This is a genomic window from Streptomyces sp. NPDC016845 (assembly GCF_044332585.1).
In the GTDB taxonomy this organism is placed as follows: Bacteria; Actinomycetota; Actinomycetes; order Streptomycetales; family Streptomycetaceae; genus Streptomyces.
On the sequence record NZ_JBIRPI010000007.1, the window covers coordinates 57,126 to 114,796 of the forward strand.

General features: G+C 72.4%; 41 protein-coding genes and 1 other RNA gene (2 of these 42 cut by a window edge). 28 read left to right on the forward strand and 14 right to left on the reverse strand.

Features of this window, described 5'->3' with window-relative positions:
* On the reverse strand, positions 1 to 832 hold the start of the coding sequence (locus ACH4RC_RS19820) for a glycosyltransferase family 4 protein (protein ID WP_398202429.1). The gene continues 1,250 nt to the left of window position 1, outside the view; 832 of the gene's 2,082 nt are visible here — the first part of the coding sequence; its start codon is at positions 830 to 832; its stop codon lies off the left edge, out of view.
* Between the two features lie 253 nt (positions 833 to 1,085).
* On the opposite strand from ACH4RC_RS19820, the gene ACH4RC_RS19825 reads away from it, so the two are divergent.
* Positions 1,086 to 1,811: a hypothetical protein gene (locus tag ACH4RC_RS19825; RefSeq protein ID WP_398202431.1), complete on the forward strand. Its 726-nt coding sequence runs from the start codon at positions 1,086 to 1,088 to the stop codon at positions 1,809 to 1,811.
* A 446-nt stretch (positions 1,812 to 2,257) separates the two neighbouring features.
* Here ACH4RC_RS19825 and ACH4RC_RS19830 read toward each other — a convergent pair whose 3' ends face one another.
* Positions 2,258 to 2,515 (reverse strand): chorismate mutase, encoded by a 258-nt coding sequence (locus tag ACH4RC_RS19830; RefSeq protein WP_398202433.1) that lies wholly within the window; start codon positions 2,513 to 2,515, stop codon positions 2,258 to 2,260.
* A gap of 336 nt (positions 2,516 to 2,851) precedes the next feature.
* On the opposite strand from ACH4RC_RS19830, the gene guaA reads away from it, so the two are divergent.
* Positions 2,852 to 4,432: a glutamine-hydrolyzing GMP synthase gene (gene guaA / locus ACH4RC_RS19835; protein ID WP_398202436.1), complete on the forward strand. Its 1,581-nt coding sequence runs from the start codon at positions 2,852 to 2,854 to the stop codon at positions 4,430 to 4,432.
* 82 nt (positions 4,433 to 4,514) lie between these two features.
* On the opposite strand, the gene ACH4RC_RS19840 is transcribed toward guaA, so the two are convergent.
* Positions 4,515 to 4,994 carry a pyridoxamine 5'-phosphate oxidase family protein gene (locus tag ACH4RC_RS19840; protein ID WP_398202439.1) on the reverse strand — a complete coding sequence of 160 codons (480 nt, stop codon included), beginning with the start codon at positions 4,992 to 4,994 and terminating at the stop codon, positions 4,515 to 4,517.
* Between the two features lie 139 nt (positions 4,995 to 5,133).
* Here ACH4RC_RS19840 and ACH4RC_RS19845 point away from each other — a divergent pair, with 139 nt between their 5' ends.
* On the forward strand, positions 5,134 to 5,925 hold the full coding sequence (locus tag ACH4RC_RS19845; RefSeq protein ID WP_398202441.1) for a class II aldolase/adducin family protein: 792 nt from the start codon (positions 5,134 to 5,136) through the stop codon (positions 5,923 to 5,925).
* Between the two features lie 24 nt (positions 5,926 to 5,949).
* Here the strand turns inward: ACH4RC_RS19845 and ACH4RC_RS19850 are convergent, their stop codons facing one another.
* Positions 5,950 to 6,813 (reverse strand): DUF4429 domain-containing protein, encoded by an 864-nt coding sequence (locus ACH4RC_RS19850; protein WP_398202443.1) that lies wholly within the window; start codon positions 6,811 to 6,813, stop codon positions 5,950 to 5,952.
* 166 nt (positions 6,814 to 6,979) lie between these two features.
* Between ACH4RC_RS19850 and ACH4RC_RS19855 the strand changes: the two genes are divergently transcribed.
* Together ACH4RC_RS19855 and ACH4RC_RS19860 are read left to right on the forward strand one after the other, a co-directional pair.
* Positions 6,980 to 8,257, forward strand: coding sequence for a hypothetical protein (locus ACH4RC_RS19855; protein ID WP_398202444.1), 1,278 nt, complete (start codon positions 6,980 to 6,982; stop codon positions 8,255 to 8,257).
* A 96-nt stretch (positions 8,258 to 8,353) separates the two neighbouring features.
* Complete coding sequence (locus ACH4RC_RS19860) at positions 8,354 to 8,902, forward strand: DoxX family protein (protein ID WP_398202445.1); 549 nt, start codon at positions 8,354 to 8,356, stop codon at positions 8,900 to 8,902.
* 624 nt (positions 8,903 to 9,526) lie between these two features.
* On the opposite strand, the gene ACH4RC_RS19865 is transcribed toward ACH4RC_RS19860, so the two are convergent.
* Positions 9,527 to 10,822, reverse strand: coding sequence for a PspC domain-containing protein (locus tag ACH4RC_RS19865; protein WP_398202448.1), 1,296 nt, complete (start codon positions 10,820 to 10,822; stop codon positions 9,527 to 9,529).
* Positions 10,823 to 10,985: 163 nt separating this feature from the next.
* Between ACH4RC_RS19865 and ACH4RC_RS19870 the strand changes: the two genes are divergently transcribed.
* From ACH4RC_RS19870 to ACH4RC_RS19890, 5 genes are all read left to right on the forward strand, one after another.
* Entirely contained in the window at positions 10,986 to 12,299 is a 1,314-nt protein-coding gene (locus ACH4RC_RS19870) for a PspC domain-containing protein (protein ID WP_398202450.1), read from the forward strand.
* Complete coding sequence (locus ACH4RC_RS19875) at positions 12,296 to 12,994, forward strand: LuxR C-terminal-related transcriptional regulator (RefSeq protein ID WP_398202453.1); 699 nt, start codon at positions 12,296 to 12,298, stop codon at positions 12,992 to 12,994. The genes ACH4RC_RS19870 and ACH4RC_RS19875 overlap by 4 nt, the downstream gene beginning before the upstream one ends.
* Before the next feature lie 73 nt (positions 12,995 to 13,067).
* Complete coding sequence (locus ACH4RC_RS19880) at positions 13,068 to 13,619, forward strand: DUF397 domain-containing protein (protein ID WP_398202454.1); 552 nt, start codon at positions 13,068 to 13,070, stop codon at positions 13,617 to 13,619.
* A 220-nt stretch (positions 13,620 to 13,839) separates the two neighbouring features.
* The gene (locus ACH4RC_RS19885; RefSeq protein ID WP_398202457.1) at positions 13,840 to 14,697 is read left to right on the forward strand and encodes a hypothetical protein; all 858 of its coding nucleotides are present in this window, start codon (positions 13,840 to 13,842) and stop codon (positions 14,695 to 14,697) included.
* 314 nt (positions 14,698 to 15,011) lie between these two features.
* Entirely contained in the window at positions 15,012 to 16,409 is a 1,398-nt protein-coding gene (locus ACH4RC_RS19890) for a threonine/serine exporter family protein (protein ID WP_398202460.1), read from the forward strand.
* Between the two features lie 58 nt (positions 16,410 to 16,467).
* Here ACH4RC_RS19890 and ACH4RC_RS19895 read toward each other — a convergent pair whose 3' ends face one another.
* The 3 genes from ACH4RC_RS19895 to ACH4RC_RS19905 all read right to left on the reverse strand — a co-directional run bounded on the left by ACH4RC_RS19895 (position 16,468) and on the right by ACH4RC_RS19905 (position 20,021).
* Complete coding sequence (locus tag ACH4RC_RS19895) at positions 16,468 to 18,156, reverse strand: glycosyltransferase family 2 protein (RefSeq protein ID WP_398202462.1); 1,689 nt, start codon at positions 18,154 to 18,156, stop codon at positions 16,468 to 16,470.
* 84 nt (positions 18,157 to 18,240) lie between these two features.
* A complete protein-coding gene (locus tag ACH4RC_RS19900) occupies positions 18,241 to 19,428 on the reverse strand; it encodes a glycosyltransferase 87 family protein (protein WP_398202931.1) in 1,188 nt (395 codons plus the stop codon).
* Positions 19,429 to 19,505: 77 nt separating this feature from the next.
* Complete coding sequence (locus ACH4RC_RS19905; protein WP_398202464.1) at positions 19,506 to 20,021, reverse strand: MarR family winged helix-turn-helix transcriptional regulator; 516 nt, start codon at positions 20,019 to 20,021, stop codon at positions 19,506 to 19,508.
* Positions 20,022 to 20,144: 123 nt separating this feature from the next.
* Between ACH4RC_RS19905 and ACH4RC_RS19910 the strand changes: the two genes are divergently transcribed.
* The gene (locus ACH4RC_RS19910; RefSeq protein ID WP_398202466.1) at positions 20,145 to 20,558 is read left to right on the forward strand and encodes an organic hydroperoxide resistance protein; all 414 of its coding nucleotides are present in this window, start codon (positions 20,145 to 20,147) and stop codon (positions 20,556 to 20,558) included.
* 76 nt (positions 20,559 to 20,634) lie between these two features.
* On the opposite strand, the gene ACH4RC_RS19915 is transcribed toward ACH4RC_RS19910, so the two are convergent.
* Positions 20,635 to 24,351, reverse strand: a complete 3,717-nt coding sequence (locus ACH4RC_RS19915) for a CDP-glycerol glycerophosphotransferase family protein (protein WP_398202468.1) — start codon at positions 24,349 to 24,351, stop codon at positions 20,635 to 20,637.
* A gap of 137 nt (positions 24,352 to 24,488) precedes the next feature.
* Here ACH4RC_RS19915 and ACH4RC_RS19920 point away from each other — a divergent pair, with 137 nt between their 5' ends.
* From ACH4RC_RS19920 to ACH4RC_RS19950, 7 genes are all read left to right on the forward strand, one after another.
* Positions 24,489 to 26,591: a CDP-glycerol glycerophosphotransferase family protein gene (locus ACH4RC_RS19920; protein ID WP_398202470.1), complete on the forward strand. Its 2,103-nt coding sequence runs from the start codon at positions 24,489 to 24,491 to the stop codon at positions 26,589 to 26,591.
* A 69-nt stretch (positions 26,592 to 26,660) separates the two neighbouring features.
* Positions 26,661 to 28,568, forward strand: coding sequence for a hypothetical protein (locus tag ACH4RC_RS19925; protein ID WP_398202472.1), 1,908 nt, complete (start codon positions 26,661 to 26,663; stop codon positions 28,566 to 28,568).
* Entirely contained in the window at positions 28,565 to 29,701 is a 1,137-nt protein-coding gene (locus ACH4RC_RS19930; RefSeq protein ID WP_398202475.1) for an acyltransferase family protein, read from the forward strand. Before ACH4RC_RS19925 ends, ACH4RC_RS19930 begins: the two co-directional genes overlap by 4 nt.
* Positions 29,702 to 29,761: 60 nt before the next feature.
* Positions 29,762 to 30,580, forward strand: coding sequence for a TylF/MycF/NovP-related O-methyltransferase (locus tag ACH4RC_RS19935; protein ID WP_398202478.1), 819 nt, complete (start codon positions 29,762 to 29,764; stop codon positions 30,578 to 30,580).
* Positions 30,581 to 30,662: 82 nt separating this feature from the next.
* Positions 30,663 to 34,175 (forward strand): CDP-glycerol glycerophosphotransferase family protein, encoded by a 3,513-nt coding sequence (locus ACH4RC_RS19940; protein ID WP_398202480.1) that lies wholly within the window; start codon positions 30,663 to 30,665, stop codon positions 34,173 to 34,175.
* Positions 34,172 to 36,868, forward strand: a complete 2,697-nt coding sequence (locus ACH4RC_RS19945) for a CDP-glycerol glycerophosphotransferase family protein (protein ID WP_398202482.1) — start codon at positions 34,172 to 34,174, stop codon at positions 36,866 to 36,868. The genes ACH4RC_RS19940 and ACH4RC_RS19945 overlap by 4 nt, the downstream gene beginning before the upstream one ends.
* On the forward strand, positions 36,865 to 38,010 hold the full coding sequence (locus ACH4RC_RS19950) for a glycosyltransferase (protein ID WP_398202485.1): 1,146 nt from the start codon (positions 36,865 to 36,867) through the stop codon (positions 38,008 to 38,010). The genes ACH4RC_RS19945 and ACH4RC_RS19950 overlap by 4 nt, the downstream gene beginning before the upstream one ends.
* Positions 38,011 to 38,073: 63 nt before the next feature.
* Here ACH4RC_RS19950 and ACH4RC_RS19955 read toward each other — a convergent pair whose 3' ends face one another.
* The 4 genes from ACH4RC_RS19955 to ACH4RC_RS19970 form a co-directional block, all read right to left on the reverse strand.
* Entirely contained in the window at positions 38,074 to 38,955 is an 882-nt protein-coding gene (locus ACH4RC_RS19955) for a carbohydrate ABC transporter permease (RefSeq protein ID WP_398202487.1), read from the reverse strand.
* On the reverse strand, positions 38,952 to 40,418 hold the full coding sequence (locus tag ACH4RC_RS19960; protein ID WP_398202490.1) for a carbohydrate ABC transporter permease: 1,467 nt from the start codon (positions 40,416 to 40,418) through the stop codon (positions 38,952 to 38,954). The genes ACH4RC_RS19955 and ACH4RC_RS19960 overlap by 4 nt, the downstream gene beginning before the upstream one ends.
* 7 nt (positions 40,419 to 40,425) lie before the next feature.
* The gene (locus ACH4RC_RS19965) at positions 40,426 to 41,793 is read right to left on the reverse strand and encodes an ABC transporter substrate-binding protein (protein ID WP_398202491.1); all 1,368 of its coding nucleotides are present in this window, start codon (positions 41,791 to 41,793) and stop codon (positions 40,426 to 40,428) included.
* A gap of 698 nt (positions 41,794 to 42,491) precedes the next feature.
* A complete protein-coding gene (locus tag ACH4RC_RS19970; RefSeq protein WP_398202494.1) occupies positions 42,492 to 45,590 on the reverse strand; it encodes an FHA domain-containing protein in 3,099 nt (1,032 codons plus the stop codon).
* 376 nt (positions 45,591 to 45,966) lie between these two features.
* Here ACH4RC_RS19970 and ACH4RC_RS19975 point away from each other — a divergent pair, with 376 nt between their 5' ends.
* From ACH4RC_RS19975 to ACH4RC_RS19990, 4 genes are all read left to right on the forward strand, one after another.
* Positions 45,967 to 47,646, forward strand: coding sequence for a serine/threonine-protein kinase (locus ACH4RC_RS19975; RefSeq protein ID WP_398202497.1), 1,680 nt, complete (start codon positions 45,967 to 45,969; stop codon positions 47,644 to 47,646).
* A 166-nt stretch (positions 47,647 to 47,812) separates the two neighbouring features.
* Positions 47,813 to 49,087, forward strand: a complete 1,275-nt coding sequence (locus tag ACH4RC_RS19980) for a protein kinase (protein WP_398202500.1) — start codon at positions 47,813 to 47,815, stop codon at positions 49,085 to 49,087.
* 80 nt (positions 49,088 to 49,167) lie between these two features.
* Positions 49,168 to 50,283: a peptide chain release factor 2 gene (prfB, locus tag ACH4RC_RS19985; RefSeq protein WP_398202502.1), complete on the forward strand. Its 1,116-nt coding sequence runs from the start codon at positions 49,168 to 49,170 to the stop codon at positions 50,281 to 50,283.
* A 336-nt stretch (positions 50,284 to 50,619) separates the two neighbouring features.
* A complete protein-coding gene (locus ACH4RC_RS19990; RefSeq protein WP_398202504.1) occupies positions 50,620 to 51,540 on the forward strand; it encodes a hypothetical protein in 921 nt (306 codons plus the stop codon).
* 97 nt (positions 51,541 to 51,637) lie between these two features.
* Here ACH4RC_RS19990 and ACH4RC_RS19995 read toward each other — a convergent pair whose 3' ends face one another.
* Positions 51,638 to 51,826 (reverse strand): hypothetical protein, encoded by a 189-nt coding sequence (locus ACH4RC_RS19995; RefSeq protein WP_361070343.1) that lies wholly within the window; start codon positions 51,824 to 51,826, stop codon positions 51,638 to 51,640.
* Positions 51,827 to 52,189: 363 nt separating this feature from the next.
* On the opposite strand from ACH4RC_RS19995, the gene ftsE reads away from it, so the two are divergent.
* The 6 genes from ftsE to ACH4RC_RS20025 all read left to right on the forward strand — a co-directional run.
* Positions 52,190 to 52,879, forward strand: a complete 690-nt coding sequence (ftsE, locus tag ACH4RC_RS20000; protein WP_324767349.1) for a cell division ATP-binding protein FtsE — start codon at positions 52,190 to 52,192, stop codon at positions 52,877 to 52,879.
* A gap of 41 nt (positions 52,880 to 52,920) precedes the next feature.
* Complete coding sequence (gene ftsX, locus ACH4RC_RS20005) at positions 52,921 to 53,838, forward strand: permease-like cell division protein FtsX (RefSeq protein ID WP_398202508.1); 918 nt, start codon at positions 52,921 to 52,923, stop codon at positions 53,836 to 53,838.
* A 78-nt stretch (positions 53,839 to 53,916) separates the two neighbouring features.
* Positions 53,917 to 55,131 (forward strand): S41 family peptidase, encoded by a 1,215-nt coding sequence (locus ACH4RC_RS20010; protein ID WP_398202510.1) that lies wholly within the window; start codon positions 53,917 to 53,919, stop codon positions 55,129 to 55,131.
* A gap of 31 nt (positions 55,132 to 55,162) precedes the next feature.
* Positions 55,163 to 55,702, forward strand: a complete 540-nt coding sequence (smpB, locus tag ACH4RC_RS20015) for an SsrA-binding protein SmpB (RefSeq protein WP_398202513.1) — start codon at positions 55,163 to 55,165, stop codon at positions 55,700 to 55,702.
* Between the two features lie 109 nt (positions 55,703 to 55,811).
* Positions 55,812 to 56,200, forward strand: a transfer-messenger RNA (tmRNA) gene (ssrA, locus tag ACH4RC_RS20020).
* A 358-nt stretch (positions 56,201 to 56,558) separates the two neighbouring features.
* On the forward strand, positions 56,559 to 57,671 hold the 5' end (the start) of the coding sequence (locus ACH4RC_RS20025) for an alpha/beta hydrolase (protein ID WP_398202516.1). Its footprint extends 1,131 nt past the window's final position; only the first 1,113 of its 2,244 coding nucleotides appear in the window; its start codon is at positions 56,559 to 56,561; its stop codon lies off the right edge, out of view.

Genomic DNA, 57,671 nt, shown 5'->3' on the forward strand with positions numbered 1-57,671 from the left:
CCCACTCGGTCTCGATGGGGGAGGCCGAGCCCATGAGGAGGATCCGCTCGTACAGGCCGAGGGCGTCGATCTGCGCGCGCAGCTCGTCCTTCTTGGGCCCGCGCCCGTAGATCCGCAGCGTCCAGTCGGGGTGGGCGTCCGCGACCTCGGCGAAGGCGTCGACGAGCCGGTCGTAGCGCTTGACGGGGATGAGCCGCCCGGCCGCCACGATCACCTTGGAGTCCCGCGTCGAGGGCTGCACCAGCCCGGCGGGCACCCCGTTGGGCACGCAGGTGATCAGCGTGCGGACCTGGGGGAGTGCGGCGCGGTACGCCGCGGCGTCCGCCTCGGAGACGGTGACGTACGCGTCGAGCTGCCCGATCGCCACGTTCTGGTCGCGGCGCACCTGGTCGGCGTGGCCGGCGAGGGAGAGGTGCTCCTGCCCGACGCTCAGGTAGCGGCCGGTGCCGTAGCGGGCGAGGTAGCCGTTGAGGATGGGGCGCGTCGCGATGACGACGTCGGCGTCCGTCCCGGCGAGGTAGCCGGAGAGGCGCTGGTCGTGCAGCGCCGTGTAGCGCTGCCGCCCCGAGACGGTGCTGCCCTCGTTGTACATCGTGTTGGGCTGCTGGGTCAGCGGGTCGTCACCCGCGTACTCCCCGCTGTCCTCGCGCAGGTCGATCAGGGTGGTCATGCGCACGCGGGGGTCGAACGGCAGCCCCGTACGGTCGGCGGTCCTGTGCACGCTCACGACTTCGACGTTGTGCCGTTCGGCCAGGGCGCCCGACATGTTCGCGGTGGCCCGGATGGTCCCGCCGATGCCGTACGCGTTGTTGATAAGAAAAACGATCTTCATATGTCCTCTCCCCCCAGGAGGCGGGCCGGTGTCGACTCGCGTGTTGGTTGAGACAAATCAGGCGTGGGAGCGTTGCCTCGTGTGGCGCAAGTCACACGAGATCCAGCCGTGAGGGCGAGTCGTCGCAAATATGGCGAATGTCACGCCGCTGTCGTACAACCATCTGGTCGCGATCCGTTCGTTATGTGGAACGTCAGGCAAAGGTCTGGTAAACCACGCAGGTCCGGGCTTTCATACGCATATGAGGACATGTGTGGGACGCGCTCTCGCGGTGGTGTGCGCGACGGCCGCGCTGCTCGCGAGCGCGGCGTGCAGTTCGGGGGAGGGTGACGGCGACAAGGCCGGAACCAAGGGCACGGAGAAGACCGCCGCGCGGTCGCCGTCGTCCACGCAGGAGCCAGGTCCGGAGCCACTGACCGAGGCGCGGCTGGCCGAGGCCGTGATCACGAAGGCGGACGTGCGTGATCACCTCGTCGACACGTTGCCCGACGAGCAGTTCCCGGACCTGAGCGTGCCCACGGAACCGGCGGCGTGCCAGGCGATCGCGGACCTGTTCCTGCTGCACACCGAGCCCGCCGCCGCGGCGCGCGTGGCCCGCTCGGTGTCGAGCCTCACCCACACGGACGCCAACGTGGTCCGCCTCGGCCTGCTCGCGCACAAGGAGGCGGACGCCGAGAAGCTGATGGGGGACCTGCGCACGTCGAGCGAGAAGTGCGACGGGTTCGAGCAGGCGACCGACGAGTACAGCACCGTCGCGCCCCGCGAGGCCCCGGCCGTGGGCGACGAGGCCGTCGCGTACGCGTTGAGCGGCAAGGACGAGAGCGGGCCGGTCGAGGAGGCGTACGTCGTCGTGCGCAGCGGCTCGACCCTGGCCGTCTTCCACGCCATGAACGCCGCGGACGTCAAGGGCGCCCAGGTGCCGCCGGAGATCATCGAAGCGCAGCTCGCCAAGCTGGAGAAGGCCGCCGACCCCGCATAACGGCCCGCCAGGCACGGCGAAGAGCCCCGCAGGACGGATCTGCGGGGCCCTTCGTCATCGGCTCCGACGTCAGGGCAGCGTCGTTGCCGCGGAGCGGCGCCGGGGGGTCGCGCCGCCGGCTCTTGGCGGGACAGGGGACGGGCTGGAAAGAAGGCGGAAAAGGATCGGGGGTGTGGGAGGGATCCAGGAGGCCGGCCGGTCCCGGGCGTCCCCGGGACCGGCCGTTCTCTCGGGTGACCGGGCTGCTGTCCCCTGCCGTCCGGTCACTGCACCGGAGCGAGGTCCCACGACGTACGGCGTGACCGTGACGTCTCATCGCTCCAGCAAAGCCACGCGTGGTTCGACTGGCCCGCCCCTGGCTGGCACGGACACCGGGACAACGAAGCCCGCCGCGTCCGGGTCACGCGCCGTACGGGTGAGTGCTGTACCGAACTGGGGTCCGGGTCTCAGACACGGCCCCGGCACAGTTCGAGCAGGGTCATCGCGAGCGCGGTGCCGGGCTTGCCGAGCGCGTCCCTGAAGTGGCCGAGGACCTCCATCTCGCGGGAGAGGTTCACGCGCGGCCCGCCGGCGGCGAGCCGGGTCTCCTGGACGACGGCGGAGACGGCCATCCGTTCCTGGACGAGGCCGATGATGCGGTCGTCGAGGGAGTCGATGCGGGCGCGGGAGGCGGAGATCACGTCGTCGGTGTCGGTGACAGTCATGGGTTCAGGCTCCGGTTCGGGTGGTGGCGGAGCCCGGCACCGACACGGCCGGGAGAACGACAGGCGCCCCGGGCCTTGTCGGCCCGGGGCGCCTGGGAAGTCGCTTGTCAGTAGCTCAAGCAGCACGACCATGGCATCCGGCGGGCCGGCTGCCATAGGTAAAGACGTAGGTCGTCTGCGTGAACATGGGCACCAGTGTAGCGCTGCGAGCAATCGAGCCCCTCCGGCGATTGGGGAGCGGGGCCCGGGGCGGAGCCCCGTGACCTGAGGGACAGCTGACCCGAACCGTTAGAATCGACGGTACGACCCCCTGCTAAAGCCGCCGGAAGGCAACCCGTGTCATCAGCGACTTCCGCTGCCGCCGCCCCCGACACCGTCCTGGTCGTCGACTTCGGTGCGCAGTACGCCCAGCTCATCGCCCGCCGCGTCCGTGAGGCCCGGGTCTACAGCGAGATCGTGCCGAGCACCATGCCGGTGGCGGAGATGCTCGCCAAGAACCCGGCGGCGATCATCCTCTCCGGCGGCCCGTCGTCGGTCTACGCGGAGGGCGCCCCCAGCCTGGACCGCGAGCTCTTCGAGGCCGGCGTCCCCGTCTTCGGCATGTGCTACGGCTTCCAGCTGATGGCGACGACCCTCGGCGGCACCGTCGACGACAACGGCGCCCGCGAGTACGGCCGCACCCCGCTCGCCGTCTCCAGGACCGACTCGACGCTGTTCGCGGGCACCCCCGCCGAGCAGCCCGTGTGGATGTCGCACGGCGACGCCTGCTCGGCCGCGCCCGAGGGCTTCACCGTGACGGCCTCGACGGACGTCGTCCCCGTAGCCGCGTTCGAGAACGACGAGAAGAAGCTGTACGGGGTCCAGTACCACCCCGAGGTCATGCACTCCACGCACGGCCAGCAGGTCCTGGAGCACTTCCTGTACCGGGGCGCGGGCCTCAAGCCCACCTGGACGACCGGGAACGTGATCGAGGAGCAGGTCGCCGCGATCCGCGAGCAGGTCGGCGACAAGCGCGCCATCTGCGGCCTGTCCGGCGGCGTCGACTCCGCGGTCGCCGCGGCCCTCGTCCAGAAGGCCATCGGCTCCCAGCTGACCTGCGTCTACGTCGACCACGGCCTGATGCGCAAGGGCGAGACCGAGCAGGTCGAGAAGGACTTCGTCGCCGCGACCGGCGCGAACCTCAAGGTCGTCGACGCCAGCGACCGGTTCCTAAAGGCGCTCGCCGGGGTCTCCGACCCCGAGGAGAAGCGCAAGATCATCGGGCGCGAGTTCATCCGCGTCTTCGAACAGGCCCAGCTGGAGATCCTCCAGGAGGACGGCCCCGAGGTCGCCTTCCTCGTCCAGGGCACGCTCTACCCGGACGTCGTCGAGTCCGGCGGCGGCACCGGCACCGCCAACATCAAGTCCCACCACAACGTGGGCGGGCTCCCCGACGACATCGAGTTCGAGCTCGTCGAGCCGCTGCGCCAGCTCTTCAAGGACGAGGTCCGCGCGGTCGGCGCCGAGCTGGGCCTGCCCGACGAGATCGTCCAGCGCCAGCCGTTCCCCGGCCCCGGCCTCGGCATCCGCATCGTCGGCGACATCACCAAGGAGCGCCTCGACCTGCTCCGTGAGGCCGACGCGATCGCCCGCGAGGAGCTGACCGCCGCCGGTCTCGACCGCGAGATCTGGCAGTGCCCGGTCGTGCTGCTCGCCGACGTCCGCTCGGTCGGCGTCCAGGGCGACGGCCGCACCTACGGCCACCCGATCGTGCTGCGCCCGGTCTCCTCCGAGGACGCCATGACGGCGGACTGGACGCGGATGCCGTACGAGGTGCTCGCGAAGATCTCCACGCGGATCACCAACGAGGTCAAGGACGTCAACCGCGTGGTCCTCGACGTGACGAGCAAGCCGCCGGGGACGATCGAGTGGGAGTAGTCCCCACGGCAGTACGTACCTGAAGGCGCCGCCCACCGAAAGGGTGGGCGGCGCCTTCAGGCACGTACGCACCGGGGCGGGATCACCTGCGCCTGAGGGTGCGCACCGCCCCGCCCGGCGCCCACACCTGCGCCACCAGCCAGGTGTCGTCCTCGACGTACGTCCGGGTCACCTCGGTGATCTCCGTGCCGAAGAGGTGGAAGTCGTCCGGGTCCGGGACCTCGACCTGGCCGGTGTAGCGGGCGACGGTCGCCAGGTCCTCGACGAGGTGGGCGCGGCCGCTGACGCGTACGTCGCCGCCGCCCATCGTCGTGCCCTCGCCCGGGTTGGCCTGGAGGGCGAAGCGCGGGTCGCGCATCAGGTCCCTGGCCTTGAGCGAGCCGGGCATCATGCCGAGCCACAACTCGCCGTCGAGAAACCGGACTTCGAGCCCCGAGGTGCGGGGCGAGCCGTCCTTGCGCAGCGTCGCCAGGACGTGGTGCGTGTGGAGGGCGAAACGGTCCTCGACGGTCTTGGCGAGGTCCGGTTCGGCGGCGGTGAGGGCAGCCCAGTTCGACGTCATGCGCCGAGTCTGACGCGGATACCCGACACCTTGTGTCGGGTATCCCGGCCCGCTCCGGCCCGCTCCGGCCTGTCAACGGCGCATTCTCTTCACAGCCCGGGCCTGTCGCCTTGCGGGGCGCACAGGTACCTTCCGCTCCATGTCGACGCCCAGCCCCGCCCCGATACCCACCGACCAGCTGCACTTCGCCATGCCGCCGGTGCACACGAACCCCGCCGACGAGCGCCGGTACCGCAAGGAGCGGCTCGCGGGCGCGCTGCGCAACTTCGGGCGGCTCGGGTACGAGGACGGGGTGTCGGGCCACATCACGGCCCGGGACCCGGAGTTCGACGACTGCTACTGGGTCAACCCGTTCGGGATGCCGTTCCGCCACATCACGGTCGGCGACCTCGTACTCGCCAACGGGGACGGGCAGGTCGTCGAGGGCCGCCACCACGTCAACCAGGCCGCGTTCACCGTCCACGCCGAAGTGCACCGGGCCCGGCCCGACCTCGTCGCGGTGGCGCACTGCCACTCCACGTACGGGCGCGCCCTCGCCGCGCTCGGTGAGCTGATCGAGCCGATCACCCAGGAGGCGTGCGCGTTCTACGAGGACCACGCGCTGCTCGACGAGTACACGGGGGTCTCCGTCGACGCGGGGGAGGGCAAGCGGATCGCGGTCGCGCTCGGCTCGTTCAAGGCGCTGGTCCTGCGCAATCACGGGCTGCTCACGGTGGGGGACTCGGTGGACGCGGCGGCCTGGTGGTTCATCGCCCTGGAGCGCTGCTGCCAGGTGCAGATGACGGCGCGGGCGGCCGGGCGGCCCGTGCTCATCGACCGGGCGCAGGCCGTGGCGACCCGCGACCGGACGGGCGGCGACCTCGTGGCGTGGATCAACTACCAGTCGATGTGGCAGGACATCACGCGCAGCGAACCGGAGCTGCTCTCGTAGACCGCCACGGGTACGGGGCGGGGGTCAGCGGAAGTCGCGGAGCACGACGTGCTTCGTCCGCGTGAACTCGGCGTCCGTGAGCACGCCCAGCCGGTGCAGCTCGCCCAACTCCCGTAAGCGGCGCAGCAGTACGTCGTGGTCGGTGTGGCGCGTCGTCGGCAGGGCGGGGGTGCCGGGCGGCGCGGACGGGTGCGGCAGACGGGCCGTGACCGCCGCCGCGACGAGGGCGGTCAGCAGGTCCTTGCGGGCGTTGCCCCACAGGTCAAGGGCGTACGGGTCCTTCTCCGGCGGCAGCTTCGCGTACGGGGAGTCCTTCAGGACGAAGCGCAGCACCCCGTCCTCGTAACCGGAGTTGGGGACCCAGTCGACGCCGTCGAGGTCGTCGAGGGGGATGACGCGCGGGCCCGTCACCCGCTTCACCCGGTCCGAGGTGTCGCTCCAGTCGATGCGGACACGGCTGCCGTCGAAGGAGACCATGCCGTCGCTGGAGCGGACGGAGACGGGCACGGCGGGGCCCGGCACGAGATAGGTGTCGGCGGGGCCGTCGGGCAGTTGCTCCAGGAGCAGCGCCTGGCGGATCTCCTCGGCGATGTACTCGGCGACGCCCGAGCGGTCGGCGTCGACCGCGAGCCGGTAGGGGTCCGAGGTGTCCGGGAGGCGGCCGCCGGTCGCCTGGAGCAGCGGATCGGCGGCCTCGCGCAGGGTGAGGCGGAGCCGGCCGCGCTTGCGCTCGGGTTCGTAGGCGACCCCGGAGACGGCCGTGAGCGGCACGCTGATCTCGCCGTACGTCTGCCGCAGCAGGGCCACGCTGCGGTGCAGACCTGGGGTGATGCGGATGGTGCTGCCGTCGAAGGCCCAGGTTCCGTCGCGCTGGATGATCTCGGCCATACGGAAATTCTCGCAGCGACGTCAACATGCCGGTCAATACGGACGCGGGGCGTTCCCTCCACGGAGTCGCCCCCGTGTGCCGGGGCGTGCGCCGCGTACGGCACAATTCGCTCTCGACGCACGGAAGTTGACGAGTGGGACAAGGGCTGAGGGCGGGGGCGTCGCGGTGGCGATGCGGGAAGCACGGCAGGGCGGGGCGGCGGGCACGCACGAGGGCGGGTGCACCTGCGGGGACTGTCCGCACGGCGCACGCGAGGGGCATCGCAGGGCGGTCGCCGCGTTCCTCGCGCGACGGGAGGAGCTGGCGTCCGGCAGCGGGGTGCCGCCCGCCGTCGCGCACTCCGCCGGCGCCTCCCGCCAGTGGATCTCCGACGAACTCACCCAGTCCGCCCAGGCGGTCGCCGAACGCGGGCGGGCGGAGGGTGCGGCGTGGCGCGCGAGCCTGTTGCCGCGCACCTCGTACGTGGTCTGGGGCGGGTTCTTCGTCCTCCTGCTCGCGCAGGCGCTCACCGCGATCGGCGCGGGGTGGAGCGCGGCGCGCACGGCGGGGCTCGTCGCGGCGGTGCTGGTCGGCGGCGTGCTGAGCGGCGCCGCCGCCCTGCACCGGGCCAGGGGCGGCGTCCTCGCGCCCGTCATCGGGGAGGACAACCGGCTGTCGACGTCGCGGGCGGTGGCGGGCGGGGTGGTCGTCTTCGTGGTGTACGCGGTGCTCGTACTGGCGGGGGAGCTGGCGCTGGCGTCGGGGGAGCGGGCGCGGGAGGACTTGATCGAGGGGCTGGACCTGGCGCGCGGGGCGGGGCTGCTGACCGTCCTCGCGGTGGTCTGCGCGGTCGCGGTCCTCGTGCGCCGCGTCGTCGGCCTGCGCGTGCTCGGCCAGCGGTTGCAGAAGGTGCCCGCCATTCGGCCGCGCGCCGCCGACCTGCTCACCGACGACTCCGGGCGCGGCAGCTTCACCGACACCCAGTACGTCGCCGTGTCCGCGGCCGCGCTGGTGTGGGCCGCCGCCCGCCTCGCCCGCCGCCCCGACCAGCTGCCCGACCTGCCGTGGGGCCTCGCCGTCCTCGTCGCGGTCTCGGCCACCACGTACCTCTGCGGCAAGTACGCGGAGGGCGGGCGGCCCGTCGTCCTCTCCGTCGTGCGCGCCCGCGAGGCCGGCGATCTCGACGCGCCGATCCGCACCGGCGAGGACATCGAGATCCGCGGCGCTGGGTTCGTGCCGCCGGGCGGGGGAACGGCGGACCAGCTGGCGCGGGTCGCGGTCCGGATCGGCACGGTGCACGTCCATGTGCCGCTGGTGCCGGTGCCGGGCGGCTTCACCAACCCGGCGGACGGGCTGCTGATCGTGCCGGTGCCGGTGGATGTCGAGCCGGGGCGGGTCGAGGTGCAGGTGGTCACGGCGGCGGGGGTGGAGACGAACCGGTGCGTGATCGACGTCGTCGATTGACCCGTTCCCACGTGAGCCGGGGCGCCGTCGCGTCCGTATGGTCGGATGAGGACACGGCACGGCATCAGGTGCGACGCGAGAGGTGGCGGACCGGCGATGGCGCACGGCATGAGAACGGGTACGCACAGCGGTTACGGGCCGAGTGGTGGGGGTGGTGGCGGCGGTGGTCGTGGTGGTGGCTGGCGTGACACCGCGCAGCGGTACGCGCTGCTGCCGCTGAGGATCTTCCTCGGCGTCACCTTCATCTACGCCGGCCTCGACAAACTCACGGACAGCGGGTTCTTCCGGTCCGACGGGGCCGGGTCCATCGGCGCGCAGATGCGCAACATCCGCGGCATCTCCGCCGTCCCCGAACTTGTCGACCTGGCGCTCAAGTCCCCGGCCGGGTTCGGCTACGCGATTGCCTTCGGCGAGCTTGTGGTGGGGGTCGGGACGTTGCTGGGGGTGCTGGGGCGGCTTGCGGCGGTCGGGGGTGCGGTGATCTCCCTGAGCCTGTGGCTGACGGTGAGCTGGGCGGCGGAGCCGTATTACCTGGGCAACGATCTGGCCTACCTGATGGCGTGGCTGCCCCTGGTCCTGGGCGGGGCGGGCGTCTGGTCGGTGGACGCGTGGTGGCGTCGGCGACGCCGCTACCAGGGACGGTAAGAGACGAACCGGCCACGTCGCCGGGTACGGGTCGCGCAGTTCCCCGCGCCCCTGGGTGCGTTGCCGGGTGCGGGTTGCGTCGTGGCTGGTCGCGCAGTTCCCCGCGCCCCCGAGATGCGCACTGCGTGCGCCATCTCAGAGAGGCGCGCAACGCGCCCCTGGAGCAGCGGCGAAGCCGCACGCTCCAGGGGCGCGGGGAACGGCGCGAGCAGCCACGACGTGGCCGCGGTCGGCAGCGTGCCTAGGGGCGCGGGGAACGGCGCGAGCAACCACGACGTGCCCGCGGTCGGCAGCGCACCTAGGGGCGCGGGGAACGGCGCGAGCAACCACGACGTGCCCGCGGTCGGCAGCGTGCCTAGGGGCGCGGGGAACGGCGCGAGCAACCACGACGTGCCCGCGGTCGGCAGCGCATCTGAGAACGGCTAGCCCCGCTCCCCCGAAGACCTCGCGCGGAGGCGAATCGCATGGGTCACCGCCCCCACCGCCCCCGCAACCCCCAACCCTCCGCACACGATCGGGATCCCCACGAACCAGGGCGCGTCCCACGCACCCCCGGCGTCCCCGAAATACACGAGCGCCGTGGCCAGCAGTGCGAGACCCGCGAGCAAGCGCCCGGGGTGGAAGTCATGCCGCACGGGACACCTCCGCCTGTCCGAGTCCGACCTCGACATGGAGTTCGAGGACACCGCCGTCACCGCCACCACTGGCGGGCGGCAGAGTGACGTTCTTCTGGACGCCCGGGCGGACATCGACGTCGTTCCGTTCGTCGCCGGGCAGTCGCACATCACCGACCCCGACCTCGACATGCAGCCGCACCTTCTCGTCCCGCGGCAGCACGATCTTGGCCTGGCCCGCCCCGATCTCCAGGTGCGTCGTGACCGTACGGCCCTCGGCGACATCGACCCGGGAGAGGTCGAGCGTGCCGACGCCGGAGCCGAGTTCGTACTGCGGCCGCAGCTCCGCCGCGCTCGCCGGGGCCCACTTCGTCCGGGCCCATTCGGTGCTGATGTTCGCGGGCAGCGCGGCGGACGCGACGAGCAGCCCGGCGGTGATCACCGCCCAGAAGACCGACCCCGCCCCGGTCCGCCCCCGGAACGCGCTGATCGCGATGGCGAGTCCGAAGACCCCGAGCGCGCAGGCGAGCCCGGTCTGCAGACTGGCGCCGAACGTACGGGACTCCCACGACGCGCCCACCCCGGCCGCACCGGCGACGAGCGCCGCCAGGAACGTGATCCCCCCGATCCCGCGCGGCCGCGCCACCGCCCCGGCGGGCCGCCCGGCCACCTTCCCCGGCCCGGGCTCCTCGCTGTCCGGCGGCCCCCAGAAGTACCCGGTCCCACCGACGTACGCACCGTCCTTGACGATCGGGTCCCGCCACCACGATGGCGCGGGCGAGACGGGCGGCGCCTGCGCCTCGGGCGGCGCGTCGGCCACCGCCTGCGCGGCGACGGGGGCGGGGTCGGCGGTGCGGCGCTGCTGCGACCAGTAGCCGGCGCCCGCGAGCAGCAGGGCGAGGACGACGGCGAAGGTGAACGCCCCGACGTTGTTCAGCATCGACAGGAAGACGCCGCAGCCGACCAGTGCCGTGACGATGGCGGCGAGCCCGGGGCCGTCGACCCGGCCGGTGAGGAGTTTGCGGAACTCGTTCTCGTCCTCGTCGTCAAACGGCACGAACAGCCAGGCGAAACCGTAGAAGAGGAGGCCGACCCCGCCGGTCACGGAGAGGACGGCGAGCCCGATCCGGAAGATCACCGGGTCCATGTCGCAGTGCCGACCCAGGCCCGCGCAGACGCCGCCCAGCGTCTTGTACCGCCGGTCGCGGCGGAAGCGTCGTAGTGGCGCGACCGCTTCTCTCTCCGCGGTCCTGTCCGCCGTGTCCTTCTCCGCGGTGGGCACCGCGCCGTGAGGCTGCTCGGTCATACGTCCATGGTGACGGGCCCGCGCCGCCGACGGCAGTCGGGACAACCCTGGCCGGACCCTGAGATCTTCCCTGAGGCCCACGCTCGTGGAACCCGAAGGATCAGGGGTGCCTCGGGGGCCGACCCTGATGCCCCGCACCCACCCGCCATGTGACGATCGGGGCATGCAGGAAGCAGCGACCGCCCCCCGCGCCGAGCACCCGGGGGCGCCCCGGGATGCCCGGGACCCGAGGCCGCCACGCAAGCTCTACCGCAGCAGCGACGGCCGCTGGCTGGGTGGTGTCGCGCGCGGCCTCGCCGGGCATCTCGGGCTGCCGGTCGTATGGGTGCGCCTGGTCTTCGCGGGCCTGTTCATGGCGGACGGTCTCGGCGCCCTGCTCTATGCGGCGTTCTGGTTCTTCGTGCCGCTGGGTGTGGGCGGCGTGGGCGCGGACCGCCCGACCGTCCTCACTACCGAGACCGCCCCCGACGGGCGGCGCAGGCTGGTCGCGCGCCGCCCCGACAAGGGGCAGCTCCTCGCCCTGCTGCTCATGGTCATCGTCGCGATGATCTTCGTGCAGAACGTGAACCTCACCGGCAACACCAAGGCGTATCTGGTCCCCACGGTCCTCGTCGGCGCGGGTGTCGCCCTCGTCTGGCGCCAGGCGGACAACGCGCGCCGGGCCCGCTGGGCCGAGGCGGGCCGCCGCAAACGGACCCTGAGCCTGGCCCGCGCCGCCGCGGGCGTCGTCCTCGTGGGCGCGGGCGTGACCGGCATCTTCGTCACCCAGGGCGCGACGGAACACCTCGGCTCGATCCTCCAGGCGGCGCTCGCGGTCCTGGTAGGCATCGCGCTCCTCGCCGGCCCGTACCTGATCCGCATGACCCAGGACCTCTCCGAGGAACGCCTCATGCGCATCCGCGCGCAGGAGCGCGCCGAGGTCGCCGCCCACGTCCACGACTCGGTCCTGCACACCCTCACCCTGATCCAGCGCAACGCCGACAGCCCCGCCGAGGTACGCCGTCTCGCCCGCGCCCAGGAGCGCGACCTGCGGGCCTGGCTCTACAAACCGGCCGCCGCGGAGGATCCGCAGGAGCCCGAGACGGTCGCCGAGGCCGTCAAACGCCATGCCGCCGAGGTCGAGGACAAGCACGGCGTCCCCCTGGAGGTCGTGGTCGTCGGCGACTGCCCGCTCGACGAGGGGGTCACCGCACAGATGCAGGCCGCGAGGGAAGCCATGGTGAACGCCGCCAAGTACGGTGGCGAGGGCGGGGCCGTCCAGGTCTACGCGGAGGTCGAGGGCGACGAGGTGTTCGTCTCCGTACGGGATCGTGGACCCGGCTTCGACCTGGATTCCGTCCCCGCCGACCGCATGGGCGTAAGAGAATCGATCATCGGCCGGATGGAACGCAACGGCGGGACGGCCCGGCTGCGGGCGGTGCCGGACGGCGGCACGGAGGTCGAACTGACCATGAAGAGGGCGGAGAAGACGTCATGACGGACGTGGAATCGACTGAGGCGACCGGCCCGGGGCGGCACGTACGCGTGGTCCTGGTCGACGACCACCGCATGTTCCGTACGGGGGTGCAGGCGGAGATCGGCCGTACGGAGACGACGGGCGTCGAGGTCGTCGGCGAGGCGGCCGACGTCGACCAGGCGGTGACCGTGATCACGGCGACGCGCCCGGAAGTGGTGTTGCTGGACGTCCACCTCCCGGGTGGCGGCGGCGTCGAAGTCCTGCGCCGCAGCGCCCAGTTGATGGCGGACGCGGAGAACCCGGTCCGTTTCCTGGCTCTCTCGGTCTCCGACGCGGCGGAGGACGTGATCGGCGTGATCCGCGGCGGGGCACGCGGCTACGTCACAAAAACGATCACCGGAACAGACCTCATCGACTCGATCTTCCGCGTACAGGAAGGCGACGCGGTGTTCTCCCCGCGCCTGGCAGGCTTCGTCCTGGACGCCTTCGCGTCCACCGACGCGCCGCCGGTCGACGAGGACATGGACCGCCTGACGCAGCGCGAGCGCGAGGTCCTGCGCCTGATCGCCCGCGGCTACGCCTACAAGGAGATCGCGAAGCAGCTCTTCATCTCGGTGAAGACGGTGGAGTCCCACGTGTCGGCGGTCCTCAGGAAGCTCCAGCTCTCCAACCGGCACGAACTGACGCGCTGGGCCACGGCCCGGCGCCTGGTGTGACTGTCCGGTAGGCAGAGATGAGCAGGAGCTGTCCTTCGTCGTACCCGAAGGCGAGGAATCCGACGCCGCCCGTGTGGTCGAACTCTCCGACGGCAAGTCGCTGCGGGTCTATCCGGTCATAGGAGTGTTCGGCGCCAACGCCTCCGGTAAATCCAACGTCATCACAGCATTGAAGAAGATGCAGCAGGCCGTCGTGGATTCCTACGGCCGGTGGACGTCTTACGCAGGTATCCCTGACCGCGAGCCGTTCGCGTTGGACAGTAAATCCTCGGCCGAGAGCACCTTCTACGAAGCGGACTTCGTTCTCGATGATGGCGTGCGCTGGACCTACGGCTTCCGAACTCGGCGACAAACGGGTCGAGTCAGTGCACATGATCCGCACGCATGCGCTCAGCCCCGAGGAAACGGTCGAGTCCATCAGAAAGGTGGCGGAAGAGCTGTGAGCGACCGCCTGACATGGTTCAAGTCCAGCTACAGCGACAGCCAGGGCAGTAACTGCCTCGAAGCCGCTCGTACCCCCGAGCGCGTCCACATCCGCGACTCGAAGCTCGGCCCCCAAAGCCCGACCTTCACCGCAGCCGCGCCCGCCTGGAACGCCTTCCTGGCGCACGCCCGCACCGCCTGAGCTCCGAGCGTCGAAACCCGAGCTCTGCTTTTGGGGAATGGGTGGTTGGGCTTCAACCCACCTCCCACCCTCCCCGCTTGCGCGGCCGCTCTCGTGACTTTCCGCGACCAGGTTGCGACGTAGGGTCGCAACCCTCTAGCGTTCGCGACAACAAACAACCCCGGCTAGGTGCTGGAACACCCGCCGGGGTCTGACCAACAAGATCGAAGAGAGCGATCCCGTGGCTACTGAAGACCTTAGCTCCGCCCTGCCTTCCCCCGCACACCCCCTGGCCAGCCCCGGTTATGGAAAACGCGGCACCCCCGACCAACCCCCGCTCCGCCGCGACACCTTCGCCCACCTCCCCCTCCGCGCCCGCTACCTCGCGGGATTCATCGACGCGCTCCCCGAGCGCGCCGCCATGGACGCGAAGACACTGGCCAAGGAGCAGCCCCTCTACGGCCAGGCAGCCGTTCGCTCCGCGCTCAACGAGCTATCTCTCGCTGGGCATCTGCGCCGCGTGCGCCGTATCTCCGAAACAGGCGCCGAGAACGGCACGACCCGCTGGGTGTTCCATACGTACTGGTCCCGTACCGCTCGCAGCGACGAATGGTGGACGCGCCTTCTCGACGGTGACGTACCGGAGCCGCAGTCGGAAGCGCCGGGCACGCCTGCTCCGCAACCGGCCGCCTTGCCGCCCGGCCGCTCCGAGGCTTACCGGACACTCGCCCAGCTAGGGCTCCGCGACCCGCGACTGACCCTCTCCGCCGCCGACTGTGCGGCCCTCGAAGACCTCGCCGCCGCGTGGTTGGCCCGCGAACCCGCCCCGTACAACCTCACCCACACCCTGACCACCGGCCTGCCGTCGACCGTCCACTCACCCCGCGCCTTCGTCGCCCGCCGCCTGCGCGACAAGCTCCCGCCCGAACGGCCGCGACTCGCCTCGGCCCCGCACCCGGCAGAGCGCCACCGCAACCTCGTCGAGTGCACAGAGTGCGGAACCCCGGGCCGCCCCGAGGCGATCCCCGACGGCCTGTGCCGAGCGTGCCACCCCATCAACGCCCGGACGGATGCACTTACTTGGCCGGTCACGGAATAAGGAGTGCGGCCGGGTCCGGCCCTGTGGCTGACGGTGGCGTTCACGGGGCGGAAGGACTGACGGGGCGCGTGCCGACCCATCGGACGGGCGTGCGGCGTAGCGCTCAATGGGCCCGTCACGCTGTTGGAGACGGCTGATCACGAGCATTACGCGTTCGCGGAAGGGAAAGCCGCCCTGGACTGGCGCGAGCCCACTCCCCGCGCCATCCAAATCCGCGACCCGAAGCTCGGCCCCAAGGGCCGACCTTCACCGCCGCCGCGCCCGGGTGAGGTTACTGGTCCGTATGGGTTAAATGTCCGTTAAGCTCCATCTGTATGCCTGTGAGGAACGACACCCGCACCATGCCCGCCCCCTGGCTGGCCCGGGCCCTGCCGCGGCTGCGCGGGCTCGAACCGCTGAGCAGTTACGGCTACGCGGGAGAGCTGCTGCATGACGACGGCGGCGCGGACATGCAGGCGTACGGCGCGCGCGTCGCCGACCTGGCGGTCCGGGTCGGGGAGGCGCTGCTGTCGTACGGGGCGTCCGCGGAGGAGGCGGTCGCGGGGGTCCTGGTCACCGCCGAGACGTACGGGCTGAGCTACTGCGAGCCCGGGGTCACGCTCGGGGCCGTCTCCCTCTCCGCTTACGCGCCCGGTGAGCTGACGCCGCTGCATGCCACCCGGCACGTGCGGCGGCACTCCACCGACTACCGGTCCCTCGGGCGTCTGCAGGCCCTGGTCGGGCGGGTCAGCTCGCACGCGCTGACCTTGGACGAGGCGCGGGCCGAGGCCGGGCGGATCCTCGACGCGCCCGCGGACACGGGCGGGCGGCGCTGGGCCCGGTGGCGGGCTCCTGTGCAGACCGGGCTTGTCGCGGCCGGGGGCGGGCCCGTCTTCGGCGGCGGGCCGCTGACCTCCGTCTGCTCGTTCGTGGCCGGCGTCCTCGGCGGTCTCCTGAGCGGGTGGCTCGGGCGCAACGGTGTGCCCGCCTTCTACCGGTACGCCGTCGCCGCCATGCCCGCGGCCGTGATGGCGCTCGCTGTCAGCCGGTTCGCTCCTCCCTCCGCAGTCCAGGCCGTCGTCGTGGCCGGGGTGCTCGGGCTGCTGCCCACCGTCACCTTCGTCAGCGCCGTGCAGGACGCGCTCGCCGGGCACTATCTGACCGCGCTCGGGCGGCTCACCGACGCGCTGCTCGTCTTCGCCGCCGTCGTGACCGGGGTCGTCGCCGTCCTCGGGGTCGGGCAACTGATCGGGATCGGTGTGCCGATCGTGCCGTCCGTACGGCGGTCCGAACATCTCGGGGCGCCGGGGGCGGGCGCCGTCGTGTTCGCCGTCGCCGTTGCGGCGCGGGCGCGGACCCCGGGGCGCGACTGGCTGCCCGCCGCGCTGCTCGGGCTCGCCGGGTTCGTCGTCTCCGTGGAGTTCGAGGTGCTCGGGTTCTCGTCCCTGGTCGGTACGGCTCTCGTCGCCACCGCCGTCGGAGGGGCCGGGCACTTCTTCGCCCGGCGGCGGCGCGAGTCGGCCCTGCCGCTCGTCGTGCCGGGGATCGCGCCCCTGCTGCCGGGCGGGGCCCTGTACGCGGCGCTCGGCGCGCTGGCCTCCGGGAGGACCACGTTGGGGGTCGCGGGGATGGTCAATGTCGCGGCGGTGACGCTGGCGCTGGCCGTGGGGGTTGGGTTGTCCGGGGAAGTGGGGCAGTTGGTGCGCCGGGTTCGGGCGGCCGGGGTTCGGTGATCCACGTGCCGTCCGTGTAGGCGCTGAGGACACGGGGCTCTGCCCCGGACCCCGCTCCTCAATCGCCGGAGGGGCTTGAGCTGGAGGGGCTCGGGCCGGGAGTGAGCAGGCGTGCTGCTCTTCTTCGGGCTACGGACAGTACCCCGCGCAGTCCCGTCGCCGTCCGCAGTGCCAGCGCGCCCGCGTGGGTCGCGTACGGCTGTGCCAGCAGGACTCCGTGGCGGCGGCTCGGGACCGCGACGCGGCGGAGCAGGCCGGGGCCCCGCGCGGCGTGGGGGGTCGTGTCGCGGTGGGTGCCGTCGGCGAAGGTGAGGCGGAGCCGGATGTCGCAGGTGCCGGGGCGGCCGAGCGCCGAGAGGTCGAGCGTCGTCGACGCCACCCACGTCCGGTCGTCCGCGCCCTCGTCCGGGCCGCACTCCGAGAACGGCGCCGTCCTGCGCTGCACCACCGCGCCCCGCCGCCGATCCACCAGCTCCACCTCCGCCTCGCGCGGGCCCGCGTCCGCCACCCGCCCGTACAACTCGTGCAGCCGGAGTGTGAGGCGGGTGGAGCGGACGCCGGGGCGGAGTTCGCCGTCGACCGCCACGGGGAGCAGGTGCATCGGGCGGTGCAGTACGTGTTCCAGGGTCAGCTGGGGGAGGCCGGGGGACCAGACCGGCGTACCGTCGGGGGCTCGCGCGTACGGCGGGAGCAGGCGGGCCGGGCGCGCCGCGATCTCCTTCAGGCGCGGCAGGTCGCGGGGCTCGGGGGAGGCGAGGACGAGGCGGCCCACGAGGCGGCCGGGGGCCGGGGCCGCGTCGAAGTCCGCGGTGTCGAAGGTCTCCAGGTAGGCGCGGGTCCGGGTCCACCACTCGGCGCGGTACGCGGAGCCGCGCAGGTCGAGTTCGCGCGCGTACATCCGCAGGGAGTGGTCGAGGAAGGTGGAGCGCGCGGCGCGGGCCAGCCGTTTGCGGGAGGCGTCGAGGAGGATGGCGACGGACTGGCGGTGGGCGTCGAGGCGGGCCTGCCAGTTGGCGATCGAGGCCCGGTCGAGGGAGAGGGAGAGCTTCCCAGCGGCGCGGCGCACGTGCCAGACGTAGACCCGGTGGGGGATCAGGACCATGCGCGGGGCGGCGGCGAGGACGCGCGCGCCGAAGACGAAGTCCTCGTAGACGAACCGGCCGTCGGGGAAGCGGATGGCGTGCTCGCGCAGGAAGTCCGAGCGGTAGAGCTTGTTGACGCAGAGGGTGTCCTGGACCAGGCGGGGGCGCTTCTCCGGCGTGGCCAGAACGTGCTCCTCCGCGTACAGCTCGGGCTGCCAGGGGACCTCGCGTCCGGACGGGAGTTCGCGGCGCACGCACAGCCCTGCGGTGACCTGCGCGCCGTGCCGCTCCGCCGCGTCGAGCAGCGCGGCCACGGCGCCCGGCGGCAGCACGTCGTCGCTGTCGAGGAACATCAGGTACGAGGAGGAGGCGCGGGCGATCCCGTCGTTGCGCGGGGTGCCGCAGCCGCCGCTGTTGGTCTCGCGGTGGACCACGGTGAGGCGGGGTTCGCGGGCGGCCAGTCCGTCGAGCAGGGCGCCGCTGTCGTCCGTGGAGCAGTCGTCGACCGCGATCACCTCGCGGACGGCCGGCCCCTGTGCGAGCGCCGAGCGCACCGCGTCGGTGACGTGGGCGGCGTCGTCGTAACCGATCACGATGACCGTGACGGTCGGGGTCGGGGCCGGAGGCGAGGGCGGGGTCGAGGCTGCGGCATCCACGGGGTTCACGGGTGAATCCTATGGGTTTGGGCTTATTGTCCGATTAAGCGAAACGCCAGCCGGCGGCTTCTGCCCCTGCGCCCACCTTGGCGTCTACCTCCTCGTCGCCGTCCACAGCGCGCGGAACGACACCCACACCGCCGCCACGAGCAGCGCGTTCCGCACCGCCATCACCCCGACGCCCGTCCATGTCCCGGCCATCACGTCCCCGTACAGGACCGGGTACGCGAGGCCGGTGAGCCCCGCCGCCGCGAGCACGAGCAGCGCGACCGGCCGCTGCGTCGTACGCCGCGAGGTGAGGCAGACCGCCGCCAGGCCGAGCAGCCAGACCAGGTACTGCGGGCTGACCACGCGGCTGGTGACGGTGAACATCAGCACGGCGCAGAGCGCGGCGTCGTACGGGGTCGCCTCCGTGTGGCGCCGCGCCCGCAGCCGCCACCAGAGCAGCACCGCGAACGCCACCGCCGTCAGCGCGAGCGAGGTCGTCGCCACCACGCCCACCCATGGGCCGACGTACTCCATCGCCCCGTACTGGTAGCGGACCCGCCCCGGCCATCCGGCGAGGCGGGCAAGTGCAAGCACCGTCCCGCCGAGCGACTCGATCTGCACGCCGCGCCCGCCCTGCCCGTTCAGGAACGACAGCGGGGCGCGGAAGACCAGCGCCAGGAACAGCAGCATCGCCGTCGCGGCGGCGAGGGCGGTGCCCCAGACCTGGCGCGCCGTCCGGCCCCGTTCCACGCCGAGCAGGGTCAGCGCGGGCCACACCTTCACCAGGGCGCCGAGCGCCGCGAGCGTGCCGGAGAGGCGGGGGGCCCGGCCGAGCGTGAGCAGGGCGAGGACGGCGAGGGCGGTGACCTCGATGTCGTAGCGGGCGAGCGGTACGTGCAGGAGGAGGGGCAGGCCCGCCGCCCACAGCCAGGCGCCGCGCGGATCGCGGTCGCCGCGCGCCAGCACGTACGTGACGAGCGCGTCGGCGGCGAGGGTGAGGGTGACGAACGCCTGGAAGTACGTGAGACCGGGCAGCAGTCCGGGCGCGAGGAGGAGCGGGCCCGCGCCCGGCGGGTACTGCCACAGCGGGTCGCCGGTCGGGAACGTGCCCTGGGCCAGGGTCGCGCCCCAGTGCGCGTACCGGGCGTGCACCTCGCCGGCGACGCCGCCGACGCCCAGCGGGAATCTGCCGTCGAACGCGAGCAGCGCGAGCATGGCGGCGCGCGTGAGCGCCCAGACGACGGGGAGCGCGGTACGGGAGGGGCGGACCCAGGTGTCGTGGACCGGGTCCAGGGCCGTCAGACGGTCCCGGCTATCGACTGTCACGCTATGGGAGCGTATGTCCCATAACGCATCGCGGCGTGGAGCGGTCAGCCCAGCGTCGCCGTGTCCAGCGCCTCGGTCAGACGGTTCAGGCGGCGGCGCAGATCCTCGATCTCCGCCAGCTCGAAGCCGGTCGCCCGCGCGATGGAGCGCGGGACCTCGGCCGCGCGCTCCTTGAGGGCGGCGCCCGCGTCCGTGAGCGTCACGTTCACCGAACGCTCGTCGCGCGCGCTGCGCTCGCGCCGTACCAGACCGTTCGCCTCCAGCCGCTTGAGCAGCGGCGACAGCGTGCCCGAGTCGAGCCGCAGCCGCTCGCCGAGCCGCTTGACCGGGACCGCCGCGGACTCCGGGCCCTTCGCCGCCTCCTCCCACAGGACGAGCATCACCAGGTACTGCGGATAGGTGAGGTCGAGGTCCTTGAGGAGCGTGCGGTAGACGCTTCCGAAGGCGCGCGACGCCGCGTTCAGCGAGAAGCAGATCTGCGAGTCGAGCCGGAGAAGGGTGTCGGAGGAGTTCTCGGGGGTCTCTCCGGTGAACTCCTCGGCGGGGCGGGAATCGGTCATGCGATCAAGCCTATCCGAACGGGCGCGTTTAGTTGTGCACAACTGAGTTGCGTGCAATAGTCGTCTTGTACGCGAAGCCCGTCGCCGGCGGGCCTCCGACGAACTTCCGACGAAGGAGCCCTCATGGATGCCCTTTACACCGCCGTCGCCACGGCCACCCACGGCCGTGACGGCCGCGCCGTCTCCTCCGACGGTCTGATCGACCTCCAGCTCGGCATCCCCGCCTCGATGGGCGGCAACGGCGAGGGCTCCAACCCGGAGCAGCTCTTCGCCGCCGGTTACGCGGCCTGTTTCGGCAGCGCGCTCGGGCTCGTCGGCCGGAGCGCGAAGGTGGACGTCACCGACGCCGCCGTCACCGCCGAGGTCTCCATCGGCAAGCAGGGCGAGGGCTTCGGCCTCTCGGTCGTGCTCCGCGTCGAGCTGCCCGACTCGGTCGACCAGGAGACGGGCCGCAAGCTGGTCGAGCAGGCCCACCAGGTGTGCCCGTACTCGAACGCCACCCGCGGCAACATCGACGTCGACCTCGTCATCGAGTAACCCCCGGCCGTTCTTCGCGGAGCCCCCGCCGACCCGTGCGAGCACCTCGCCGGTCCGGGGGCTCCTTGCCGTGACGTCATCGCATCAGCCGTTCGGCCACCCGGGCCGCCGCACCTCCGTCGTCCAGGTCGCAGTAGGCCGTGCGGAACGCCTCGTACGCCGCCGCGTGGCGGGGCGCCAGCGTGTCCAGCTCCCGCAGCGCCGTGACCACTTCGTCCGTCGAGGACAGGAGCGGGCCCGGTGCGTGGTTCTCGAAGTCGAGGTAGAAGCCGCGCACCGTGTCCCGGTAGTGGTCGAGGTCGTAGGTGTGGAAGAGCATCGGGCGGCCGGTGTGCGCGAAGTCGAACATCAGGGACGAGTAGTCCGTGACCAGGACGTCGGCGAGGAGCAGGAGCTCCGCCGCGCTGGGGTGGCCCGTGACGTCCCGCACGAAGGGGGCGCGCGCCCCGGTCAGGCGGCCCGTCGCCCGGGGGTGCTTGCGGACGAGCAGGACGTGGTCGTCGGCCAGTTCGCGCTCGGCGGCGGCGAAGTCGAACGCCGGCTCGTGGCGGAAGCGGCCGGGGGCGTGCGCGAGGTGGTCGCGGTAGGTCGGCGCGTAGAGCACGATCCGCTTGTCCGGGGCGATGGCGAACTCGCGGCGCAGTCGTTCGGCCCGTTCGCGGCGGGCGTCAGGGGCGGTGAACAGGATGTCGTTGCGCGGCGAGCCCGCCTGGAGGACCTCACCGTCGTAGCCGAGGGCGCGGGACAGGTGCGGTGCCGACCAGCGGGAGGGCGCGACCAGCACGTCCCATTGCCGGGCCAGCTTCGGCAGCAGCGCCAGATGGTCGTGGTCGGCGTAGAGGGTGTCGGTGAGGTCGGCGCCGATCCGTTTGAGCGGGGTGCCGTCCCAGGTCTGTACGACGGTCTGGCCCTCGCGGCGCTCGAAGAAGTCGGGGAGCTGGTGGGCGGTGACGATACGGCGGCAGCGGGCGAGGGCCGCGTACCACTCGGCCGAGTACTCCTCGACGCCGCGCGCGGTCGGGGGGACGTGGGTGCGGCCGTCGCGGGTCACCCAGAGATGCTCGACGGCGGCGCCGCGCCGCACCAGCTCCGTGTGGACGGCGCGCGGCGAGTCCCCGTCGACGTAGAGGACGGCGTCCTGGAGGGGGAGCCGCCGCTGGTCCGGGTAGTGGACGGTGCGCAGGCGGTGACGGCGGTACGCTCCGCGGTCGGCGGGGGAGAGGGCGGGCCCCGCCTCGACGAGCAGCCGGTCCCCGAAGCGCCGGTCGATGACGAGGTCCCGCTCCCCGGTGGCCTGGTGGCGATCGGCGGTGAGGTCCCGCCCGCTCGCCTCCGGGTGACCGCCGGGGGTGTGATCCCGCGCGCCGTCGGCCCGGTGGCGCCCGGGGGCGGAGCCACGTCCGCCCGTCGCCCATCGCCGCCCTTCCGACGAGCTCGACGCGCCCGCACCGGCGCCCGCGCCCGCGCCCGCGCCTGCACCGGCACCCGCACCGGTACCCGCGCCCGCATCCGCACCGGTACCCGCGCCCGCGCCCGCTTCCGGGCGGTGACGCGGCAAGTGGGCTCCGACCGAGGTCAGCACCCGGACCGGGACGCCGTCCCCGTGCCGGTCGTCCCGCTCCCGCAGGAACGCGTACCAGCGGCCCTCCCAGAGGTCTGACGCGGGGACGCAGGCGTGGAAGCGGCCCTTCGTGTGGCCGGTCGCGGCGGTGATCTCCTCGTTGGTCGTGCTGTGGCGCAGGATCAGTTCCGGGCGGGTCCAGGAGCGCGCGGACGCCGTGCCCGCCACGACGAACGAAGCGTCGTCGGCCCACTCCGCCCGGTCGGCGATCGGCTGCCGGGTCAGTTCGACGACGAGCTGGCCCTGGTCGTTGGCGGTGGCGCACAGTTCGCGGTCACCGGCCTCGTACCGGCCGGGCGGCAGGTCGAGCGTGGCCGCGACCGAGCGGGACTTGCCGTCGGGGAGACGGAAGTTGACCTGCCAGCGGTCGCCGTGCGGCGGCTCGACCTCCTTGGGCGCGCGGTGCGGCGGCGCGGGCACCGCCGCGAGCCGGCCGAGCGGGACCCGCACCAGGAAGCGGCCGCCCGCGCACGCCACCGGGAAGTCGAACTCGGTGCCGGAGTGCTTGTGCGTCAGGCGCAGGGAACGCGGCTCGATGCCGTCGAGGAGGCGGCCCGAGAGGACCATGGCGCCGTCCTCGACACGGTGGTCGTCGGCGAGCGCCGCGTACGCCACGACCTTCAGGACGAGCCGGCCCTTGGTGTGGCCGAGGACGAGCCGGGTGCCGTCGCCGAGGTCCCGCACGAGGTGCTGCCGCGTCGAACTGTCGAGCGCGCGCAGGGCGGCGCGGCGCACCCGCCCGTGCCCGGCGACGACGACGCCGAGGTTCCAGGTGCCGGGCTGCCACCGCCCCTTCACCTTCAGCCTCTCCGGGTCGATCGTCATGGTGAACCCGGAGTGGTCGTAGTCGTGCAGTTCCTGGTCGGAGTCGGCGGTGGCGACGAGGTCGGCGACCGGCCGGGTCGGGACCACGCGTACCTGCGTGCGGCTGCCCTCGGCCCTGAGCAGACCCGTGCGCACCGATTTGCCCGGCCGCCCCGCCGCGAGGTTCTTCACGTACGCGTACCCGGTGACCAGGAGCTTCCCGTCGGCGTCCCACACCGTCTCGCGCACCCGCGCCACCACCGGCAGCTCCCGCTTGCCGATCCGCAGGAGCCGGTCGGGCAGCCGGGTCAGGCCGGGGTAGACGGCGCTGCGCCGCAGCGCCCCGCGGACCCGGAAGGCGGTGCCGTTGCGCCGCTCGAAGGAGAGGAGCCGTACGAGGTCGTCGACGCGGCCCTCGCGGACCAGATGCCACTTCACGCGCAGGTGGAGGGGGAGGCTGTCGGCCGCCGCCGGATCGGCGCGGCGCAGGAAGTCCGCCGTGCCCTCGCAGAACGCCTGCCGGTACTCGGGCCCGCCCATCGGCAGCCCGTCGAGGAAGTACACGAAGTCGTCGCGCAGGCAGGACGTGTCGTACGTGCGCTTCAGCTCGGGCCGGTCGGCGAAGCTCTCGGCGAGAAAGCGGCTGACGTGGTCGCAGGCCGCGATCCGGTCCCGTACGCCCTTCACGTCGGTGCGGCGCCGGGTGATGGAGCCCTCGCGCACCCGCCAGTAGTAGACGTGGCCGTCGAGCACGTCGACGGACTCGGCGAGGAAGTGCGCCGGGATCATGACGGGCGTGTCCTCGTAGAGCCTGCCCTCGGGGAACGTGAAGCGGTGGCGGTCCCAGAACGCGCGCCGGAACACCTTGTTCCAGGCGACCCGGTCGGACAGGAGCTGGACGTCGCGGGTGATGTGGGTGCGCTCGCGGCGCCGGGTCAGCCACTTGTACTGCCAGGCCTGCTGCCGCCCGCGCTCGCTCAGCCGCCATACGTTGCCGGTCACGAAGTCGGAGCCGGTGCGGTCCAGGCTGGCGACCATCCGCTCGTACGCGTCGTGCGGCACGACGTCGTCGCTGTCGACGAACGTGAGGAACTCGGCGCCGGGGCCGATCTGACGCACACCGGTGTTGCGGGCGGCGCTCAGTCCGGCGTTGTCCTGGCGGACGTAGCGGAAGCGGGGATCGCGGTCCGCGAAGGCGCGGGCGATGCGCGGGCTGTCGTCCGTGGACCCGTCGTCCACGAGGACGACCTCCAGGTCGGTGAGGGTCTGGGCGGCGATCGACTCCAGGCACTCGGCCAGGTAGTCCTCGACGTTGAAGACGGGAACGACGACGCTGAGACGGGGGCGGCGGCCAGGCTCTTGTGACATTCAGCGTATTTGCCCGATAAGCGGCTTTATGACAACAGTTTCGCCGTCCCTCGCCCGTCTGGGCCCGTCGCTCGCCCGTCTGGGCCAACCCGGTCGACCGCTGCCCGCCGGGCCCGCCTGGGATAGCGTCAGGTGCTATGTCGTCTTCGTCCCGTTTCTCCGTCGTTGTCCCCGCCTATCGCGTCCAGGGCTACCTCCGCGAGTGCCTGGACTCCGTCCTCGGCCAGTCCCACCCCGGCTGGCAGCTGATCGTCGTCGACGACGCCTCGCCGGACGCCTCCGGCGCGATCGCCGCCGAGTACGCGGGGCGCGACCCGCGCGTACGGGCCCTCACGCTGCCCGCGCGCGAAGGCGTCGGCGCCGCCCGCACGGCCGGGCTGCGCGAGGCCACCGGCGACTACCTCCTCTTCCTCGACGCCGACGACACCCTCCTGCCCGGCGCCCTCGCCGCCCTCGACGCGGCGCTCACGGAGGCGGGCGACCCCGACGTCCTGCTCCACGACCACGACCGCACCGACTGGTGGGACAGCGTGCGCGCCAGCGGCGACGACCTCGGCCCCGACGCGGACCCGCTTGCCGTCACCCCCGCCGCCTGGAACCGCGCGGTGCGCCGCGACTTCTGGACCGGCCGCGGCCTCGCCTTCGCCCCCGAGGGCCCGTACGAGGACGTGGTCCCGGCGTATCGCGCCGTCCTGGAGGCGGCCACCCTGGCGACGCTGGCGCGCCCGTGCGTGCGCTGGCGCCGCCGCCGCGCGGGCGGCCTCGCCGGCAGCCCGGGGCGCCGGCACTTCGCGCTCGTGGACCGCTACGAGGAGCTCCTCACGGGCGCCGCCGGCCGCGGCCGCGTCTTCCCGTACGCCGTCGCCCACGTCCTGCGCGTCCTCGACGACGCCACGCGCACCACCCCCGACGACCGCCCCGAGCTGTTCCGCCGCGCCGCCGGCCTGCACCGCGCCCACCGCCCCGCCGGACACGTCCCGGCCGACGCGCGCGAACAGGCACTCGCCGCCGGATCCTGGCCCGCCTACCTGAAGCAGGAGAAGGCCAGAGGGCGGAAGGAGTCGCTGAACTCCTCGCTCAGGCGGCACAAGAGGAAGCTCCGCTCCCGCGTCATGAAGGCCGCCTACCGCACCGACCTGCGCACCGCACGCCTCGACCCGCACCTCGCCGTCTACGGCGCCTACTGGAACCGTGGCGTCAGCTGCAACCCGGCCGCCATCCACGCCGCGGCGCGCCGGATCGCCCCGCACGTCAAGGGCGTCTTCGTCGTCTCGTCACGGCACGAGGACCGCGTCCCGAAGGGCGTCCCGTACGTCATCGAGGGCTCACGCCACTACTGGCAGACCATGGCCACCGCGAAGTACCTCGTCAACAACTCGTCGTTCCCCGGCGGCTTCACCAAGCGCCCCGGCCAGGTCTACCTCCAGACCCATCACGGCACACCGCTCAAGAAGATGGGGCTCGACCAGCGCCGCTACCCGGCCGGCACCCACGGCATCAGCTTCGCCAAGGTCCTCGCCCACACCGACCAGTGGGACTACAGCCTCTCCGCCAACCCGCACTCCACGCAGGTGTGGGAGCGGGTGTACCCGTCGGCGGCGTACGCGCCCCTGGAGCTGGGCTACCCGCGCAACGACGTCTTCTTCACCACGAGCGACGAGCAAGTGCGCGCTCTGCGACGTGAGTTGGGCATCGCCGACGGGCAGCGGGCCATCCTCTACGCCCCCACCCACCGCGACTACCAGAAGGGTTTCCTGCCCCGCCTCGACCTGGCCCGGTTCGCCGACGCGCTCGGCGACGACCACGTCGTCCTCGTCCGCGCCCACTACTTCTACGGCGCCGGGGCGGGGATCGTCGACGCGCACCCCCGGCTGATCGACGTCACCGGGCACCCCGGCGTCGAGGACCTGTGCCTCGCCGCCGACGCCCTGGTCACCGACTACTCGTCCGTGATGTTCGACTACGCCTGCCTCGACCGGCCCCTCGTCGTCTACGCCCCCGACTGGCAGGCGTACCGCCTTGCCCGCGGCACCTACTTCGACCTCCTGTCCGGGCTGCCCGGTGACACCCCGGGCGCCGTCGCCACCACCGAGGACGAACTCGTCTCCCTCTTCCGGGACGGCGGCTTCGACACCGACGCGACGACCCGGCTGCGCACCGCGTTCCGCGAGCGGTTCTGCGCCTACGACGACGGGGGCGCCGCCGACCGCGTCGTACGGAAGCTGTTCCTGGCCGGGTGAGAGGCGCGGCCGTCACCCGGGCGGTCCAGTGCTCGTGACCCGGGCGGGCGCCCCGGTGTTGGTCCCTGGATGAAAATCCTGAACCGCCCCTCCGCGCCGCCCACCCCGGCCGTCCCCGGCGCCCGCCGCCCAGCGGTACCGTCCGGCGCCCGGTCGCGTACGTGGGCGGCGTGGGCCGTCCCCCTCGCCGTGCTCGGCTCCACAGCCCTCGTCGCCGTCCGCGCCGCCGCGCTCGGGCAGTGGATCGTCGACGACGCCGCCGTCACCTTCGCCTACGTCCGCAGCGTCGGCGAGGGGCTCGGCCCGGTGCAGCAGGCGGGCGCCGCGCCCGTCGAGGGGTACTCGAACCCGGCGTGGCTGGCGTTGCTCCTGGCGGGGCGGGTGCTCGGGCTTTTCGACCACGGCGCGTGGTTCGGGGTGAGCGACCTCGCGCTGTTCCCCAAGGGCCTGGCCCTGCTCTGTGTCGCGGGGACGCTGGCCTGCGTCGGGGGAGCGGCGCGGGCCGCGCTGCCCGCGCGGGCGTGGCTCGTCGTGCTCGGCACGGGCGGACTGCTCGCCGCGAACGAGTCGTACGTCGTGTGGTGCTTCTCCGGCCTTGAGAACTCCCTGTACGGGCTGCTCACCGCCGCCATGGGGCTGCTGCTCGTACGGGTCGCCGGACGCGGCGGACCCGCGTCCGGCGCCGCCTGCGGCGCGGGGGCCGTCGCCCTCCTCGCCGCGCTGACCCGCCCCGACGGGGCCGTGCTCGCCGCCGCCTGCCCGCTGACCGTGCTGCTGCTGCGGCGCCGGGGCGCGCTGCGGGCGGCGCTGCTCGGCACCGGGGTCTTCGCGGCCGGGTACGGCGCCTTCCTGCTGTGGCGGCACGCGGTGTTCGGCCGGTGGGTGCCGAACACGGCGGTGGCGAAGTCGCAGGCGCCGCCCTCGTTCGCGGAGCTGTCGAAGGCCGGGGAACTGCTCACGTACGCGGGCTGGCCGGTGACGCTGCTCTGCGCGGCCTGCGCCGGGCTTGTCCTCGGCCGGCGCGGTCCGGCCCGCCGGGTCGTCGCCGTCCTCTCCGTCCCGCTCGCCCTCACCCTGCTCGCGTACGGGGCGCTCGCGCCGGACTGGATGCCGCTGCACCGCTTCGCCACACCCGTCTGGGTGCTCGGCTCGGCCGTCGCCGCGCTCGCCGTCACCGCCGTGGCGAACGGGGCCCGGCCCCGGACCCGCGCCCTGCTCTGCTGCGCCGTGGCGGGCGCCCTCGCGCTCTCCCTCGCCGGGCAGGCCGCGCGCGGAGCGGGGTTCCGGCGCGAGCCGACGCTCTCCATGTGCTGGGTCGCCGACCGCTACGGCCGCACCTTCGACGCCTACGCCACCAGGCTCGCCCTGCGCCCCGGCGCCACGGCCGCCCTGCCGGACCTCGGCGGCACGCTGCTCACGAGCCGCCTCCGCGTCCTCGACCTGGCGGGCCTGACCGACCGCGCCATCGCCGACGCGTACGCCGCCCACGACAAGGCGGCGCTGACCCACCATGTGCTGGATGAGGTCCGCCCGGCCCTCGTCCACACCCACGGCCCCTGGACGCCGAAGACGGGGCTGACGCAGGCGCGGCTCGCGGCGGCCGGTTACGCGCCGCTGTACCGGGAGGGCGACGGCGGCGACTACGTCCTCGTCTCCGCCGTCCCGGCGGGCGCGCCCCGCATCGCCGAGGCCCGGGCGTGGGCGGGCCCGCGCCTGGACCGCATGAACCGTCAGAAGCACGAGCACCGAGGCCACCTGGGCGACTGCGGGGCGCGGCTGGTCCCGCCCGGCGGTCCGGAGTCGGCCCGGTCCGGACGGCCGGGCGGGACCAGCCGAGGCCCGGACGCCCTCCCGGCCCCGCCCCGGCCCACCCCCGGGCCCGCCCCCGGCCCCACCCACGCCCACCCCATCCCCCTCGCCACCCCGCGCCCCGCCGCCCCCGTCGTGCCCGTCGTCGTCCACGGAGGCCGTTCATGACCACCGCGCTGCTTCCCGCTCAGCCCGCCGCCTCGCCGAAGCGGAGACGGTCCGCGCCGGACGGGCGGCTCGACTCGCTCACCGGGCTGCGGTTCCTCGCCGCGTTCGCGGTGTTCGCGCACCACTTCACCGGGGCGAGTGCGGGCGCGGGCGTCGCGCAGGCGCCCGCGCTGTTCCCGTACACGACGATGGGCGTCAACGGCGTCGGGTTCTTCTTCGTCCTGTCCGGGTTCCTGCTCGCCTGGGGACACCGGTCGCAGACGCGGACCAGGGACTTCTACCGGCGGCGTGCGGGCCGCATCCTGCCGCTGCACCTGGCCGCGACCGTGCCGTGCGTCTGGGTGTTCCACGTGTGGGGCGGCGTGCCGTTCGACCTGCCGAGCTTCGTGGCGTCGCTGGTGCTCGTGCAGACCTGGTTCCCGGGCGTCGTCCCGATGTTCCCGGGCAACGGGGTCTCCTGGACGCTCAGCGTCGAGGCGTTCTTCTACCTCCTGTTCCCCTTCGTCGTCCGGGGCGCCTACCGGCTGCGCACCCGCACCCTGCTCGCCCTCGCCGGGTCCGGGCTCGTCGCGATGTGGGCCGTCAACTGGTGGGCCGCGCTGCACCTTTCGCCGTCCCGGTGCGAGTGGCTGATGCGGCTGCCCGTGACCCGCCTCCCCGAGTTCGTGCTCGGCCTCGCCCTCGCCCTCGCCGTGGGCCGGGGCCTGCGCGTCCCGCTGCGGCCCGGCGTCCTCGCCGCCCTCTTCGCCGCGTACACCGTGGTGTACGTACACCGCGGCACCTGGGTGTCCGAGCCCGTCGCGGCCCAACTCCACCTGACCGTACGGCCGGTGGTCGCCCTCTTCTCCGTCCTCGTCGTCGTCGCCTACGTCCAGCGCGAGGGCGCCGGGCGGCGCGGCTGGCTCTGCACGCCCGTCATGGTGCGGCTCGGCGCCTGGTCGTACGCCTTCTACCTGCTGCACCAGACCGTCAACCGGCTGATCCTCGACCACTGGGGCCGCACCCCGCCCACCAACCTGTCCGTGTTCACGCTGCTCGGCGTCGCCGGTGTCGTCGTCGCCCTGTCCTGGGCCGCGTACACCTACGTCGAGGAGCCCGCCCGGCGATGGTGGGCGCGGCGTCAAACCGCGTAGGGTGACCGGCCCTTGACCTAGCGTGACATTTGCTGGGAATTGCGCGTATTGTCCCGGGCCATGGCATGGAAGAAAGCTGTCAACGACGCCCTCCGGACCCTGACCGGATACCAGTTGACCCGGCCGCGGCTCCCCGCCCCGCGCGCCGAGGCCCCCAGGCCCCCGCGGCCCGCGCCGCTCGCACCCCGCGGGCCGAAGGAGCTGAACCTGCCGGTCGACTACGACGACGAGGCGAAGGAGACGATCCGCGCCGTCAAGCCGTGGACCATGACCTCGCCGGAGCGGCTCAACGCGTTCATCCTCGCCACCCGCCACGTCGTCCGGCACGACATCCCCGGCGCCGTGGTCGAGTGCGGCGTCTGGCGCGGCGGCTCCATGCAGGCCTGCGCGAAGACCCTCCTCGGCCGCGGCGTCACCGACCGCGACCTGTACCTCTTCGACACCTTCGAGGGCATGACCCCGCCCACCGAGGAGGACCTGCGCCGCGACGGCACGCCCGCCGCCGACCTCCTCGCCCGGCACGGCAAGGACAAGGCGATCTGGGCGTACGCCACCCTCGACGACGTCAAGTCCGGCTTCAGGGACGTGCCTTACCCGGCCGAGCGCGTCCACTACGTCCCGGGCAAGGTCGAGGAGACCGTGCCCGGCGAGGCGCCCGAGGAGATCGCGATCCTGCGCCTGGACACCGACTGGTACGCCTCCACCAAGCACGAACTCGACCACCTCTACGACCGGTTGGTCCCCGGCGGCGTCCTCCTCATCGACGACTACGGCTACTGGCAGGGCAGCCGCCAGGCCGTCGACGAGTTCCTGGAGCGCACCGGCGAGCGCCTGCTCCTGCTGCGCATGGACGAGGGGCGCATCGCGGTCAAACCCTGACCACCCGTCCGGACCGGACCGCAGAACCGTCACCGTCAGCCACGAACAGGCCCGCCGCCGCCGGAAGGAACGTGCGCAGCGCATGACACCCCGCCTCACCGTCGTCGTCCCCGTCCACAACGTCGAGGACTACCTCGACGCCTGCCTGGAGTCGCTGTCGGCACAGACCGTGCCGGACCTGGAGGTCGTCCTCGTCGACGACGGCTCCACGGACGGCAGCGGCGGGATCGCGCGCGCCTACGCCGCACAGGACCCCCGCTTCCGCCTGGTCGAGCAGGCCAACGCGGGCCTGGGCGCCGCCCGCAACACCGGCGTCCGCCACGCCCACGGCACCCACCTGGCCTTCGTGGACAGCGACGACGTCATCCCGCCGGGCGCGTACGAGCTGATGCTCGCCACGCTCGAGGAGTCCGGCTCCGACTTCGTCACCGGCAATGTGCACCGGCTGCGCGCCGACGGCACCACCGAGCAGTCGCCCATGTTCCGCAGGGCGATGGGCACCGGCCGCCGGGCCACCCACATCACCCGCGACTGGGACCTGCTCGCCGACCGCATCGCCTGCAACAAGGTCTTCCGGCGCGCCTTCTGGGACGAGCACGCCCGCGCCTTCCCCGAAGGCGTCCTCTTCGAGGACATCCCCGTCGTGCTGCCCGCCCACTTCCTGGCCCGCTCCGTCGACGTCCTCCAGGACACCGTCTACCTCTGGCGCGACCGCGACGGATCGATCTCCAACCGGCGCGCCCTGCCGCGCGCCGTCCACGACCGCACGGCCTCCGTCACCCACGTCAGCCGGTTCCTGGCCGGCCGCCCGGAGTGGCAGGAGGGCAAGCGGCGCTACGACGCCTCCGTGCTCGCCGGCGACCTGTGGATGTTCATGGAGGCCCTCCCGGACGGCGACGCCGCCTACGGCGAGGCGTTCCTCGATCACGCCAACGCCTTCGCCGCCTCCGTCGAGCCGGCCGTCCTCGACGAACTCCCGCTCGGCCTGCGCGTGCGCTGGCAGCTCATCCGCGAGCGCCGCCTGCCCGAACTGCTCACCTTCATGGCCTACGAGAGGGCGCACTCGGGCGCCTTCCCCACCCGGCGCGGCCTGCTCGGCCGTCGCGCCGACCTCCCCGACCCGACCCCGGCCCTGCCCCGCAAGGTCGTCGGCCTCACCCGCGCCGAACTGCCCCTCGAAGCCCGCGTCACCCACGCCGCCTGGACCGACGACGGCAGACTTCGGCTCAAGGGCTACGCCTACGTACGCAACCTGCCCGCCGGACGCCTCACCGCCCGGGTCCGCCTCGCCTGGCTGCGCGCGGGCAAGCGCCGGGCCGTGCCGCTGCGGCTGCGCACCGTCCGCTCCCGCGAGGCGACGCTCTCCTCCCGGCAGGGCCTGCACGACTACGACCGGGCCGGGTTCGAGACGGTCGTCGACCCGTCGAAGCTGGTCACCGACAGCGCCGCCACCACCTGGAACCTGGAGATCGCCGCGTACGCGGGCGGCCTCCTGCCCCGCAGCGGCCCGGTCCGGATGAGCGGCGCCTGCCCGCTGCCCGTACGCCACCTCGACGACTTCCTGCGCATCGCCCCGACCCTGCGCGGCGGACGCCTGCGGCTGCGCGTCGAGCGGCTGCCCGCGCGCCTCGTCGCGCACGAGAGCGACGGGCGGCGGGTGCGCGTCAAGGGCGCGCTGGCACCGGGGCGGCAGGACGCGCCGCTCGCCGTCCGCGTCGAGAACTGGCGCACCAAGGAGGCCCACGACCTGCCCGTCACCGTCGACGGACGCACCTTCACCGCCGAGGTGCCCCTCGCCCTCTTCGGTGGCGCGGAGGGCCCGGCGGACCCGTGGGGCGTCGGCCTGGTCCGCGCCGGACAGGGGAGAGGTGAGGGCGAGGAGTGGATCTCGCTGCCCGTCCGCCCCGACATCGCCCCCGGCCGCTACGGACTCGGCCGGGGCCGCGAGCTGATGGTTCTCGCCAACCCGTCCGGCAACACCGAGCTGCGCGACCAGACCGTACGCCCCGTCGTCGACACCCTCCGCTGGGACGAGGAGGGCCGGCTGCTGCTCGCGGGCAGCCACCCCGACGCCGTGCGGCGCGAACTGGTGCTCGTGCACAGCGGACACGACGAGGAGAACGTCGTCCCGCTCACCCTCGCCGACGGCCGCTTCGAGGTCGCCCTGCACCCGCACGCCCTCCCGGGCCCGGCGGGCACGCTGCCGCTCGCCGAGGGCAACTGGTACCTGTTCCTGCGCGCGAGCGGCGACAGCGATCCGGACGGCCGCGACCCCGGCGCCCCGGTGCTCGTCGCCCCCGCCCGCCACCCGCACCTGCCGCTCACCCGCGTCCTGGGCGGCCGCGAGTTCACCGTCCAGCGCCGCCACCACGACCAGCTCCTGCTGACCTCGGGCACGTCACTGCCCGAACAGGACCGGGGCCGCGGCGCGCAGGCCTCCCTGCGCGCCGCATACGCGCGGCAGCGGGACATGCCCCGCCGGGACGCCGTCCTCTACGTCAGCTTCGACGGCCGCCAGCACTCCGACTCCCCGCGCGCCGTCTTCGACGAACTCCAGGCGCGCGGAACCGGGTTGGAGCACCTGTGGGCCGTCCGCGACCAGCAGGTGGAGCTGCCGCCGGGCGCGACCCCCGTCGCCCTGTGGAGCGCCGCCTGGCACGAGGCGCTCGCCCGCAGCCGCTACGTCGTCACCAACACCCACCTGCCCGACTGGTTCCGGCGCGCCGACGGCCAGTACGTCGTCCAGACCTGGCACGGCACACCCCTCAAGCGCATCGGCCGCGACCTGCGCGGCACCGCCTCCGCCGACCAGCGCTACATCGACACCCTGCCCGCCCGCGCCGCCCAGTGGTCGCTGCTCGTCTCCCCGAACAGCTTCTCCACGCCGCTCCTGCGCGGCGCCTTCGGCTACGACGGGCCCGTGCTCGCCTCCGGCTACCCGCGCAACGACGTGCTGCACGCCCCCGACCGCGCCAAGCTCGCCACCGCCGTCCGCGAACGCCTGCACATCCCCGACGGCAAACGCGTCATCCTCTACGCCCCCACCTGGCGCGAGAACCAGCCGCGCAGATCCCTCGGCCGCTACGGACTCGACCTCCGCCTCGACCTGGCCGCCGCCGAGGCCGCCCTCGGCGACGACCACGTCCTCCTGGTCCGCCGCCACTACCTCGTCGGCGGCGCCGTCCCCGCCTCCGACTTCGTCCGCGACGTCTCCCGCCACCCGGACGCCGCCGACCTCCTCCTCATCGCCGACGTCCTCGTCACCGACTACTCCTCGATGATGTTCGACTTCGCCCAGACCGGCCGCCCCATGCTCTTCCACACCTACGACCTCGACCACTACCGGGACTCCCTGCGCGGCTTCTACTTCGACTTCACCGCCCAGGCACCGGGCCCGCTCCTGCGCACCAGCGACGAGGTGATCGCCGCGCTCCTCGACCCCGACGCGGCGGTCGCCGGACACCGGGACGCCTACGCCCGGTTCCGCGAGGCGTTCTGCGACCTCGACGACGGGACAGCGGCGGCGCAGGTCGCCGACGCGATGCTGGCGTACGGCGCGGGCGCGGGCGCGGGCGAGGACGGGGCCCGGAGGTGAGCGCGCCCGACATCAGCGTCCTGGTCGACTGCCCGCCCGGTACCGACCCGGAGCCGCTGCACGCCACGGTCCGTTCGGTCCGCGCCCAGACCCATCGCCGCACCGAGGTCGTCGTCGCCGGAGGGGAAGCGCCCCGCGGCACCTACGTCCTGCCGCTGGCGCCCGGCGAACTCCTCGAACCGCACGCCTGCCGCAACCTCTACGCGGCGGCCCGCCGCACCGGCGCCGATCTGGTCGCGGGGCGCTGGACCCGCCTGATCGGCGCGAAGGAGACCGCCCCTGGCTGGCAGGGCGCGTTGTACGCCCGGTCGCGGGTCCTGGCGGCGGTGGCCGAGGCGCCCGAGCTGCTGATCCACCCCGCGCTGACCGGGGGGTACTGCGTGCGCCGCGACCTCTACGAGTCCGAGGAGTCCTCGAAGGGACGGCGCTCCGGGCTCGAACTCGCCCTCGCCGCCCGCCGTATCGCCCTCGTGCCGAACCTCGTCACCACCCGCCGCGCCGCCCCCGACCCGCTGCTCGGCCTCCCGTCCGCCGTCGCCGACCACCGGCACGCCCTCACCCTGATCGCCGACCCCGAACTGCGGTCGCGGCGGACGCACGCCTTCGTCACCGAGCACGTACTGCCGTACGCCCGCGCCTTTCCCGGCCTCGACGCGGTGCGCAGGGAGGAGAGGGCAGCCGCCGCGGCCCACTTGCTGGACGGCCTGCTCGGCCCCGCCGCGCTCCGCGGACTCCCGGCCCTGGAGCGCGTCGCCGCCCGGCTGCTCGCCGACGGGGACGCGGACGGCGTGCACCGTGCCGCGTACGGCCTCGCCCACCCCGGCACCGTCGTCTCCGCCCTGGTCCGCTCCGACGACGGCGGCGTGCGGTGGAGCGCGGAGCACACCGGCGCCGCGTACGACGTCACCGACCTCGGCCACCAGTACCGGGACCCGGCCGACCGCAGGCTCCTTAACCGCGTCACCCGGTGCGTGGCCGAGGACGGGCGGCTCGTCGTCGAAGGCGAGATCGTCGCGCCGTTCGGTCTGTGCGCACCCGGCAGCGTCCTCACCGCCACCCTCGACCTCAAGGTGCGCGGGGCCGCGCGGACGACGGTGACCGTGCCCGTCGACGCCGTCCGCCTCCGCGACGACCTCACCATCGGGTGGCGCGCCGCCGTCCCGCTCACCCGGGTGCTGCGCCCGCGCGGCGTCGGCGACCGCGTCTGGGACCCGCGCCTGCGCCTCGGCGTCGACGGCACGCTCCTGCCGCCGCTCGACCTGTTCGCGGGGCCGGACACCGTCCCCGGCCCGCAGGCCGCGCTCCCGGCCCGGCCGCGCCTGACCCGGCTCACCGCCGACACCTGGCAGCCGTACGTCACCACCAGGCACCACCTCGCCGTCTGCCTGCTGCCGCGCCGCGCCCCCGCCCGCAAGGCCAACGCCCTCGCCCGCTACCTCACCCGCTTCCGCCCGGCCCGCACGTTCAAGCGGCTCCGGAGAACGCTCGCCGAGCGGTACGCGGCCCTGCACACGCAGCGCGTCAAGATCCGCGTCTACCACCGGTACCTGTGCCGCCTGCCCGTCAGCCGCGGCACCGTCGTATTCGAGAGCCACATGGGCAAGTGCTACGGCGACAGCCCCCGCGCCCTGCACGAGGAGCTGCGCGGCCTCGAGAAGAGCCACGGTCTGCGCGCCGTGTGGTCGTACGCGACGTCCCCGGACGGTTTCCCGGCCGACGCCAGGCTCGTACGACGCTGGTCCTGGCGGTATCTGTGGGCGCTGGCCCGCGCCGAGTACTGGGTCGACAACCAGGGCTTCCCGCAGGCCCTCACCAAGCCGAGGGAGACCACGTACCTGCAGACCTGGCACGGCTCCGCGTACAAGCGGATGGGCCACGACGAGATCCGGCACAAGACGCGGAACGCGCCGCAGCGCGCCCGGCTCGACCGCGCGGTCTCCCGGTTCGACCACTTCCTGGTCCGCTCCGAGCACGACGTCCACACCCTCGCCCGCGCCTACCGCATCCCCGAGGAGCGCCTCCTGCGCGTCGGCTACCCGCGCAACGACCGGCTCGTGGCCGCGAGGGAGCGCGACGAGCGCGAGGGGCGGCTCCCGCGCCCGGCCCCGGCCGCCGCGCTCGGCATTCCGGACCACCGCACGGTCGTCCTGTACGCGCCCACCTTCCGCGGTGACCCCAAGAGCCGGACCGTACGACTGCCGCTCGACGTACGGGCCTTCGCCGACGCCTTCGGTGACACGCACGTCCTGCTCGTCCGCGCCCACTACCTGGAGGCCGCCGCCCTGCCGCCCACGCCGCCCGGGTCGGTCATCGACGTCTCCGCCCACCACGATGTGAGCGAACTGCTGTGCCTGGCGGACGTTCTGGTCACCGACTACTCGTCGATCATGTTCGACTACGCCCTCCTCGACCGGCCCATCCTGCACTTCGCCCCCGACCTCGACGCGTACGCCGCCGAGCGCGGCAGCTACTTCGACCTGCGCGCCCGCGCCGGGGGGCCGGTCGTCGACACCCAGGACGAACTGCACCGCACCCTCGCCGGGATCAAGAAGACCGACCGCGCGTGGCAGGAGCGGCGCCGGGCCTTCGCCGCCGAGTTCGGTTCGTACGACGACGGCGGCGCAGCGCGCGCCGTGGTCGACGCCCTCTTCCCGAGCAAGAACGGCCCCGGCACGCGGAAGGCGGACTCATGAGCGCGGCCCGCGATCTCTTCCTCCTCACCAACTCCGCCGACGAACTCGGCGGCGTCACCGCCTGGACCCACCAGATGGCCCGCCTGTTCACGGGCGCGGGCCACCGCGTGCACGTCATCGGGGTCTACGAGTCCGACCTGAAGATGGCGGTGCCGGACGCGCCTGAGTACCCCGTGACCAGCCTTTATCCGCAGCATCCGCCGACCCCGCAGCCCCTCGGCGGCGCTCGGCGGCTCAGCGTGCCGGCCCGGCGCCGCGAGGCCCGCCGGATCGCGGCCCGCGGACACGCCCTCGCCACGCTCGGCTCGGTTCTGGACGCGGCCCGCCCCGGCTCCGTCGTGGTCGTCACACAGGTGTGGGCGATGGAGTGGCTGCGCGAGATCGACACCGCGCACCTCACGGTCGTCGGCATGAGCCACGAGTCGTACCGGTACTCGCGCGCCTGCCACCGCTACCACTGGATCAAGCGGCACTACCCGCACGTCGACCGCTGGCTGGCGCTCACCCAGGAGGACGCCGACCTCTGGACGGCCGAGGGCCTGAACAACGTCGACTTCATGCCCAACGCCCTCGCCCACCTGCCCGCCGTGCCCTCCCCCCGTACGGAGAACGTCGTCTGCTCGATCGGCCGGCTCGCCGACCAGAAGGGCGTCGACATGCTCCTCGACACCTGGGCGAAGGTCGCGCCGCTCCGCCCGGACTGGGAGCTGCACCTGTACGGGGCGGGCGGGGACGAGCCCGCGCTGCGCGCGCAGAGCACCGAGTCGGGGCTCGACGGGTCCGTGCGGTGGCGCGGACGGACCGACGACGTGCCCGGCGCCCTCGCCGCGTCCTCCGTCTTCGTCCAGTCCTCGCGCGGCGAAGGGTTCCCGCTCGCGCTCATGGAGGCGATGGCGAGCGCCGTGCCGTGCGCCGCGTTCGACTGCGCGCCGGGCGTCCGTGAGATCGTCCGCGACGGTGAGGACGGGCTCCTCGCCCCCGTCGGCGACCTCGACGCGCTCGCCGACCGGCTGCTCCGCCTCACCGGCAACCCCCGGATGCGGGACGCCATGGGGGAGCGGGCCCGCGTCAATGTGCGGCGGTTCTCGCAGGAGCGGGTGCTTGAGCGGTGGGAGGAGTTGTTCGCGCTGCTCGAGCGCTGAGGCGGGGTGCCGACTGACGCGGGCCGGGTGCCGCTTCGTGGGCGGCACCCGGTTCCCGGTCGCCTACTTCACCGCGCCCGCCATGACCCCGGACACGAACTGCCGCTGGAACGCGAAGAACACGGCCAACGGGATGACCATCGAGATGAACGCCCCGGGGCCCAGCACGTCCACGTTGTTGCCGAACTGCCGTACCTGGGTCTGCAGCGCGACCGTGATCGGCTGGCTGTCGGTGTCGGTGAAGATCAGCGCCACCAGCATGTCGTTCCACACCCACAGGAACTGGAAGATGCCGAGCGAGGCGATCGCCGGACCGCCGAGCGGCATCACGACACGTACGAACAGGCGCAGCTCACCCGCGCCGTCCAGGCGCGCCGCCTCCAGGAGCTCCCGTGGGATCTCCGCGAAGAAGTTCCGCAGCAGGAACACCGCGAACGGCAGCCCGAACCCGACATGGAAGAGGATCACGCCGAACAGCGAGCCGAAGATCCCGATCTCGCCGAAGAGCTTCGCGATCGGTACGAGCGCCAGCTGCACCGGCACCACGAGCAGTCCGACCACGATGAGGAACCACCAGTCCCGGCCGGGGAACTCCATCCACGCGAACGCGTACCCGGCCAGCGAACCGATGACGATCACGAGCAGCGTCGCGGGCACCGTGATCAGCGCCGTGTTGACCAGGGACTTCGTGACGTCCGCGTTCTCGAGCAGGCTGCTGTAGCTGTCGAACGTCAGCTGCGAGGGCTTGCTGAACACCTCCCACCAGCCGCTCGCCGCCATGTCCTCGGGGCTGCGCAGCGACGACAGCAACAGCCCTATGGTCGGCACCAGCCAGAGCGCGCCGACCAGGATGAGGACGAACTGCAACACCCCGCTGCCGAGCTTGTCGACGACGCGGCCCGCGAACGAGCGCGGCTTGTGGACTGTCTCGTCGACGGTCGTCATCCTCGTGCCTCCCGCCGGAGCCGCCTCATGTTGAACCACATCACCGGGATCACGAGCATCAGGAGCAGCACCGCGATGGCGCTCGCCAGACCCTCGTTGCCCTCGCTGAACGCCGACCGGTACAGCTGGAGCGCCAGCACGTTGGCATCGTCCTGCGAGGAGCCCGGCGCGATGATGAAGATCAGGTCGAAGATCTTCAGCACGTTGATCATCAGTGTCACCAGGACCACCGCGAGCACCGGCGCGAGCAGCGGCACCGTGATGCGCCGGAACACCTGCCACTCCGTCGCCCCGTCGACCCGCGCCGCCTCCAGGAGCTCCCTCGGGATGCTGGCGAGTCCGGCGCCGATCAGGACCATCGCGAACCCGGCCCACATCCATACGTACGACACCATGATCGACGTCGTCACGATGTTCAGGTAGAGGTCGAATCCGCCCAGGTGGACCGTGAAGAACTTCTTGTCGCCGAGCCAGTCGACGCCGTTGTACGCCTCCGCGAAGTTCGACGGCGGCAGACGCAGCTTCGCGCCGTCCGCCTCGGCGGGAAGCGTGAACGTCCCGTCCGCCGCGGCCGTCGTCGACGCCACCACCTTGCCGCCCTTGACCGCCTCGATCTTCATGCCCGGATAGCCGAGCTCCGTCGAGTCGATGCCGTTCAGGCCGCCCGCGCCCTTGCCGAGCGTGAAGTCCTGCCAGACGGTGCCGGTGATCTCGGCCGGCGCGTTGCGCGGCTCCTTCGCCGGCTTCGCGTCCTTTGGCATCTGGTCGGCGGCCACACCGACCAGCGCCAGCTTCACGGGCTGTCCGGCCCTGACGGGCTCCTTGGTGAGGTACGGGCCGCCGCTCTTGCCCGCCAGCTCCCCGTTCGGCCGCGGATGCGCCTTCGGGAACGCCGACGAGTCGACGAACGTGTCATGGACGCCGACCCAGACCGCGTTCACCGCGCCCTTCTCCGGGTCCTGGTCGTACACGAGCCGGAAGATGATGCCCGCGGCCAGCATCGAGATCGCCATCGGCATGAAGACGACCAGCTTGAACGCGGTGCCCCAGCGGATCCGCTCCGTCAGCACGGCGAAGATCAGACCCAGCGCCGTGGCGACCGTCGGGGCGAGCACCACCCAGAAGATGTTGTTGTTGATCGCCGCCTTGGTGTCGGCGCGGGTGAACAGCGTCTCGTAGTTGTCGAAGCCGATGAACGAGCCGCCCGACGCGTTGAAGAAGCTCCGCACCACCGAGTACCCGATCGGGTACAGGACCAGTGCGCCTAGCAGGACGAGTGCGGGCAGCAGGAACAGGAACGCGACGGTCCGGCGGGTGCCGGTGACGCTCTTGAACCGGGAGGGGTTCTTGGGTGGTGCGCTCTTGTCGGGGGCGGGCCCGGACGACCGCCCCGCCAAGTCGGCCTCTGTCTGTGGCGACTTGGCGGTGTCGTCCGGGCCGCCGCCGTCGGCGGCCGAGGTCATCGCGGCGTCAGTCCTTGTACGCCTTGGCCGCTTCGGCCTCGAGCGTCGCCTGCGTCCCCGCGATGTCCTTCGGGTTCACCAGGAAGTCCTGCAGCGCCTTCCACTCGCCCTTGCCGGGCGTGCCGCCGAACGCCTGCGGCGTCTGGTCCGACATGTCGAAGCGGAAGTCGTCACCGGCGTCGATGACGGCCTTGGCGATCGTGCGCTGCACCATGTTCGGGTACGCCGTCAGCTCCACGTTCTTGTTGGGGGAGAGGTAACCGCCCAGCTTCGCCTGGATCGTCGCCGCCTCCGGCGAGGCCAGCCACGTCACCAGCGCCTGCGACGCCTTCGAGTCCTTCAGGAGCACCGCCGCGTCACCGCCGCTGACCACCGGCGCCTCCGCGCCCACCGCCGGGAACGGGAACACCTTCGCGTCCGTCCCTATCTTCGCCTTCGTCTGCTCGATGTTGACCTGTGCGAAGTCGCCCTCGTAGACCATGCCGGCCTTCGGCGCGTCACCGCCCGTGAACGTCTGCTCCACCGACTTCGTGAACTCCGTCTGCACCGCGCCCTTGTTGCCGTCCGCGATGAAGTCGCTCTTGCCCCACAGCTCCGCCAGCGTCGTCAGCGCCTGCTTCACCGACGGGTCCGTCCACTTGATCTCGTGCTTCGCCAGCTGGTCGTACTTCTCCGGGCCCGCCTGCGACAGATAGACGTTCTCGAACCAGTCCGTCAGCGGCCAGCCGTCGGCTCCGCCGATCGACATCGGGGGCACACCCGAGTCGTAGATCATCTGCGCCGTCGCCAGGAACTCCTTCCAGGTCTTGGGCTCCTTCGCCGCCGCGTTCTCGAAGACGGCGGTGTTGTACCAGACCAGGGACTTGTTGGCGGCCTTGTAGTAGGCGGCGTACTGCGCCCCGTTCACCTTGCCCAGGTCCTGCCAGCCCTTGCTGTAGTTCTTCTCGAGCTGAGCCTGGGCCTCCTTGCCCAGCGGCTTCGCCCACTTCTTGTCCACCGCCTGCTTGATCGCGCCCGGCTGCGGCAGCATCGCCACGTCCGGCGGGGCGCCGCCCGCCACCTTCGAGCCCAGGAAGTTGATGATCGGGTCCTGCGCCGGGACGAACGTGACCTTCGCGCCCGTGCGCTTCTCGAACTCCGCGAGCACCTGCTTGAAGTTCTTCTGCTCGTCGCCGGTCCACACCGCGGCGATCTCCAGCGACTCGCCGTCCAGCTTCGGCAGTTGGACCCCGGAGGCGGGGGACTTGCTCTCGCCCCCCTCGGCCTTGCCGTCCTTGTCGTCGTCCCCGCACGAGGTGAGTCCGAGGGCCAGTGAGCCCACGGCCACGGCCACGAGGGCTCGGCGGAATATGGGTGTACGAAGAGTGCTGCGCATCGCTGCCCCGTTCTCGTCCTGGACGCTTCACCTGAGCGGTGTCCCGTGCGCACTGGTCTACGCCCGACCAGGGAGGACCGGCAAGGGTGCCTGTGCGGTCAGGGGGGTGATCGTGACGGGGTCGTGATGCGTCAACGCCGTTACCCGGGGCAGAAGTTGGCCCCGGGAACCCGGCACCCGCCTGGGCTCCGCCGATCGGGTCGTTCGGCGGGTGGGTACAGGCGTACGGGTGAGGGTGCTGTGGGGCGCGGTCCGTCGTGTGGTGGAGCGGGGCGGGGTCGTGCCGGGGTGCTGTGGGGTGCCGTCGGTTGTGGGGTGGGGCGAGGCGTGCGGGGGTGCTGTGGGGCGCCGTCGGTTGTGGGGTGGGGCGAGGCGTGCGGGGGTGCTGTGGGGCGCCGTCGGTTGTGGGGTGGGGCGGGGGCGTGCCGGGGTGCCTCCTCGGCCGGATCGGTCTCATCCTCCGCTGTCCGCCATGGGCGGGCGCCCCTGAGCTGGATTGCCCCGGAGTCCTGCGGGGGCACCCCGGCACGCCCCCTCCGGTCGAATCGCGGCTGCAGCTCGGTGCCACTTACGGTCGTCGGGTATGCGCCGCCCCGCCAGGGGGCAACGTGGCTGGCGTCCCGGCGCCGGGTGTTGTTTCGAGCAGGGAGGGGCCCCGTTCTGGTGGGGCGGGGGCTCTCAGTGCCGGGGGGCCGGGGTCACAGCAAGGAGGGCACCTCTTGCGCGGAGACCGATCGAGCCGCCCGTTCCAGCGCGGAAGCGAGCAGCGCCAGGTCGGTCGGGCCGTTGCCCAGCTCCCGTACGGGGCGGCGGTCCGGCGGATCTCCCATGCGGGCCCACTCCAGGGCGACAACGGTCGGCCGCTGCGTAGCCGTGCGGGGGATGCGACCGGTGACCCGGCCCACTTGGACACCGGTGTCCCGCCCGTCCGCCCCGAGCAACAGACCCCGCCCGGGCGCCGGATCCTCCAGCCCGGATCCCACCGGTTCGAGAACGACCCGCGGCCGAGCCGCCCCCCAACCCGGCCCGCACCCGACCCCGAACCCGGCCACGAGATGCACCCCGAGCCGCTCCCCGTCCCGCGCGACAGCCTCCAACGCCCGTACGACCGACCCCGCGGCCGGCCGCCCCGGCGACCCGAGCGGCGGCGCCAGCAGCGCGTCCAGGTCGTCGACGACCACCACGAGCCGCGGCAACGGAGCCACAACCTCCGTCTTGTCCCGCGCCCCACCGGGCCGCAGCCGAATCGTCGAACTCGGCGCCGCCTCCAGATCCGCGGCCCCGCCGGAGGCGGCCGGCGCGACCCGCTGCGCCACCATCCGCCCGGCGACAGCCCGCTGCGTGTGCCACTCCGTGAAGTGCGTACGCCCTATGAGTTCGGCCCGCCGCTTCAGCTCCGTCGTCAGCGACTGCGCGAACTCCCGCATGCGGACAGGGTCGTTGGCGGCCAGGTGCGTGGTGACGTGCGGCAGGTCCGTGCAGACCCGGAGACCCTCGACCCGCTCAGCCCCCGTACCGCCGCCCTGCCCGTCGACCAGGACGATGCCGAGCCGGTCGGGCCGCTCGGCCGCCGCCAGCGACGCGGCCACCGAGCGCAGCAGCTCCGTACGGCCACTGCCCGCGGGCCCCTCGATCAGCAGATGCGGGCCGTCGGCCGCCAGGTCCACGGCGACGGGCCCGCGCGGCCCCGCCCCGAGCACCGCCCACACCCGGCCCCCGAGCGACCCCGCGTCATCGGCCGCCGCCGCCCAACGCGCCATCAACGACGCCGGGGTCGCCCGCGCGAGCCCCAACTCGTCGAGCAGCCGCGCCGACTGCGGCAACGGCGCGGAGACGCGCGCCTGCCGCGCCCCGGCCCCGCCGGACGCGTCCGTACGCAACGGCGCGAGCGCCCGCGCGAACCGCTCGGCCCACGGCAGTGACACCGCGTCGACCGCGGCGACCGTCCCGTGCCCGACGAGCTGCCCCCGCGCCGCCCGGTGCAGCCGCAGCGCCGTGGCCACGTCCCCGCTGAGCAGCGCCACGGCCCCGCACGCCCGGAACGCCGGACTCTGCGCGCACGCCGCCTCGTACGAGTCGTCCACAGGCGAGGCGGGCGAGGTCGCGGGCGCCTCCGCCAGGCACAGCACGTGGATCCCCGCCGGGGATCCTTCCGCGGCCAGGCGCGCTGCGGCCTCCCGCAGCGTCGCCGACCCCGGGTCGCCGTCGACGATCACGACCGTCGGGACCACGGCCGCCTCCTCCCCGGCCGCCGACTCCTCGCGCCCGGGGCGCAGGCCCGCCGCATGGTCCTCAAGGCGTCGCAGCAGCTCGCCCGTGCGCGCGGCCGCCTGCTCGCGGTCGTACGCGAGCAGCAGCCGGCAGTCCTGCCCGTGCGCCGGGCGCACGTGCGGCAGCCAGCCGAGCCAGGACCACTCCGCGACGCGGTCCGCCTCGCTCCTGGCCCGGTCCGTGGCGATCAGGACGATCTCCAGGCGGTCCGGCGCGTGCAGCGCGGCCAGCTGGGCGAGGACGCAGCGGGCCAGCCCCGCCAGGCGCGCCCGCGGACCGGCCAGGCCCAGCGCCCCCGCCTCGGCGAGCCCCACGGTCACCGGGACCGCGGGCAGCAGCCCGCCGCCGCCGGGGCCCGTCCGGTCGACGGTGCCGAGCCGCACCGCCAGCTCCTCCGGGTGCCCCGGCCCGCGCTCCCAGAGCCGTGGCCCGGGGCCGAGCGCGGTGAGCAGCAGAGCGGCGGCGTCCGGCCAGGTCTCGGTGGTCGAAAGGGCCGTAAGCGGCGGCGCCGGGTCCGGTCCGTCCTCGTACGGCTCGGGCGTGTGGGGTGTGCGCAGTGTGTACGGCTCGTGGATCTCGTGCTGCTGGTCCTGTTCCTGGCCGTCCCGTCCGCGCCGCAGCAGCCGTCCGAGACCGCTCCGGCGGCGCGGTGTGCGGGGCAGCGCCGTGCCGCGCGGTGGGGTGGCGAGCGGGGTCTGCTCCAGCCCTGGGGCGCCGCCCTGGCCGGGGACGACGGGCCGGGCGCCCGGTGTCTGGCTCTCGCCCGCGGCGCCCCAGGAGGCGTCCCCGTAGGCGTGCCGGGTCTCGTCGGGCGCGGCGGCAGCCCCGCGGTTGTCGGGCGTCGCGCCGGTTCCGGTGCCGCACGCGACCCGTACGTGGCCCTCCCCGTCCGGTGCCGTGGCCACCGCCGCCGGGCGGGCCGCGTCGCCCGCCGTCACGACCCGCAGCGCCGACTCGCCGAGGCGCAGGAGGGCGCCGGGGGCGAGGCGCACGGGGCGTTCGTCGAGGGGGCGGCCGTCGAGCGTCGTGCCGTTGGTCGAGTCCAGGTCGACGACCGTGATCCGGCCGTCCGCGGCCAGCGTCACCGCGCAGTGCAGCCGGGAGACGTCGGGGTCGTCGAGCGGTACGTCCGCGTCGGCGGAGCGGCCGACGCGGATTTGGCCGCCGTGGAGCAGGTGGACGCCGCCCGCGTCGGGGCCCGCCACCACGTGCAGCTGCGCCGCGCCGTCGGCCGGGTCGGGGCCCGGGTCGGTGGGGGCGCCGAGGGAGAGCACCGCGCCGTCGGTCAGCGGCGGCTCGCCGAGCAGGCAGCGCTGCGCGTCGAGCCGCTCGGCGCCCGCGTACAGGACGGACGACGGGGCGTCGCCGCCCGCGACGGCGGCGGCGAGGCCGGAGGCGACGGCGGCGAGCGTGGTGCCGCCCGGCGCGGTGACCAGCACGTCCACCGCGGCGCCCGCGGTCCCCTCGCGCGTGGCCGTGTCAGGGCGCGTGCCCAGGGGGTCTACGACGGTAAGGCGGATCTGCATCGCCGTCTGCGGTCCCTTCTGCGCGGGCGCCCGCGACGGGTCGGCCCGCGGTCCCCCCGACCGCGCCTCCCCCTCGCCACGGGCACATCAGCCAGTGCTGCAGGCATCCTCGCACCTGCCACTGACAACACGCCCGCCCCCCACCCGTAAGTGATCTTGAATGGTCGGCTCTGCCCGCAAAAGTGCCTGCTGTGGGCCGCCCCGGGCCCGCTTGAGATCACTCACGTCGGCCTCCGGCAACCAACAGCGGGGTACCTGCGTCTTCTCGTCGAACACGGGTTTGTTCTCACCGGGACCCCGGAAGCCGCCACTAGAGTGGGTCCGGCACCCGGGACCGGGGCAGATCACGCAAGTACCGATGCAGGGAGCGCATGACGTGCGGCCGGTAGGCAGCAAGTACCTGCTCGAGGAGCCGCTCGGACGCGGCGCCACGGGCACCGTCTGGCGGGCCCGCCAGCGCGAGACCGCGGGCGCCGAGGCGGCCGTCGCCGGGCAGCCCGGCGAGACCGTCGCCATCAAGGTCCTCAAGGAGGAGCTGGCCAACGACGCGGACGTGGTGATGCGCTTCCTGCGCGAGCGCTCCGTCCTGCTCCGCCTCACGCACCCGAACATCGTGCGCACCCGCGACCTGGTCGTCGAGGGCGAGATGCTCGCCTTGGTGATGGACCTGATCGACGGTCCGGACCTGCACCGCTACCTGCGGGAGAACGGCCCGTTCTCGCCGGTCGCCGCCGCGCTGCTCACCGCCCAGATCGCCGACGCGCTCGCCGCCAGCCACGCCGACGGCGTCGTGCACCGCGACCTGAAGCCCGCCAACGTCCTCCTCAAGCAGGACGACGGCGGCATGCACCCGATGCTCACCGACTTCGGCATCGCGCGCCTCGCCGACTCCCCGGGCCTCACCCGCACCCACGAGTTCGTCGGCACGCCCGCGTACGTGGCCCCGGAGTCCGCCGAGGGGCGCCCGCAGACCAGCGCCGTCGACATCTACGGCGCCGGCATCCTGCTGTACGAGCTGGTCACCGGGCGCCCGCCGTTCTCCGGCGGCTCCGCGCTCGAAGTCCTGCACCAGCACCTCAGCGCCGAACCGCGCCGCCCCTCGACCGTTCCCGACCCGCTCTGGACCGTCATCGAGCGCTGCCTGCGCAAGAACCCGGACGACCGGCCGAGCGCGGAGAACCTCGCGCGTGCGCTGCGTACCGTCGCCGAAGGCATCGGCGTGCACGCGAGCAGCGCGCAGATCGCCGCCGCCGAGGGCGTCGGCGCCCTGCTGACGCCCGACCCGGACCCGGCACAGGTCCCGGGCGCCGCCGACCCGACCCAGGTGCTGCCGAGCAACGCGGCGACGTACGACCCGAACGCCGCCACCAGCGTCATGCAGCAGCAGGGCGATCAGGCCAACCAGTATTCCGACGCGGATCCGACGTCCGTGCTGCCGGGCCGTGGCGCCGCCGATCCGACCGCCGTCATGCCGCCCGTCCCGCCGCACCGGCCGGGGCAGAGCCAGGACAGTGGAAACTCCGGCGATCCGGACGATCCGCACCCCTGGCAGAACCAGATGCGTGCGGCCCGTGACCGCAACGAGGCGACGCAGGTCCAGTACCTCGACCCGAACGAGGACCCCCTGCGCCGCCGCCCGCAGCGCCAGGTGGCCCGCCCCGAGCAGCAGCCCAGGCCGCAGCAGTACGCCCCGCAGCAGCCGCGCGGACGCCAGCAGCGCCCGCCGCAGCAGCAGCCCGAGCAGTACGCCCCGCAGCGGCAGCAGCAGCGCCCGCAGCCGCAGCAGTACGCGCCGCCGCCCCGGCAGGCACCGCCCGCGCGCGAGCCGCGTGAACCGCGCGAGCCGCGCCGCCGCAGCGCCAACCCGATGAAGATCCCCGGTCTCGGCTGCCTCAAGGGCTGCCTGTTCATGATCGTGATCCTCTTCGTGGTGTCCTGGCTGGTCTGGGAGTTCACCCCGCTCCAGGACTGGATCGGCACCGGCAAGGGGTACTGGGCGCAGCTCTCCGACTGGTTCTCCACGGTCACCGACTGGATCGGCAGTCTGAGCAACTAGTCGGCCGAGCCGGTAGTGACCGTGTTGCCGGCAGGCGTCGCTGACAGGTGTCGACAGGCGATGTTGGAGATTTGTCGACACCCAGCGGGTGATTTCGCCTCCTGATGCGCTGGTTGGCGTCCGGGCCGCGTAGCTTGGGCGCCAACACGCGTCTGTAGGAGCAGCCTTGGCACGGAAGATCGGCAGCCGGTACACCGCCCACCAGATCCTGGGGCGCGGCAGTGCGGGCACGGTGTGGCTGGGCGAGGGACCGGACGGTCCCGTCGCCATCAAAATGCTGCGCGAGGACCTCGCCTCCGACCAGGAGCTGGTCGGCCGCTTCGTCCAGGAGCGCACCGCCTTGCTGAGCCTCGACCACCCGCGCGTGGTCGGCGTCCACGACCTCGTCGTAGACGGCAACGACCTGGCGCTCGTCATGGACCTGGTCCGCGGCACCGACCTGCGCACCCGCCTGGACCGGGAGAAGCGCCTGGCGCCCGAGGCCGCCGTCGCCATCGCCGCGGACATCGCCGACGCGCTGGCAGCCGCCCACGCCGCCGGCATCGTCCACCGCGACGTGAAGCCGGAGAACGTACTCCTCGACATGGAGGGCCCGCTCGGCCCCGGCGGCGCGCACCCCGCCCTCCTCACCGACTTCGGCATCGCCAAGCTCATCGACACCCCGCGCCGCACCCGCGCCACGAAGATCATCGGCACCCCGGACTACCTCGCCCCCGAGATCATCGAGGGCCTCCCGCCGCGCGCCGCAGTCGACATCTACGCCCTCGCGACGGTCCTCTACGAGCTGCTCGCCGGGTTCACCCCGTTCGGCGGCGGCCACCCCGGCGCCATCCTGCGCCGCCACGTCACCGAGACGGTCGTCCCGCTCCCCGGCATCCCCGACGAGCTCTGGCAGCTCCTCATCCAGTGCCTGGCCAAAGCCCCGGCCTCCCGGCTGCGCGCCTCCGAGCTGGGCGCCCGCCTCCGCGAGCTCGCCCCGATGCTGGCGGGCATGGCCCCGCTCGACGTCCACGACCCCGACGAGGCCGACGAGCCCGGCGAGGGCGACGAGCCCGGCGCCGGCCCGGCCGCCGAGCAGCCACGCTCCGCCGCCCCGAAGTCCGCCGAGGCCGCCACGCCCCGCCGCGGCGCGGTCTCCCTCGTCCCCGGCGCCGCCTCCGCCGACTCCAACCGCGACACCCACACCTCCATGCGCGTCCCCGCCCCGGACGAGCTGGCGGGGGGCGCTCGCGGCACCGCCCGCGCGCCGCGCGCCACCGGCGCCCGCCGCCCCGGCTCGGCCCGCAACCGGCACCCCGCGCGGCGCCGCCGCATCACCCTGGGCGTCGTCGGCCTCGTCGTCGCCGCGGCCGTCGGCGGCGGCGTCTGGGCCGCGACCTCCTCGGGCTCGGACGAGACCCCGCCGACCGACAGCAACAACTCGGCCCCGGAGATCCCGTAGGACAAGCCCTGGGGCCGGGCCCGCCGGGCCCGCCGGGCCACCGGGAACAGATAACTTGCACCAGCCGTTAGGCTGGTCTTGTGGCAGTCGTCGATGTTTCCGAAGAGCTGAAGTCCCTCTCCTCGACCATGGAGTCGATCGAGGCCGTCCTGGACCTCGACAAGATGAGGGCAGATATCGCCGTGCTCGAGGAGCAGGCGGCCGCGCCGTCCCTGTGGGACGACCCGGAGGCGGCGCAGAAGATCACCAGCAAGCTGAGCCACCTCCAGGCGGAGGTCCGCAAGGCCGAGGCGCTGCGTGGTCGGATCGACGACCTCTCCGTCCTCTTCGAGATGGCCGAGGAGGAATCCGACCCGGAGGAGTCAGCAGCCACCCGCGCGGAGGCCGAGTCCGAGCTGACCTCGGTCAAGAAGGCGCTGGACGAGATGGAGGTCCGTACGCTCCTCTCCGGCGAGTACGACTCCCGCGAGGCCCTGGTCAACATCCGCGCGGAGGCCGGTGGCGTGGACGCGGCCGACTTCGCCGAGCAGCTCCAGCGCATGTACCTGCGGTGGGCCGAGCGCCACGGCTACAAGACCGAGATCTACGAGACGTCGTACGCGGAAGAGGCCGGCATCAAGTCGACCACCTTCGCCGTCCAGGCGCCGTACGCCTACGGCACGCTCTCCGTCGAGCAGGGCACGCACCGTCTGGTGCGCATCTCCCCGTTCGACAACCAGGGCCGTCGCCAGACGTCGTTCGCCGGTGTCGAGGTGCTCCCCGTCGTCGAGCAGACCGACCACGTCGAGATCGACGAGTCGGACCTGCGCGTCGACGTCTACCGCTCCTCGGGCCCCGGCGGCCAGGGCGTCAACACGACCGACTCCGCGGTCCGCCTGACCCACCTCCCCACCGGCATCGTGGTCTCCTGCCAGAACGAGCGCTCGCAGATCCAGAACAAGGCCACGGCCATGAACGTCCTCCAGGCCAAGCTCCTCGAGCGCCAGCGCCAGGAGGAGCGGGCCAAGATGGACGCCCTCAAGGACGGCGGCAGCTCCTGGGGCAACCAGATGCGGTCCTACGTCCTTCACCCGTACCAGATGGTCAAGGACCTGCGCACCGAGTGCGAGGTCGGCAACCCGCAGGCCGTGCTCGACGGCGAGATCGACGGCTTCATCGAGGCCGGAATTCGCTGGCGCAAGCAGCAGGAGAAGTAAGCGCCCGGTCCTGCCGAGATTTGTCGACAAGGCAACTGCCGTTCTTTGAGCGGCAGTTGTTTTTGTTTTTCGGCCCTCTCCGCAACTGTGAAGGTCTTTCGGCGTTTTACGTCACAGTCACATGACCGTACGGCGGTCAACTCCCCTTATATCGGGTCATCGCGTACGCAACGACCTTGACGCTGATCCGAAAACTGGGAAGGCTGGCGCGCGGCATGCGTATCAGTGGGACGCGTGTGAACGGGGGCGGGTCGAAGCTGATGCCTGCTGCACCCCGGTTGAACGTGGTCCCGGGCGCTGCTCCATTGACGATTGGCTACTGGGGGTAGCAGACATATGACCAAGAAGACGCGGATCCGCGTAGCGCGCATAGCCGCAGGTGCGGTGATCGCCGCCGGCGCGTCGCTGACCGCCGCGGGTGCCGCCTCCGCCCTTGAGATCAACGTTCCGGGCCTGGCGCACGTCGACACGAACGACGGGCTGAACGTCGGCATCGTCGGCGGGAGCACCGAGGGCACCACCGAGGGCGGCAGCCAGGGCACCACCGAGGGTGCCTCCGAAGGCACCTCGACCGGCGTGTCCCAGGGCACCAGCGAGGGCACCTCCGAGGGCACGTCGACCGGTACGTCCACGGGCACCTCCGAGGGCACGTCGACCGGCACCTCGACCGGTACGTCCACGGGCACCTCCGAGGGCACCTCCGAGGGCACGTCGACCGGCACCTCGACCGGTACGTCCACGGGCACCTCCGAGGGCACCTCCGAGGGCACGTCGACCGGCACCTCGACGGGCACGTCGACCGGTACCTCCACGGGTACCTCGGCCGGTTCGTCCGAGGGCACCTCAAGCGGCAACGAGAGCGGTGGCAACCACGGCTCCGGCGGCAACAACGGCACGGGTGGCAACAACGGCACCGGTGGCAACAACGGCACGGGTGGCAACAACGGCACCGGTGGCGGCAACGGCACCGACGGCGGCTCCAGCACTGGCGGCTCGTCCACCGGCGGTGTCGACAACACCAACCCCGACGGCAACAACACCCCCGTCGAGCAGGGCCAGGGCAAGGACAGCCTGCAGGACACCGGTTCGACCCCTGCGGAGCAGACCGGTGCCCAGGGCAAGAACAACGGCGAGCTGGCCGAGACCGGTGCCGACGGCACCACGGTCCTGCTCATCGGTGCCGCGACGATGATCGCGGGCGGCGTGGGCTTCCGGTTCCTGCCGCGCCTCGGCAGCAACCGCGGCGCCGCCGCATAACACCTGAGTGACGCAGCGCACACCCAGTGCGACGTAGAAGGGCCCGGAGCCACAGCTCCGGGCCCTTCTACATGCTCAGAAAGCTATGGCCGAGGGCCTAGACGGTCTGATGGGCGAGCAGTGCCATCGCCGCGATCAGAACGGCGACGAGCGCGATCAGCGCCATCGGGTTGAGCCCGGCGAACGGACTCTGCTGAAGGCGCTCGCGGTTGGCCCGGCACACCGGGCAACGGCCCTCGCTCACGGGCGCCGCGCAGTTCGCGCACACCAAGCGGTCATAGGTCATGCGCCTGTCCTCCTCCCGCGCGGCGGAGCCGGCTGCGGCGTCTGCCAGGTTCCCACTGGTTCTCTCCGCTCAACGCTCCGGGAAACGCAACCGTTCCCCCTCCACTGTGCCAGCTTCCCGCGGATTCGGCGCGGCCCCCTCCGATGACCCTGGTGAAGGCGGTGCGGTGGCCGCCCTGGCCAGGCCCGGGACGGACAAAAACGGCACTGTCCGTGACCGCGCACCGGGACAAAACGCACAACCAGGGACGGCGCCTGCGCTGCGTGTGCCGGTTCGCGTATGGTCACGCTCACCGAGGGGGTGTCACGGGAGGCCCGCACCGCACCCCCGCCCCCGACGCAACCCGACGCTCCGAGGCGCTCCGTGATCCGATTCGACAACGTCTCCAAGGTCTATCCGAAGCAGACCCGGCCCGCCCTCAGGGATGTCTCCCTCGAGGTCGAGCGCGGGGAGTTCGTCTTCCTGGTCGGCTCGTCCGGCTCCGGCAAGTCGACGTTCCTGCGGCTCATCCTGCGCGAGGAGCGGTGCAGCCACGGCCAGGTGCACGTGCTCGGCAAGGACTTGGCCCGCGTCTCCAACTGGAAGGTCCCGCAGATCCGCCGCCAGCTCGGCACGGTCTTCCAGGACTTCCGGCTGCTGCCCAACAAGACCGTCGGGGAGAACGTGGCGTTCGCCCAGGAGGTCATCGGCAAGGGCCGGGGTGAGATCCGCAAGGCCGTGCCGCAGGTCCTCGACCTCGTCGGCCTCGGCGGCAAGGAGGAGCGGATGCCGGGCGAGTTGTCCGGTGGTGAGCAGCAACGCGTCGCCATCGCGCGGGCGTTCGTCAACCGGCCCAAGCTGCTGATCGCGGACGAGCCCACCGGCAACCTGGACCCGCAGACGTCGGTCGGCATCATGAAGCTGCTCGACCGGATCAACCGCACGGGCACCACCGTCGTGATGGCCACCCACGACCAGAACATCGTGGACCAGATGCGCAAGCGCGTCATCGAGCTGGAGAAGGGCCGCCTCGTCCGCGACCAGGCGCGCGGCGTCTACGGCTACCAGCACTAAGAAGTACCGAGAGAGAAGCTGCGAAAGGCTCAGTAAGCGCTATGCGTGCCCAGTTCGTTCTGTCGGAGATCGGTGTCGGTCTCCGCCGCAATCTCACGATGACCTTCGCCGTCATCATCTCGGTGGCCCTCTCGCTCGCCCTGTTCGGCGGCTCGCTGCTCATGAGCGACCAGGTCAACCAGATGAAGGGTTTCTGGTACGACAAGGTCAACGTCTCGATCTTCCTGTGCAACAAGGGAGACGCCGAGTCCGACCCGAACTGCGCCAAGGGCCCGGTCACCGCCGAGCAGAAGAAGCAGATCCAGGACGACCTCGGCAAGATGGGCGTCGTCCAGAAGGTGACGTACGAATCCCAGGACCAGGCGTACAAGCACTACAAGGAGCAGTTCGGCGACTCCCCGCTGGCCAGTTCGCTCACCCCGGACCAGCTGCAGGAGTCGTACCGGATCAAGCTGAAGGACCCGGAGAAGTACGAGGTCATCGCGACCGCGTTCAACGGCCGGGCCGGTGTGCAGTCCGTGCAGGACCAGAAGGGCGTGCTCGACAACCTCTTCCGGCTGCTCGGCTACCTCAACTACGCGGCCGGGGCCGTCATGCTCGTGATGCTCGTCGTCGCGCTGCTGCTGATCGTGAACACCGTGCGGGTGTCCGCGTTCTCCCGGCGCCGCGAGACCGGCATCATGCGCCTGGTCGGCGCGTCCGGCTTCTACATCCAGGCGCCTTTCATCATGGAGGCGGCGGTCGCCGGGCTCATCGGCGGCGGCATCGCCTGCGTCTTCCTGGCGGCCGGCCAGTACTTCGTGATCGACAACGGCGTGGCGCTCTCCGACAAGCTCCAGCTCATCAACTTCATCGGCTGGGACGCGGTGCTCACCAAGCTGCCGCTCATCCTCGCCGTGAGCGTGCTGATGCCCGCGCTGGCCGCGTTCGTCGCGTTGCGCAAGTACCTGAAGGTGTGACGAGAGTCCCCCGTGCCACGGGGCGCCGGGCGGGCCAACCTCCCGTACGGCGCCCCACGTTGTCCTAGACTCACCGACATGTCAGGCCGCCGGGATCTGTTCCACGCGCTCTCCGCGCACCCTGGGCCCCGCCGTATCGGCCGCGGGGCCGCCCTGACGTTCGTCTTCGCGAGCGTGCTCGCGGCGGGCGCCGCGACCGGCTCCTGGCCCGACGACACACAGGATTCCGCCACGGAACCGGGCCGTTCGGTCGCCGCCGCGCCCCAGCGGCACCTCGCCGGCCACGCGACCGGCCCGACGGCTTCGACCGACCCCACCGAGGCGGCCGCCGAGGCCGTCGAGGACGGCAAGTCACCGACGCTCGCCGCCGAGGAGGCCGTCAGCCGCAGCGGTGACCGCTGGGGCGCGGTCTACTCGCAGGGCGAGTTCGAGGAGTTCGAGCAGGCCCTGGACGGCGAGTACACCGGCGTCGGCCTGCGGGCCCGCCGCGCCGCCGACGGTGACGTCCAGATCACCAAGGTCCGCTCCGGCTCGCCCGCGCAGCTCGCCGGCGTCCGCGAGGGCGACCGCATCTCCTCCGTCGACGGCAAGCCCGTCACAGGGCGCCCCGTCACCGAGGTCCTCCGGCTGCTGCGCGGCGAGCACGCGGGCACGCCCGTACGCGTAGGGCTGCGGCGCGGCACGCGCGCGTGGAGCGAGACGCTGCACCGCGCCAACCTCACCACCGACAACGTCACGACGACCCGCCTCCCCTCCGGCGCCGAGCTGATCAAGGTCAGCGCCTTCACCAAGGGCACCGGCGCGCAGGTGCGCCGGGCGGTGCGCGAGGCACCCGCGCGCGCGGGCATCGTCCTGGACCTCCAGGGCAACTCCGGCGGCCTGGTCACCGAGGCGGTCAGCGCGGCCTCCGCGTTCCTGGACGGCGGGCTCGTGGCCACGTACGACGTACGGGGTGAGCAGCGCGCCCTGCACGCCGAGCGCGGCGGGGACACCGGCAGACCGGTGGTCGTGCTGGTCGACAGCGGGACGATGAGCGCGGCCGAGCTGCTCACCGGCGCCCTCCAGGACCGCGGCCGCGCGGTCGTCGTGGGCACCAGGACCTTCGGCAAGGGCTCCGTGCAGATGCCGACCAAGCTGCCCGGCGGATCCGTCGCGGAGCTGACCGTCGGCCACTACCGCACCCCGGGCGGCCGGGGCGTCGACGGCCACGGCATCACCCCCGACCTGGAGGCCGAGAACGGCGCCCGGCAGCGGGCCGAGACAGTATTGAGTGGCCTCGGCACCCCCTCGTAGTGCGAAAATGGCCAGCACTATGGCCAAGTCAATGTTCGTACCGAAGGAGTCCCAGCCCAAGCAGGGCAAGGGGGACGCGTCCGGCAAGAAGGACGGCAAGCGCAAGATCGTCGCGCAGAACAAGAAGGCGCGCCACGACTACGCCATCATCGACACCTACGAGGCCGGTCTCGTGCTGACCGGCACGGAGGTCAAGTCGCTGCGCCAGGGACGGGCCTCCCTGGTCGACGGCTTCGTGCAGATCGACGGCGGCGAGGCGTGGCTGCACAACGCCCATATCCCCGAGTACAGCCAGGGCACGTGGACCAACCACACCGTGCGCCGCAAGCGCAAGCTGCTCCTGCACCGCGAGGAGATCGACAAGCTGGAGTCGAAGTCGCAGGAGACCGGCCACACGATCGTGCCGCTGGTGCTCTACTTCAAGGACGGCCGCGCCAAGGCCGAGATCGCGCTCGCCCGCGGCAAGCGCGAGTACGACAAACGCCAGACGCTGCGTGAGCAGCAGGACCGGCGGGAATCGGACCGTGCCATCGCGGCGGCGAAGCGGCGACAGCGGGCGCAGCAGGGCTGAGGCGGCGCCGGGGAATAAGCTGGCACGTCCGACCGTTGGTCACGTACGATGGGACTGCTCCTCACAGCAGGGGCACCGGACCGCGAGGTCCACTTTGAAAAAACAACATGGGGATGATCGGTTTCGACAGCGGCTGTCGAAGCAGGGGAAGCGAGCCGAGGAAGCGGCAATGATCTCGTAAACCATATGTCGCAACCAATAATCGCCAATTCCAAGAGCGATTCCCAGTCCTTCGCCCTCGCTGCCTAATAAGCAGTGACTGAAGGACCCTAAATGGGTGTCAGCCCGGGGATGTTCCCGACCCGGATCCTGGCATAATCTAGGGGACTAAACCATCGAGCCCGGTCACGGGGTTCGATGGGAAATCAAACAGTGACTGGGCCCGTCGGAGACTTGTTCGCGTGATCTCCGGGGCCGAGAAAATCGCAGCGAACTGCGCTCGGAGAAGCCCTGCTGCTGCACCGTTGGACGCGGGTTCGATTCCCGCCATCTCCACCACCCCATGTGGCCCCTGGCTGTCGATATGATCGACGGCCAGGGGCTTTTGTTTTGGCACCCGAGGGCTGCTGCTCAGCTGCGCGCCTGCCTGCGTGCAGCTTTACGGCCCATTCAGGTGACCCGGCAGTCGACTGACACGCCTTGTCCGACCGCAGTGCGACGGGCACCCCAGATTCCGGGCGAGCTTGCCGGGAGTCGGCGCGTTCGCTGCCGAGTGGCGGAAATAGGTACGGATACTCAGGTCCGATCTGAGCATCGGCACGGAGGTGGCGCATGGGACGCGCGCACTAGCATGTGAGCCGGGGTCGTCGCCGCATACGTACCCCAGCAAAGCCAGGGGGAAGGGGGAGGGACGCGCATGGCATGGGCTGAGTGGGAACAACTCAAGGCACAAGCCGTTGAACGGCAGAACAACCATACGCAGATCAACAGCCTGCACGGCAAAACGTCGTCATCCGAAGCATCGGGCGGTGGCGTCAGCACACTTCGTCATGAGCGCGGCCCCTGGACGCAGGCAGCAGGCACGGCGGACGATCTGCAAGCCAGCACGAGCACGGCAAGGGTTGATCTGCGCAGCGCGCACGAGGGTGTGGGCGGCGGTCTGGCCGGGTTGACCAGCCTTGGGGCGCTCAAGACGGTGCTCACGTCCTGGAACGAGCGACTCGGACGGGTGCGGGAAGAGTGCAGCGCTCTCGAGCCCGAGTTGCGGCAGGTTGCTGTGGACCTCGGAGAGATCGACGCCGAAGTAGGGGGTAAGGCGAAGGCGGTCACGGTGCCGGGCACTAGGAGGGGTGAGTGGACCATGGCCGGGTCCTCTGCGCTGACATGGCAGCAGCTGCGCGACCTTAAACTGTCTGAATTGACCGAAGCTGCCGACGGGTGGGGCGCTCTTTCCAAATTCGCCGATCATTCTCGTGAATGTGTCGATGGCGATATGAGCAACAAGCTCACCAAGACCCAGGACAGCGAGTCCGCCCGCTCGGCGGTCAAAAGATTGAAGCGGCTGAGCGAAAATTATCACTATGTCCAGACAGAAGCGGGACTGATTCGAGGTGTCCTCGACGGTCTGGCGAGTGAGGCCAACTCGCCGCAACGTCGATTGCGCGACGCCCTCGATGATGCCGCCACACTCGGGTACACCGTCAATGAGGACGGCAGCATCGACTATCCGGCTGGTGGCCAGAACTCGATGACCGGAGACATGGTGCCAGGTGGTTCCGTCATGGGGAACAACGGTCTCGTCGGAGTCGGTAATCCTGGACTTCATCGTGATGGAGAGGGAAAGTACGACCCGGCCGCAGGGGCGGATGCTCCGGCTCTCGCAAGTCCGAACCCGCACCGGGCCAAAGCGCAGGACGTCGCGGACCGCATCGCTCACGCGGTGCGTGAAGCCAGCGAAATCGATGAACGCTACAGCTCGGCCCTGAATAAACTGAAGGCTGCTTCCGGTCTTGCTGTGGATAAGAAGAAA

Bases quoted from the DNA above. Each gene is read 5' to 3' on its own strand.
- ACH4RC_RS19850 (WP_398202443.1), bottom strand. From the start codon at position 6,813: ATGGCCGAGATCATCCAGCGCGACGGAACCTGGGCCTTCGACGGCAGC.
- ACH4RC_RS19970 (WP_398202494.1), bottom strand. From the start codon at position 45,590: ATGCAGATCCGCCTTACCGTCGTAGACCCCCTGGGCACGCGCCCTGAC.
- ACH4RC_RS19915 (WP_398202468.1), bottom strand. From the start codon at position 24,351: ATGTCACAAGAGCCTGGCCGCCGCCCCCGTCTCAGCGTCGTCGTTCCC.
- ACH4RC_RS19890 (WP_398202460.1), top strand. From the start codon at position 15,012: ATGCCTGTGAGGAACGACACCCGCACCATGCCCGCCCCCTGGCTGGCC.
- ftsX (WP_398202508.1), top strand. From the start codon at position 52,921: ATGCGTGCCCAGTTCGTTCTGTCGGAGATCGGTGTCGGTCTCCGCCGC.
- ACH4RC_RS19905 (WP_398202464.1), bottom strand. From the start codon at position 20,021: ATGACCGATTCCCGCCCCGCCGAGGAGTTCACCGGAGAGACCCCCGAG.
- ACH4RC_RS19860 (WP_398202445.1), top strand. From the start codon at position 8,354: ATGGCGCACGGCATGAGAACGGGTACGCACAGCGGTTACGGGCCGAGT.
- ACH4RC_RS19920 (WP_398202470.1), top strand. From the start codon at position 24,489: ATGTCGTCTTCGTCCCGTTTCTCCGTCGTTGTCCCCGCCTATCGCGTC.
- ACH4RC_RS19845 (WP_398202441.1), top strand. From the start codon at position 5,134: ATGTCGACGCCCAGCCCCGCCCCGATACCCACCGACCAGCTGCACTTC.
- ACH4RC_RS19950 (WP_398202485.1), top strand. From the start codon at position 36,865: ATGAGCGCGGCCCGCGATCTCTTCCTCCTCACCAACTCCGCCGACGAA.
- ACH4RC_RS19925 (WP_398202472.1), top strand. From the start codon at position 26,661: ATGAAAATCCTGAACCGCCCCTCCGCGCCGCCCACCCCGGCCGTCCCC.
- ACH4RC_RS19995 (WP_361070343.1), bottom strand. From the start codon at position 51,826: ATGACCTATGACCGCTTGGTGTGCGCGAACTGCGCGGCGCCCGTGAGC.
- ACH4RC_RS19865 (WP_398202448.1), bottom strand. From the start codon at position 10,822: ATGACCGAGCAGCCTCACGGCGCGGTGCCCACCGCGGAGAAGGACACG.
- ACH4RC_RS19990 (WP_398202504.1), top strand. From the start codon at position 50,620: ATGACCAAGAAGACGCGGATCCGCGTAGCGCGCATAGCCGCAGGTGCG.
- ACH4RC_RS19910 (WP_398202466.1), top strand. From the start codon at position 20,145: ATGGATGCCCTTTACACCGCCGTCGCCACGGCCACCCACGGCCGTGAC.
- ACH4RC_RS19840 (WP_398202439.1), bottom strand. From the start codon at position 4,994: ATGACGTCGAACTGGGCTGCCCTCACCGCCGCCGAACCGGACCTCGCC.
- ACH4RC_RS19930 (WP_398202475.1), top strand. From the start codon at position 28,565: ATGACCACCGCGCTGCTTCCCGCTCAGCCCGCCGCCTCGCCGAAGCGG.
- ACH4RC_RS19935 (WP_398202478.1), top strand. From the start codon at position 29,762: ATGGCATGGAAGAAAGCTGTCAACGACGCCCTCCGGACCCTGACCGGA.
- ACH4RC_RS19960 (WP_398202490.1), bottom strand. From the start codon at position 40,418: ATGACCTCGGCCGCCGACGGCGGCGGCCCGGACGACACCGCCAAGTCG.
- ACH4RC_RS19940 (WP_398202480.1), top strand. From the start codon at position 30,663: ATGACACCCCGCCTCACCGTCGTCGTCCCCGTCCACAACGTCGAGGAC.
- ACH4RC_RS19870 (WP_398202450.1), top strand. From the start codon at position 10,986: ATGCAGGAAGCAGCGACCGCCCCCCGCGCCGAGCACCCGGGGGCGCCC.
- ACH4RC_RS20010 (WP_398202510.1), top strand. From the start codon at position 53,917: ATGTCAGGCCGCCGGGATCTGTTCCACGCGCTCTCCGCGCACCCTGGG.
- ACH4RC_RS19965 (WP_398202491.1), bottom strand. From the start codon at position 41,793: ATGCGCAGCACTCTTCGTACACCCATATTCCGCCGAGCCCTCGTGGCC.
- smpB (WP_398202513.1), top strand. From the start codon at position 55,163: ATGTTCGTACCGAAGGAGTCCCAGCCCAAGCAGGGCAAGGGGGACGCG.
- ACH4RC_RS19955 (WP_398202487.1), bottom strand. From the start codon at position 38,955: ATGACGACCGTCGACGAGACAGTCCACAAGCCGCGCTCGTTCGCGGGC.
- ACH4RC_RS19830 (WP_398202433.1), bottom strand. From the start codon at position 2,515: ATGACTGTCACCGACACCGACGACGTGATCTCCGCCTCCCGCGCCCGC.
- ACH4RC_RS19875 (WP_398202453.1), top strand. From the start codon at position 12,296: ATGACGGACGTGGAATCGACTGAGGCGACCGGCCCGGGGCGGCACGTA.